This window comes from Microbulbifer regidiadema (SeqCode) (genome assembly GCF_052466995.1).
This window is the reverse complement of sequence record NZ_CP174297.1, coordinates 1,095,756-1,152,821: the sequence shown is the minus strand read 5'-3', so window position 1 is coordinate 1,152,821 and position 57,066 is coordinate 1,095,756. Positions and strand designations below refer to the sequence as shown.

Genomic DNA, 57,066 nt, shown 5'->3' with positions numbered 1-57,066 from the left:
TGTGTTGCCGAATCCGTATTAAACGATGCCCTTATAATTCGATAGGAAATTATAAGGGCGGAATAACAAGGATAAATTTCTAAGCAAGTGCTATTGTGCCGAATGCCTAAGGTTGCAGCAGAATAAAAATCACAGCGAATAGAGCTCAATGAAAGCATTGTTTATTTAGATGCGTTTCAGTGCGGTTGTTTATTGGGGACTATTCCGTACAGCTCCAGCAAGGCCGTTTCTTAGAAAATTTAAATAAGAAGTTCCTCTTTGCGTATTTGTTTCTCCCAATGTCCCCATAGCAACTACAGTGACACCTTTCGCTTAGTGGATACAGGTGGAGGTGGTGGCCTGAAGTAGCTTGTAGTGATGGTGGTTGCGGCTGTCTATTGGGCTCACTTGTATTGAATGTGATAGGTGGGGGCGCGGAGGTCGCGCTCAACCCTGTCACTCAGATGGACAGCATGGCTGTTGTGGGACTGCGGGTGGTAAATCCGGCTGTTAGACTAACAGCACCGCCGAGCTCCTCTCCATTAATAAGGTCACGTCTGCGATAACGCAAAATATTGACAAGTAGGGCGTTAATGAGGGAAGTCTACTCCATGTACCAGCGGATATTATTCAGCGCCATCTGGTTCGATGGTACCTATCTGTGAATGTGCTGATAAAAAATATCCAGAAAACACTCTGATTTGGGGGTAGCTTAGGGCGAATATCATCTATGACGTTTTCTTTTGCTGTTTTCTAGATGGTTAATATTGAAGGTCAAAAGCAAGTGCATATATCCACCTGGGTATTTTTATGCTAGAGTTGGTTAACTGCTTGATTTATATGTATTTTTTGATTTCCTGTTCCTGAGATATGTTAACAGGTGATATATGCAGCTGCTTTTGAATATACTGTTATGCGAAGGAGAAGATAAATGAAAAGGCTTTCAGAGGAAGAAGTTGAGCAATTAAATCTGCTTAAAGAGATGTATCGAGATGGATGGTTCCCAAACCACCTCGTTGATCGTGTCAAGGGGGTTCTGATTGAGATTTGCCGCAAGATTGAGTCTGGCAACCCCAAGAATGAAGAAGAACTATATGTGATTACTCACCGTGCTACCGAAAAAATAAATGACTTACAGAGTGACTTTGAAGAAGAAGGAAGTGAAATAGAAACCGTAGCTCGCGATTCTATAGCTGTGAGTTTCGGAAAGGTTGCAGAAGCTTACGGATTTGAAGTCGATCTAGAAGAGTTGATAGCCCCACGTGATTGGTGAAATAACAGGTAAAACCAATTGGAACTATGGAGCTTGAGCAGGTGCTGGCTCATCACATTGTTAATATCGAAGATCAAAAGCAAGTGTGCATATCCACACTAATATGGGGCGTTAGTTTTTTGATTTCGAGTGGTTTATGCCTGTGATCGAAAGTGGCAAAATAATAAGATATAATGCAGCTGCTTTTGAGTACACTGTTATGCATCGCTGGATAAAAGAAAATGGATCAAGTTCACGTAGTTAATACGATCACTGTTCCAAGTGGAATGGAAGAAACGGCTGAGAGAATCAGAAATGAATACGTTTCCTATTTTAGCAAGCAGGACGGCTTTGTAAGTTCGACATTCTTCAAGTCCATAAATAGGGAAGAGGACGGATCGATAAAATATATCAATACCGTAGTCTGGGAGTCGTACGGCCACTTTGAAAAAGTGGTAAATCTAGGCTTCAATAATAGCGAAGGTTTGAATGCCGATGGGTTCAAAGTTTTGGGTAAGGGGTTTCCTAAACCTATCAAGGTATCCCCAGGTCAATATACAGTGATTGGCTAGCTAAATGCATAACGAATAAGGATAGATCACCCGGCTTCGGTGTCCTTGGCTACCTCGCCTCCAGGCTAAGCCTTATATGATGTTTCTGTTCGTCAGCTCGTAGCTTTGCTAGCGGCTTCCTCCCCACAAGACCTCACGGTCTTGCAGTTGCCATTTGCTAGTAGTTAGCATTTAATGGAGACCATTAAACGGTGATCCTCCTACAGGGGACTTTCACCCCATTAGTTCACGCCCATGCTGGGCGTACCAAGTCAATTAACTACGCGCCTTCAGCGCCGGACAGCTTACACTGCGCTTCGCTACGTTCCAGCTGCCGGTTATTGAGGCGTTAGGGCTATGAACAGATGGTGTATCGAGCAATATACATATTTTTCAGTATTTTCTTGTTTTCTGGATGTACCATACCATCTGCTGATCTGAGTAAAGATGTTCAATACTCACATATAGTCGGTCAATGCTATGAGTTAAAACAACCTGCTTTCGTTTTTGAAGGGCGTTGTGCTGACCTCACAGGATTCAATAATAATAGTGAGCTATGCAATGGTATCCAAGCACAAGGAATGGGTGGTTTCCCATCTAACTGGGGTGATTATCTAAAAAATCGAGTATCTATTGATAGGCAACTATTTGATCGTCTAGCTTTTGAAAAGCAGCGATCGATGCTATTTCCACTGGCAGTCGGGTCAAAGATTTATATAGACAAGCTAGTACATCATGGTTGGGGTACAGACGGAAGGTACTGGGTTGTACGTGGCAATATCTTAATTAATGAAGGTCGCATCGAAGTTGAGCTACCTTCATTTAGCTATGCGCACGGTAAGCCTTATTGGGTCGATGGTATCGCTCGAGCTTTTCCAGGCATTAATCCTAATTTTTTAGCGCCATGCAATGAATCGCCCTAACAAACGCATGTTGTCGGACTGGTTTTCCGCTGCGCTCCAAACCAGCCGCAAATGCGGGCGCTAGTGCGACAAGCGAAGCTTGTTGCATCTTGCTGGGTGAAAGTCCCAGCCTGGTAAGAGTTAGCCACTCACCAGTATCGAGTCTTGCGCGTTGTGCGGAGCTTTAAATTAGGAGTATTTGAGAGGCAGGATGCACGAGCGAACAATCAACGTGAAGCGTAGACAGAGAAATATGTAGGCCATAGGGAGTGCGCGCTCCTGAAGTGCTGGTATCGTTTCGAAATGCAAATTCTAGGTGACGAGGCTTGTAACGCGGTCGAAGTCCATACAAAGCAATCGACTCAGGAGTGAATTTGTTTTCGCTACCTGAATGGCAAGATTGTGGAGACCTAGCGGAGTTCTTAAGCCGTGGCATGCATACAGAGATGTAATGAGAACTTGTGAGACCCAAGGTAACTCCCAAAGGAATGGGTAGGGTAGTGTAGCTGAATAAGCGAGACGAACGATGGTGTCTTGGGAGTCGGACCAGCTCATAGTAGTCGGAGGGCGGGAAAGCCGTCTACAGGGCGAAGGGGCTGGCAGTTATATTGAGCTTGCAGTCGATACATACACCGGACATGTAGGGCTGGATATTGTATGAAAACAAAAGTGCAAGCATTACATTCAGTTGAATCTGAGTCTATACACTTCAGTCATTGGGTGAAAAGGCGAAGATGGGTGGAGTGAATAGCTTTGATAGGATTTAGCTGCGCGGTAAATAATATAACTGAGGAGCCGGATGCGGTAATTCCGCACGTCCGGATCTGCGTGGGGGCAGTCGGGTAACCGGCTGTCCTACCACTACGGCTTTGTTGGGTTTCGAGAAATATAGAAGAAAGGTGAATTGTGAAATTAGAAGTGAATGATGAAGTAGCTAGTGTGATTGGACTTTCTGAAAGTGAATTGCTTGAAGTATTAGCTGTTTCATTGTACAAGCTCGAAAAAATAAATGGAGTGCAAGGAGGGAAGCTCGCTGGGACGTCTGAAATAGAGTTTCATGGTTTGCTTGAGAAGTACGGTCAGTTCATAAATTATAACGAAGATGACCTTGATATCGACATGGATAATTTAAAGGATTTTTAAAATGAATGAATCGGGTAAAATTGTAGTTAGTGACACCACCGCTATTACTTATTTTTCAAGAGTCGGCGCTATACACCTTTTAAAATCACTATTTAATCAAATCTATGTTCCTGAAGCTGTGTATGTTGTGGTCAAGTCCAACCGGACACCTCTTTAAGCACATTTCTCAAATTCGATAGGGGTTACATCCCCCAATGTTGTGTGTATTCTGCATGAGTTGTAATAAGCAATATAGGCTCTCACATCTGCTGTCGCGTGCACCCTTGTTTCATAGAGATTTCCCGTTAGCCACTCTCGCTTCAGGCTGCTAAAAAACCGTTCTGTTGGTGCGTTGTCCCAGCAATTTCCTTTACGGCTCATTGAACATACCATTCCATGCTCCTTCAGCAACGCCTGATAGGTATGGCTGGCATACTGACTGCCTCGATTAGAGTGGTGTAGAAGGCCTTGCGGTGGTGTGCGTAAATTAACGGCCATCATCAGCGCACGACTCGCCAAAGCTGTTTCCATCTGGCGATCTATTTAATACACTACACTAGCTTTTGCATCCCAGTCTCAATCCACTGGCGCCGGTGCTCATAATCTCTCCCTAATTGAGTATCTCTTCCACAAAGGAATGCCCTGCGTACACAGCGGGAGACACAGTGATAATACGAAGTCGCATCAAGTGAGATCTGTGAGCGGCGAGGCTGGGTCATCGGGTATGGGTTTAACTGTTTTAATATCCAGTATTTTTGTTGTGATTTTAGTATTGTGTCAATAGCTGTGACGCCTTAATCTCTACCTTTGATGGGTGTCCAGAAACGCCCTGGATGAGATCTTCCAATACTTGTAACCGCTCCCGGATTCAATACCCCTCTCTGTATATTGATTGCGCAGAGGCTGTAAACAGTAAGACGGATAAGGAATATCTCAACTCCAGTCGCGCCACCTGGTGCGATAGTGCCTGTTTGTGAATATGCTGACACAAAATATCTAGAAAACGCTCTGATTTTTGGGTGGCTTAGGGCGAATATCATCCATTACGTTTTCTTTTTCTGTTTTCTAGGTTGTCAATATCGAAGATCAAAAGCAGTAAAATAACAAGATATATTGCAGGTGCAATATATCCACCTGGGTGTTTTTGTGCTAGAGTCGATTAACTATTTGATTTGTATGTATTTTTTGATTTCCTACTCCTGAGATATGTTGATAGGTGACATTATGCAGCTGCTTTTGAATACACTGTTAGCTGCTATCAAGATTAGGCCACAGGCATTTAAACCATGAGTACTTGGAAACCAATAGACGAAGTTGAAATCCTCCAAAAAACTGAAAATGCACGGTGGCTACTTGAAGGGATACCTAAAGACTTCTGGAAATTGATTAGATTGGACCACCCAGAGAAGTGGTCTCAGCATCCTTGGGGTGACGAAGGGAATGGTTTCTGGGTTGTGGGTGTAATGGGAAATCGATGCATTTATTACAATGACATAGAAGATGGGTTTAATATCAGTATGTTTAAGTCATGGGGAACAATTGAAGAATATTACTGCAATCAACTTGGGCTTCATGAGTTGATCACATCGATAGTTGAATCAAGGTTCAAAATCAGCTAACAAGATGCTGCACCCGACTCCGGCGCTATCGTGCCTCTGCGGGTGAGCTTGGCGTTAAACATCCATAGCTATGGAGAAATTATGCCAAATTGGTTAAATGAATTCCTGTATGTCTTGGTTTTATCCAGGAAGACGCAGTGGGCAATTATTCTTGGTTGTATCTTCTTTATTGGTATTCATCTCCTAGGTGGGCACATGCTAGAAAACTTTGAGTTACATGGCCCAGCTCAAGGAGTCCAGGACGTTATAGCTTACAAATTCGCAAAGAGATATGATAAGGTAGCGTTTATCGCTCTCATATCATTTTTTGTTCTCGCCTATAAGTGTTATCAAAGAGATAGGAAGCGATTTTGGTAAAAACATTTAACAAGCACCGGCACAAATACGCGCTTCGCACTTTGGATTCGCAACAAGTTGCTCGCCTGTGCGGTGGGCGTTAATTATCTAAAGGAGTTCGTAGAACATTGAGAGAGGATGAGTGTAGTGATTCATGGTTCATTGTGACAACCATGGCCATTTTCTTTTTTCTCTTCCAGTGGCTAGAGATCTATAGTATTACCACTATAATGCAATGCGATAAAATTTCAGATTTTTGGTTGACTTATCCACAACAGATATATAGTCCATTCTATATGGTTGCGTATATCTTTGGGCTCATATTTGTCTGGTCATTATTTGATGTTGTACGCGCTATTTATTTGAATTTCGGCGATAAAGTTCAGGCTAGTGTAATATTTATCGGTGTTACCGTTTGTACAATATTTATTGCTAGAGGGCTTTGGGCTCAGTGGGAGCACTTTGAAATAACTAATGGCTTTCTAAAGCCTGAAGATAGCGTTTATCTAAATGTTAAAGCAACCCCTTTCAAGCTAAAAGACCCACGGAGTGGTTTCATAAAGAAAAAGAAATGCGAGACCCCATTTAGAACTCTAAATATTTCCTCCGGAGAAGGCTGGAAAAATCTAGAAAGTGAATTTATCTCTCAGGGGGGTACATTGCCATGGAGATAACGGCAATTAACAAGCGGTTTAATTCGTCCGCTATCGCTCACTGGGAGGCGCTGAAAAACGTGCGCCCATTAACACATTGTTAGCACTAAAAACGAGCTATGAACTACATACAGGAAAATACATCGGAAGTTGGATTCTATACGAACATGAAAGATGTGGCTCATTGGCTTGGGATCAACCTCAAGGATTACGATTGGCATATTTCCGATATAGAAGGGGCTTGGCCAGAGCTAGATGACCCCTCATGGGTAGAGGGTGAAAAGCTAGTCGAAAAACTTGAGGAATTTGACTATCAGTTTGTATGGTCTGTCATTTCAGCGTTCCCGAAAGGCACTGAGTCATTCACCACAGATAAACCATTTGCCGATGGAAATCCTGATTTCTGGCAAGGGGAGCCAGAAAAGCAGCTTAAAGATTCCCTGTTTGAAATCGTATGCTGGGATAGTAGCGCAACCCTATTCATCGGATTGCCTGATGTTTTAGGGAAAAAGCTTGTAACTAATGCTCCAGGCATTAAAGACTTAAACAAAGAAAATAGGCAGCGTCAGTGCTAACAATCAAAGGCAGCGGACCTAAAAACCGTCGTTTCGCTCTGGTTTCGGTCCGCTGCTTTGGGCGTTCAGGCTGTAGAAAAACTAATATACATCTATGGCCCTTTAAGTATGCTTAAAAATTGACCGTGCATGGTGATTCTACATAAATTCTGATTTAGCTTTCACTGATGAGTAGGCTATTTTTCATGTAGAAGTACAATACGAAAAGAGGGCTGAGTTTTTCTGCACCCTCGTTATAATCTTTTAGTCATCAAAGAATGATAAGGCAAAAAAGGGAAGTTTAAAAATGGAATGTGGTCATTGTTCTCATGAGTTTAAGTTTTCACAAGTACCATTGATTGATAGGAGTTATCGAGCTTGGTCCTGCGACTTTAGGTGTCCCGATTGCGGGGTCTGGTTAAAAGTGTCATCAAGAAAAACATGGCTAATAAACCTATCAATTTTTTCTGCTGTTTCTGCTTTATTCTGCTTGTTTTTTCTAAATCCTATTAACGTTGTTCCTATCTCTACTCTAGGGTTGTTTTCAATAGGGTTTTACCTTTCTTCTCTAAAAATCAAAAAAACTTACCCAATTTATGAGCATGGCTAATTATAACAAGTCGCATCACGAAATTGCTTCGCGGTGGACCTTCGTTTCGGCGCTTTGCGCCTACACTGTGGCCCGTGTGCGAAATATTATGTGTCCAACCTGATATGACTAACAAATATGAGAAATACGTAAAGGGAATAGATTTTTCCAACATGTCAGATGTAGCGAGACCTACAATGATCGCTCTCGGGCAATCTCAATACGGAGATAATATTGATCAAGTTTGTCCTAGATGTGAGTCGCCAATCAATGTTGAGCCGAAAAGCACAACACCTGATGGCAGACCTTCTGCTTGGTTCATTTCGTGTAAGTGTGGAGCATGTGATGGTGCATTTAGAGGCCTTTGAAGCAAGAGTACATAACAAAGCCAAGCACGATCACCAGCAAATCTGGCTGGACCTGCATTCCGCAGCTTCGCTGCTCCATTTCGCCCCGTGTTGGCGGCGGTAAGAGAGACGATATAGTCACATATAAAATTTCAGGCAAGAACGAGGTTTATGTCCTTGCGAAATCTGGAGGAGTGTCGCTCTTTGATGGTATCAGCAGTAAGGTGCAACTTGGACCAAAAGACACTTGGTGGGTTATAACCAGAAACGCTAAGTTAGAAGAAGGTTTAATTATTGCTAAAGATATTCGCAAAGACAAAGAGGGGAATACCCATTACTCTATCGAGGCTGAACGGGATATGCCAATTTCTGAGTATTTGGAGGAATTAGAGTCGCTAAAACAGTACATGAAGAAGGTTCAATGATGTCCTACACGTATAAAGATCTTACATATATTAGAGTAGCGTTACAGGTCTACGAGGCTAAGCTAACAAAAATTGAATACGAAGATTGCGATGATGATGAATATTCTGAGGTTCAAGACGATATTCAATATCTTCAGCGACTTTTGGCAGTAACAGAATACGAAATTCAAAAATGTGAAGGTCGGGGGCCTAGCTTAAATCCAGTAAGTTAGAAAAATAAGTATAAAGAATAAGGCTAGATCGCGCGTAGCCGCGATCCTATCCAGTTGTTGGGCTATAGTGGTCAAGTATTTTTGGCCTCCCCCTTTAAGCTCCTGAAAAAGCGTTCAGTTGGTGCGTTATCCCAGCAGTTGCCACGACGGCTCAGGCTCTGCTTCATGTGGTAGCGCCACAGCAGCTGCTGAAAGCTCTGACTGGTGTACTGGCAACCCTGGTCTGAGTGGAACATTACTCCTTCCGGCGCACCTCGAGACTCATAGGCCATTGTTAACGCCTTCTTTACCAGGCTCGTATCTGGAGACAGCGATAATGCCCAGCCTACGGGTTTTCGTGCAAACAAATCCAGCACTACCGCTAGATAGGCCCAGCAAGTCCCCACCCAAATATATGTAATATCACCAGCCCAAGCTGCATCTGGCTTCTCGACGTCAAACTTCCGATTCAGCCGATTTGGGATATCAAGATGCGCTTGTTCCGCCTTCCTGTACCTTTCTCAGCAGGTTGAACGCAAGACAGCAGAGTTGGTTGCTCAAGCTACCATTGCATTACTTGAGCCATACAGGGACTTCGTACACACGATTACCGCCGATAACGGCAAAGAGTTTGCTCTGCACGAGAAGATTGGTGAGGCTCTGGATGCGAAGGTCTATTTTGCACATCCGTACTCATCTTGGGAGAGGGGCCTAAATGAGAATACTAATGGCCTACTGCGTCAGTACTTTCCGAAAAAAACTGATTTCAAACTTGTGGACCAAGCAGATGTCGAAGCAGCTGTTGAGCGTTTAAATAATCGCCCGAGAAAGATGCTGGGCTATAAAACTCCGAAACAAGTTATGGGAGAATATACGGCTGCCGCAGCAGCCTAAAGGGTGATGCACTTCAGAGTTGAATGCAGGTGTCAATGTATGTAACGTTTAAATCTTTTTCTTTTATGGGTATCCTGAAACAAAAAGGCTTCCTTCCCACAAAACCTCACGATTTTGCAGTTGCTATTTACTAGTAGCTAGCATTTAATAGAGTCCATTAAGCGGTGATCTTTCTACAGGGGGCTTTCACCTCATAAGCTCACGCTGATGTTGTGCGTATCAAGACGCTCAATGATCGCCCAAGATAAACCTTGGGCTGGATGGTCACTGCTGCGCAGCGCCAGTCCATTAGCTTGGCGTTAAGTTCAAGACTTCCCACATTTAGCATACACCCTGTATAGTGGGATTTTAGCCTAACACAGGGGTGCATCTAAATTGCGCAAGGGAAGCCAGGCAACTAAGTTTTAGAGTCAAAGATTGCAGAAAATTGATTGTCATTTATAGCGGTGTTTAATGTATTGGTAAAATGCAAAAGGATTAGTTTTGAATATTTTTAAAATTCTGTTTTCAATTACATTCATACTCGCCAGCTCTACTGCTTCATCAAGTATAAGTAAGCTGAAGATATCTGAGCAGCTATATATTTTAAGTGGAAAAGAGTATGGTACTAATATCGGTTTGATAGCTGTAGAGAGCGGTTTGATATTAATTGATCCGATGCCGGGAGATAATCACCTGAGTGAATTGGATCAAGTGATTCAATCGATTCATAATGAACCTGTTGTTTTTATCTTAAATACACATGTACATTCTGATCACACTGGGGGCAATAAGTATTTTGAGGGTAAAGGTGGGCAGCTTATAGAGGGTAACCTTAATATAGAAGGGTTTGCTCATGTTAGAGTCAAGTCACATTCATCGGACGATAATATCTATTATCATAAGAAGAGTAATGCAATATTTGTTGGCGATATTTTCGATACTAGCTGGCATCCCACATTCTATGCTGGTGGAGTTGAGGGTTTCAATAACGCAGTTGATGCTATTTTAAATTTAGGTGATGATCAAAGCTTGATCATACCGGGGCATGGTGTTACTGCCAGCAAATCAGCCTTGGTTGAATTTAGAGAAAATACTTTTGCGTGGATAAATAGAGTTCGAGAACTTTATCAAAAAGGATCGGATCTAGAGAAGATAATGGCGGACACACAGGTAAAGAGTATTTTGCAGAGATTCAACGTGAGTGGTAAAGCCGTATTTGTACCTAAAAGGGCTTACAAAAGATTCATAGAGAGAACAATCGCCGTGATAGATAACGAAGAGAGTTTTCAGCAGGCTCATTAGCGGAGTGAGTTTCAATGTCTATCTTTTGTTATTATTCTTTGGCGTGAGGTAATATAGGGTACCCACAGATTGGAGGGGAGTGGTAATAGAGCTAGTCTCCTATCTCTGACAGTTTATTCTTTCTGCTTGAGGGAGTGGGGGCGATGAAACCTTATCTTCAGGAGTCTTGATAACATTGGCACTGATGGGGTCGACGTAGGCCATGCAGGCGGTCAGGACTCGTTCACCTAGTAAAGTCTGGGATTTAAAGCGGTCTACCCGAAATTGGCTTGCACAGTTGACTTCAGTATTAGGCTGACAGGCAATAGGCTCGTTTCAGTAGCTATCTGGAGTAGAATCAAAGTGGGCATATTTATCCGAAGACTCTTGGAAGCATTAGTTAGCCTGCTCTAATTTATTATATCAGAACCGGTACCGCCTCTTTTTCAAAGGGGATGTATCAGACTTTACCTGAACTAGCCTATATTAGTCATCTGATGCTGATTCCCATTCGGTGTCATATCCATTTGCCTTCAGATAAGATCTAAAAGATCCCATTAGAAGCTCGCTCCACTCCTCCAGATGTACTTCTCCACAGACTTGATTGGAGTTTTTTGAGTCTTGTACTAGTGCGTCAACCATTTTCCAGAAAAATTTTGCCAGATTAGCAGCTTCTTCTGAATTAGCAACTTCCCCTTTTTTGAGAATGTTTACGATCTCTTCATTGCTAAATAGATTGGCATAATGTAAGGCAATCTCTTTTTCCTTTTCAAATCGATACTTAATCATAATACTTCTTGGGCCTCTTTAATTACAGGTATACAATCTGCAAGTTCTAGTGATTTCGCTCGTAATTGAGCTGAAATCATTTTTATCTATAAAAAATTTTAATCCTTTTGATGCGTGGCAATTTTCTATGACCCAGAAGGTATCAGCGGGGTTTTCAGCGGACCATTTCTTTTTTAGTTTATATTTATCTTTTAGGTGTCGCCAGCGTGCAGAAGATGAGAGTCCCATTTTAGGGTGAGGCAGCACCCACTGTTTGCATTGTGAGAAAAGATAGTTTTTTCTCCAATATTGTTGCAGGTCTTCCCTTACTTGTCTGGTAAAGAAACCATCCAAGCTTATATTCAGTCATTACCAATTGGGTTCAGTAAGGCTCGAAACGTGGATGGTATGGATTTTAATCACTATATGCTTAGTGATCAAATTTGCCCTTACTTGTGTAATTGTGGATATGTACCAATTAGGCTGAGGGTAAAAACAAACAATCCAGTGCACCGAGAAAGTCGCTAAAAGATTAGAGGTGAAAGCCCTCTATCCAGTCCAATCTAGCCCCCCACAGATTAGATAGGGCGCTGGCAATAGAGCTAACCCGCTCTTTAACTGTGGTATATTTGGCGTCATTATTATCTTGGTGCTCGTGTAGTAGCGGTCGTTTCAACCTTGGCCAAGGGGTCATAGCAGTCTTTGAGAAAATGGGGCGGGGAACTACTTCGGCATGTAACCAACTTTTTACCGGGTATATGGTTCAATATGTAGGCAGGCCAGATCTAGGGAGCCGGCACATTTTTCTGGTTTTGGTCTCGAAAACTGAGAGGGCGATTCCCCTCAAACCATCGGCAGGAATTTGAGCGCCCCAGCCGCTCGACTATTGAGAGAAATCTATGATTAACTCTTTTTCTCCCGCCCCCGGCCTTGGCAACCGGCATATCCAGACGGTTTTTAGTCGCTTTCACCGCGCTAGCCCCTGGGTGGCGACAGGTTGTCGCTGGTTTAATATGCCGGATGGGGACCGCCTGGCACTGCACTTTCCCAGCCCTCTGCGCGATGATCCAAGCTGCCCCTTGGTATTGATACTTCACGGTTTGGGTGGGTCGGTTGAGTCACCCTATGTACAGGGGCTGATGGAGGTTCTCCCAAATTACCATTTTCAAGTCGCGGTAATGCACTTTCGCGGTTGTGGAGGCGTGCCCAATAGATTGCCGAGGGCTTATCACAGTGGCGACAGTGAGGACCCCCGCTGGCTGGTCAATGAGCTTAAAAAAGAGTTTCCCCTAACCCCAATTGCTCTGGTGGGTTTTTCCCTGGGAGGGAATGTTGTCCTTAAAATGTTGGGTGAGGATGGGGGTTGCGGGCAGGTGGCTGCCGGGGTCGCCATTTCGGCGCCGATGGACCTCCACGCCTGTAGTCGTTATATCAATACCGGCCTGTCTCATTTGTATGAGCGCCACCTGATCGGTGAGTTGCGCCAGAGTTTGCTGAATAAGGCTAAAGACCCGCAGATGGCGGCGGCCCTACCGGATCTCAATTACCGTAGCCATTTTGCCGACTTCCGGCATTTCGACAGTGCGTTTACGGCGCCACTGCACGGTTTTCGCGATGTGGATGACTATTACACCCGGGCATCCAGCAAGCCGCTACTCAAGGATATTCGCACGCCAACATTAATTATCAATGCGATTGATGACCCTTTTATTTGCCCATCGGCAATTCCCGCCTCCAGTGAGCTGAGCTCCACGGTTGAGTTGGCGGTGAGCGAGCGGGGAGGGCATGTGGGGTTTGTCGGCGGGAGTGTATGGAATCCCAGTTACTGGCTGGAGAAAAAGATACCGCATTTCCTGGGCTCGGTAGTGGGCTTGCCGAAGGAAGTCCAGCAGGAGGACTCCCTTTCCCAGGTGCTAGAAAGCCACTGAGGGCCCGGCAGAGATATTGCGGAGTTGTTTAGAGGTTCCCTAGGTTAGCAGCAGGATGATCCAGACTGCTCAGTTCCCGAGGCAACCGAGGCAAATGGCATTTCCTTGCCGCAGCCGGGAAACAGACCAAAGTGTCGAGAAAAATCGCCAATAAATTCAAAGTGGGGGGCCAGCCGGGTTTCCGCGAGCATCCTCCAGGTATTGCCACACACGGGGAACACCCTGCCGGTTTCCATGGTGTGGTGACCATCGAGGGTAAACTGCTCGGCAGAGCCCGGGAGTGTTCCCTTGTAAATCACCGCTTGGCCGTAATCTTCACAGTCTTTCTCCAGCTGTGACAGCTTGAACAAGCGATAGGTGGCGGAAAAAAATTGAATGGAACCGCAGCGCTGGGCTAGGGCCGGGTTAGTGATTAGCAGGGGCCGGCTCTCCACCAGGCGCGGATCACGGAAACCGCTGTTTTGGGCAATCTCCAGGAAGTCATTCCAATAGAGCGCACCGCCGAGGCATTCGCCAAACAGTTCGGGGTCAGAACTCACTGCCTGCGGGATGCGGCGGTCTGCATAGACATCGGAGAAGTAAAATTCTCCCCCTTCTTTTAACAGTCGGAACAAGCCTTTGAGCACGGCATCTTTATCGGTGGAGAGGTTGACCACACAGTTGGAGATGATGACATCAAAGCTGCCGGGCTCTAATTCCAGTTCCTCCAGCTTCTCGATATAGCCGTGCAGGAAGCGAACATTGTCATAGCCAAATTTATCGGCGTGGTGGGCCTGATGCTGTCTGGCGACTGTCAGCTGCTCCTCTGTCATATCGATCCCCACGACCTCACCCTCTGGGCCTACCAGCTGTGACAGCAGGTAAATATCCCGGCCCGATCCACAGCCGAGGTCCAGTATCCGGCAGCCCTCCAGAAGTGGTGGGCAGACAAGTCCGCAGCCGTAGTAGCGGGAGAGAACTTCCGGGTGAATATTGGATAGCAGGGGTTTTAACCACTCGGGCATATCGGTGGGGTCACAACAGGCGTCCGTCTTCAGGTCGGAAGAGTTCTTCAGTTGGCGTCCGTAGTAGTCCTGTACTAAATCGTGCATTGGCTCTTTACCTATTGCGGGGTTATCCAAGAGGCGCTCTTTGTACCCTTGTCTGGGGCGCGTAACAAGCCTGTGGTTTGCAGTGCTAAAAGCCCGGGATCTCACCGAGATATTGCGGAATTATTTAGAGACTCCCTGATTAGAGGCCTCCAGTGAAGAAGGTTTCCATTTTTTGCAGCTTATAGGGTGGCCACTGCTAGTCCGAGTTTCTCTTCGCACTGGCTCAGGGTATGGAGAGAGGCATAAACGTCTCAATTGGCACGAAATTTCTAGCATGATGTACTGGATATTTTAGAATTGGCAAAGTTGCCCTTTGGTGCCAGTGGGATTTGGTTAGTAGAGTATCGCGCTATTTTCGTTAATATCGTTCGTCCCCGCTTTGATATTATGAGGGAACGTAATTGAGCGATCACCTAGCTTCCAGTGTTTCGACAGAGTCCAATACGGAGGATTCCCTGCGGAATTCGCAGTTCCTGGTGGATTTGCGCCAACAGATGCTGCGCTTTGCCAGCTTGCAGTTGCAGGATATGCAGTTGGCGGAAGATGCTGTTCAGGAGGCCCTGATAGGCGCGTTAAAAAATTCCCGCAGTTTCTCCGGGCGCTCTGCCTTAAAGACCTGGGTCTTTGCCATTCTCAAGAACAAAATTGCCGATATATTGCGCCAGAGGCAACGCTTTGTGGATGCAGATCAGTTGGTACGCGGCGATAGGGAAGAGCACGACCACGACGAGCTGTTTGATCAAACCGGACACTGGCAGAAGGCGGAAAAGCCCAAACACTGGGCCGATCCGGAATCTGCTATCCACGACAAGCATTTCTGGCGAATCTTTGAAGCGTGTCTCAGTCATCTCCCTTCGCGCCAGGCGCAAATTTTTATGATGAGGGAGTTTATTGAGCTGGAGAGTCACGAGATATGTGCAGCCATGGATATCACCGTGAGCAACTTAAATGTCACATTGCACAGGGCGCGCCTTCGCCTGCGCGAGTGCCTGGAAGATAACTGGTTCGGTGTGGAGAAGTGAGCATGATGAAGACTTGTCGGGAAGCTACGCGATTGATGTCGGAATCCCAGGAGCGGGACCTGCTTATTTCTGAGCAGGCGAGCCTTAAGTTACATTTGGCGATATGCACTCCCTGTCGCAATTTTGGCAAACAGCTCAAGACACTCAGGCATATCACCAAATCTTACGCCCAGGGCGGCCCAGAGAAAGCCGACAAATAGTATGGCGCGCGTCTCTGGGGCCGATTATTTCACCTGAGTATACCTAGCGGGGAGGCGGAACCGGGCGGTAGGCAATATGGCCACCGACAAAATGCGGTTCATACCAGTAGGACCCGCAGTGCTCATAAGTGACCTCGCCAATCGTTACCACCACACAGCTGCTCGGCAGTGTATACAGCCATCCACCGACTGCTGCTGTCCCCCAAAATGCCGGGCCCGGATAGGGCCAGTAGTGCGGGTGCCAGGGAGGGGGCGGATAGGGGGGGCGATGGGGCGGGAACGGGGGATGATTGGGGAAGCGCCTGGCAAACTCTCCCGGCCCATAGCCGCCGTGAAAACCGCCGCCCATTGGGCGCGGCCCATTAAAGTGCCCCCCTATATTGAAGTGGGCCCCGCCGCCGCCAAACCGCCCCATCGCTTCGGCGGCAGGGGGTGCCAGTATCCCCAGTAGCACACTCGATATCAGGGCGGGCGCAAGCCATTGTGCAATAAGCCCTCTCTTTTGACTGTTGCGAGGTATCATGGTGTCGCCTCCTTGTTGGGTTCTGCCCTCTTAAACTTGATTTGTTTGAGTTTGCCGGTAGACGGGGTAAATCGGGCCTTGACAGCGGGTTTACCCTCCAGCCAGTTCAAGGTGGCGATAAAGCGGGGCTTGGCGGGATCGCGGGTATTGACCGTGGAAATACGCAGGGGCAGGGGCTTGTCACCGGTCTTAATCCAGATTTCCCAGTCCAGATTTTCTGAGCGGAATGCCCAGTGCTCAGTTTTGTGGCCGTTGATCATAGGGCGGTTTACCAGAAAGCCCTCTTTAATGCCGGACCAAACATTTTTCTTTCTGCCCCACTCGAGAAGGTCGGCAAAGGGTATTTCAATACCGTATTCCTGGGCGGCTTTAGTCAATATTTGCGCGGTAGGTTGGGGGGCCTCCATCTCGGCGAAATAACCGTCGCGGGGAGCAATAACCGTGAACTTGTCGCTACTGTGAATAAACTGGCGGGTAATTGAATCTGTCTTTAAGTCTACGCGCAGCTGTTTTGGCGGCATTGCGATGTACTCGACGGTACCGCCAATCAGGAGCTTCTCCTGGTTCTCCAGCACTACCTCAGTGAAAATATCGGCATTGAAAGTCAGCATTTTGAGATTGCCGAGGTAATTCCCCATACGTTTCAGTGCCGCCATCGCTTTCGGGTCTAGGGACTCCTCTGACGATGCAGTCCCCGCTTGGGTTTTATCGGTCTGTGGGGCAGGGGCTTGGGCAGCGACAGTGGGGGGGATGACCACCGCCGCTGCAAGAAGCAGCGTCCTAGCCAAGCCGCCGAAGGTGTGAAGAGCAAGCATTTAGCGGTACCTCCCAATGCGTAGCCATAGTTGTGGCATTTAAATCAGTGTAGAGGAGAACCTTCGCGCCCGCTGTTCGGCGGTTCCTGAGCTGAAAGGGGATAAGCTATGCTTCCCGAAACCAGTGAGGTCGGGCTACTAAGACCCGCCAAGTTTCCCTCTCTGGCGGAGTGTTGTCATCATTGGATTGAGTGAGGGGGACTTGTTTGCTAGAGTCGCTTCACCATTCCAAGTTTCGCTGTTTCTATGAATGTGGTTCGACTGTCATTTTTGTTGATTGCGCTGCTGGTCTTCCAGACCGCAGGGGCTTTCTATGACAGTCACGATGAGCTGGAAGATATCACTATCCACTTTTCCTCCAGCCATACAGGCCCTTCGCAGGGCTCTGTGGCGGATACGCCCGATGAACCAACCAGTCCCTCTGCCCCCGTCTCCAGCCTCGGAGATGATCCATCTGCGCAGGTATTAGACTTTTGCAATCACTGTTGCCATTGCCACGGTATCAATGCAACGGGGCTTCTGGGGCAGTCCTACCAACCCCTTTTGTGGGGTTCTTTGAGCTATGGTGAAGTCGCTGCTGGAGCAGTGCCTTCAGGTTATTTCTCTCCTCTGTTGCGCCCCCCTATAACCCAAGTCTGATTGGTCAATTACTGCGTATGCCGCTATAGCAATAAAGCGCTGTAGTTGTGTGCGCCGATAGGATGTGATTTGGGAGAATTCCATGGATTTTTATCGCGCGCTCTGCGAGAGCGTGGCTGGTCGTGCAACCGCCAAACTCCTGGTGGCGACCATTTTGAGTTTATCTGCGCAAGCAACGCTGGCGCAGAAAGGGGACTTGCTGACACTTCCGGACGCGATTGAGCTTACGCTCGCGCAGAACCCGGAACTCGCTGTATTTCCATTGCGAAAGCAGGGGCTGGAGGGTGCCGGGCAGACTGCCGCATTAAAACCGGCAGTGGAGCTGGGCGTTGAGACGGAGTACAAGCACTACGGTGAGGATAACCTCCCGGACCCGGAGGATAATGCGGACAACGAGTTCGAACTGACCGTAACCCTGTCGTCAGTCGTCGAACTGGGTAACAAGCGCCAGGCGCGTATCGATATCGTCAATGCGCAGCGCGACCTGTTAATTGCGGATGAGCAGGCCAAGGCGCTGGACCTGTTGGCAGAGGTTATCCGCCGCTATACCCAGGTGCTCGCCGCTCAGGAGCTGGTAGTTTTGGCGCAAGAGAAAGTCTCTCTTGCCCGCGAAACTTTGGCGGCAGTTAGTGCGCGGGTGCGCGCGGCGGCCAGCCCGGTATCTGAGCGCCTGCGGGCGGAATCTGCGCTGGCCAAAGCAACCCTCGCGCAACAGCGCGATCGGAGTCTGCTGGAGTATTACAAGCATGCGCTGTCAGCCCTGTGGGGAAAGCCGAGGCAAAATTACCGGGTGGACTCCGCCGAGCTGTATCGCTTTGAGCCGAGCGAGGGTTTTGAGGTGCTCTATGCTCGGGCCGAGGGCAATCCAGCCATAGCCCGCTTTGCCTCTGAGGAGCGTTTGCAAGCCTCCCAATTGCGCTTAACCCGGGCAAATGCCAGAGCGGATATCGGCTGGTATGCCGGCCTTCGCACGAATCGGGCTGTCGATGAAAGTGCAGTCCTCGCGGGCTTTAATGCCCCCCTGTTTACTGCCAAACGCAATCGCGGTGCTGAGTTAACAGCCATGGCAGAACTGGATGAAGTGATGCTGCGCCGAGAAGCGGCACTACTCCGACTCTACCCGCAGCTTTACTGGGCAGTAACCAGCCGTGAGCAGGCCCTCAATACTGTCGAGACCTTAGGGGGCTCAGTTATTCCCAAACTTCGCCAAGCGTTAACAGAGGTGGATCGCGCTTACCAACGCGGTCGGGATTCCTACGTGGATCTGATTTCCGCAAGAGAAGAATTGCTCAATGCCGAGCGCGAGCGAATCGAGGCCGCGCGATCGGTACTTCTGTTTGGCGCAGAGATTGAACAACTGACCGCCAGCCCTATGGGCGTTGATAGCAGTAAATAATTCTGGATTGAAATAATGAGTAAACCAACTAAAGCGATTCGGCTGGCGATATTGTCCTTCTCCCTGTTGTTGTCAGGGGTTTGGTGCGCACCGCAGAGTTATGCCAGCGGTAACCACGGCGGACACGATAAACACGAAGAGCCCCGGGGGCCCAATGGCGGTCGCCTGTTGAAAGCGGATGATCTCACCGTAGAGCTGCTGACTTTCCAGCGGGGCGTCCAGCCGGAGCTCCGTGCCTGGATTAGTCGCAATGGTAAGCCCTTGGAAAATGCGCGCCTCGCGGTAGAGCTGGAAAGACTCGGCGGCCAAGTAGATCAAATTCCTTTTACCTGGGATGCCGATACCGGGTTTTTCCGTGGTGGGGGTATTGGAGGCGAACCGCACTCCTTTGATGTTTCGGTTTCGGTTTTTCTTAACGGTGAGCGCACCGACTGGAAATATGAATCCCATGAGGGTCGGGTAAAAATTCCCGAATCAATGGCGCAAAAGGCCGGAATTAAAACCGCAGTGGCTGGCCCCGGTACTATCAAAGAAAGTGTCACCCTATACGGCAAGACGACGGTTGATCATCGCAGCCTCAGTCATGTGCGAGCCCGTTACCCGGGAACCCTCGTCACTATCGAAAAAGCCCTCGGGGACTGGGTAGAAAAAGGGGAAAAGCTCGCGACTATAGAATCCAATGACAGCCTGCAAACCTATCCACTCGTGGCGCCAATTAGCGGCCACATTATCGATAAGCAGGCCAGTGGGGGAGAGTTCAGCGGCGAGCGGGTGTTGTTTACAATTGCCAACTACAGCCAGCTGTGGGCTGAGTTACAGGTTTTCCCCACTCGTCGCGACCAGATCAACCTGGGTCAGAAAGTGACTATTACGGCCGGGGATCGCACTTTCGACTCAACGATTGCCAGCCTCGCTCCCGGCGGTAATGGTCAACCCTTTGCGATAGCCAGGGCCGTGATTGATAACCCCAACGATCTCTGGACAACAGACTTGATGGTTGAGGCCCGGGTGGTAACCCGCGAGACCCCCGCGCCTTTAGTGGTGGAGAACCGCGCACTGCAACCATTTCGCAACGGGACCGTGGTGTTTATCAAAGTTGGGGATGTCTACGAAATTCGCCCGTTAAAACTGGGGCGCAGCGATGGCAGCGTGACAGAGGTGCTGAGTGGCCTCAACCCGGGTGATCGCTATGTCACCGAGAACAGCTACTTGATCAAAGCGGATATCGAAAAATCCGGCGCTGCCCACCACCATTAATTGAGGCCACAAGATGATTGAAAGCATCCTGCGCTTCTCAATTGAGCGGCGCCACTTCGTTTTGTCCCTGATCTTTGTGTTGATAGGGCTGGGGCTTTGGAGTTACCAGAAACTCCCGATTGATGCCGTCCCGGACATCACTAATGTTCAGGTTCAGATTAATACGGAAGCCCCCGGTTTCTCTCCTTTAGAGGCTGAGCAGCGGATTACCTACCCGGTGGAGGCGGCGCTCGCCGGGCTTCCCAACCTGGAATACACCCGTTCAATTTCCCGCTATGGGTTATCCCAGGTCACCGCCGTGTTTAACGAGGGCACAGACCTCTATTTTGCCCGCAACTTAATTGGCCATCGCCTCGGTGCGATCAAAAGCAATCTGCCCCCGGGGCTGGAGCCCGAGATGGGGCCCATTGCCACCGGGCTCGGTGAGATTTTTATGTACACCGTGGAGGCGCTGCCCGGCGCTACCCAGCCGAACGGGCAGCCCTACGATGCCACTGCACTGCGGGAAATCCAGGACTGGATTATCAAACCGCAGCTGTCACTGGTATCCGGTGTAACGGAATTGAACACCATTGGCGGCTACAACAAGCAGTATCACGTAACGCCAGACCCCCGGCAGATGCTCAATTTTGATGTATCCATGGAGGATATCGCCGAGGCTTTGCGCCGCAACAACGAGAGTCGCGGCGCCGGTTATCTGGAGAATAATGGCCGCCAGCTGCTGGTGCGTTCACCGGGGCAGCTGCAAAGTATCGCCGATATTGAGGGCGTGGTTATTACCAGCCGCGCCGGGGTACCGGTGAAAATTTCGGATGTGGCCGAAGTCGCTATCGGTAAAGAGCTGCGCACCGGCGCGGCCACTCGCGATGGCGAAGAAACTGTGCTGGGTACTGCCATGATGCTGGTGGGGGAGAACTCCCGCGAAGTGGCTGGCAATGTGACGGCGGCTTTGGAGCGGGTAAAGTCCACCGTACCCGAGGGTATCAAGGTGGAAGCGGTTTACGATCGCACCACCCTGGTCGATAAAGCCATTGCCACAGTGCAGAAAAACCTTATTGAGGGAGCGCTGCTGGTGATCGCGGTGCTGTTTCTGCTACTGGGGAATATTCGAGCCGCTGTTATCACTGCCGCAGTAATCCCACTGTCCATGCTCGCCACTATTTTTGGCATGGTGCAAACCGGTGTTTCCGCCAACCTGATGAGCCTCGGCGCCCTCGATTTCGGCCTGATCGTCGATGGGGCCGTGATTATCGTGGAGAACGCGGTGCGCCGGCTCGCCGAAGATCAACGGCGCAGCGGCTCTAAGCTCTCCTTGCAAGAGCGCTTAGAGTTGGTATTCCAAGCCACCAATGAGGTAATTCGCCCCAGCTTATTTGGTGTGTTGATCATTACTGTGGTGTATATCCCGCTGTTCACCCTAACCGGTGTGGAAGGCAAGATGTTCCACCCCATGGCCGCCACCGTGGTTATAGCCCTGTTAGCGGCGCTGATTCTTTCGCTGACCCTGGTTCCCGCCGCAGTTGCCGTTTTCCTCAGCGGAAAAATCAGTGAGAAAGAAAACAAGGTAATCGCAGTCAGCAAATCCCTGTACAAGCCGCTGCTAATCGCAGCGATGAAAGTGCGCTGGCTGGTGCTTTCCGCAGCGCTGGCACTGGTGCTGTTGTGTAGTTGGCTGGCCACCACGTTGGGTTCTGAATTTATACCTCGACTCGACGAAGGCGATATCGCACTGCACGCATTGCGTATTCCGGGAACCGGTCTGGAGCAATCGGTGGAAATGCAGCGTCTACTGGAGCAGCGTATTAAAGAGTTTCCCCAAGTAGACAAAGTGTTTGCAAAAATAGGCACCCCGGAAGTGGCTACAGATCCAATGCCGCCCAATGTGGCCGATAACTTTGTGATCCTGAAACCCAGAGACCAGTGGCCCGACCCCAAGTTGCCACAAGAGCAACTGGTTGCAGAGATCGAACAAGCTATTCGGCAGTTGCCCGGTAATAACTACGAGTTCACCCAGCCGATTCAAATGCGCTTTAATGAATTGATTTCTGGAGTGCGTGCAGACCTGGGGATCAAAGTATTCGGGGATGATTTGGAGCAGCTGGTAGCCTCTGCCAATGAAATCCTCGGCGTACTGAATGGGATTGAAGGCGCTGCCGACACGCGAGTAGAGCAAGTGGAGGGCCTACCGGTTCTCTCGGTTGTTCCCAAGCGTATCGCGCTGGCCCGCTACGGCATCGACCTCAAAACCCTACAGGATTTGCTCTCGACCGCTATTGGGGGTGAAGAAGCGGGGCTGATTTACGAGGGCGACCGCCGTTTCCAATTGGTTGTACGCCTACCGGAAGAGCTGCGTCGGGATTACGAAAATCTGGGCGATCTTCCTGTACCCCTGCCGGCCGGCAGCCCATTGGGCCGTTATGTCCCTTTATCTGAGGTGGCCAGTCTGGAAATGACCCCAGCCCCCAATCAAATCAGTCGTGAAAACGGCAAGCGCCGAGTGGTGGTGACGGCCAACGTGCGCGATCGAGATTTGGGCTCTTTTGTCGAGGAGGCGAGGGCGCGGATAGAGCAACAAGTTTCCCTGCCCGCAGGTTACTGGCTGGTTTATGGCGGCACTTTCGAGCAACTGGAGTCCGCCAGTACGCGTCTTTCCATCGTAGTGCCACTGACGCTACTGGTAATTCTCAGTCTGCTGATTATGGCCTTCGGCTCATTCAGGGATGCCTTGATTATCTTTAGCGGAGTACCTCTGGCACTGACTGGCGGTGTCCTGGCCCTGTGGCTGCGGGGGATGCCGCTGTCGATTTCTGCCGGGGTAGGGTTTATCGCCCTCTCCGGTGTGGCGGTGCTAAATGGCCTGGTAATGCTGTCATTTATCCGGCAGCTGCGCCAGCAGGGCGGTGAGCTGCTAACCTCCATTATCGACGGCGCGATGATCCGCCTGCGCCCAGTACTGATGACCGCGCTGGTTGCCAGTCTGGGATTTGTGCCCATGGCTTTAAATGTGGGTACTGGCGCTGAAGTGCAGAGGCCTTTGGCAACTGTAGTGATTGGAGGGATTATCTCCTCAACGCTGTTAACCCTTTTTGTTCTGCCACTGCTTTATCGGATTGTGCACGGGAGGGAGCAGGAGGCCTCTTAGAGCTGATACTTCCTTTGGCTGCCTGCTTTGGGTTTTATAGCGTGAGGTAGGCAGTCTATATCGGTCGATTGTCATGGGTTTTTATATGAATAAAAAATTGCTTTTCCAGTGCAAGCACTATATAGCTCAGCTTGTATTTGATAGTGCCGCCCTGGAAAATTCACCTTTCACATTCCCAGAGGTTCAAACGCTATTGGAAGGGATTGCTGTTGGAGGGTATACCCTGAGTGATCAGAACCTGGTGCTCAATCAGAAGGCGAGCTGGGAAATGCTATTTCGGCTGATCGAGACCGAATGCTTTGAGGTAACAAAAGAGGTCGCGTGTAGCCTACAAAATTTTGCTACCCAAAAAGAGCCCCGAGATAGGTGCTGTTTTAGCGTAAATAATGCACGCATACCGGGTGCTGAATACATTCCATCACAGGCTAAAGCCTTGGATGCCCAGTGGCACGAGATGATAGATAAGCTCGGAATGATCCGGGATACTAAGGTACGTGCTTACTCCCTGTTCTTACAAATGGCTCGCAACCAATTTTTTGGAAGTGGGAATAAGTGCACCGGTCGTCTAATGATGAATGGTGTTCTACTGTCTGAGGGCATTTCCCCTGTTTTAGTGCCGGCAAAATCAAAACTTGAGTTTGATGCCAAGATGATTCGATTTTACGATAGTGGCAATGATTCAGAAATGATTGATTTTTTAGCAGGGTATCATGTTGATTTTGGGTAATAGAATATCGATTTAAAAGAGGCTGAAATTTTGAGATCTGATTATGGCCGGTAGATTGTGGGGTTAATGGTAAAGTTGCCAATTGGCTGACTGGGCTGCGTAACAATCCTGAAAAGCTAAATCAGTTAGGGGTGGATCTTATGGTGGAGCATGCTAAGTATGTCATGGAGGACCTAAGGATGTGTGCTGGTAATATACCTGGCGTTCTTAGTCCTCAGCAGGTTTCTGAATATCACCATATTGTTTTCAAAAGACATGGTGTTGTCTCATTTTTATTGGGGTCGGATGGGGCTTGGTTGTTTGGAGGCACTCTATTTAATTTGCCGGCCAGTACATATCGGCCAGTTTGGTGCAGTGCTTGTGACTTCATTGGCCCTCAGGTCGGGGTACGGTAATGCGAACTTCAAATATGATGCTTGCAACTATCGTTTTGGTGTTTATAATTTATACTGCTTATTCATTTTCACAAGATGACTTTCAAGAAATAGAGCTTGGGTCTACTAAATTTTGCATGCCAGAAAATGACCTGGACATTGATGTTCTAGATCAAAGTCAGAGTGCCTCTCAATTTTTTGGTAACCATGATCATAATTTCGGAAGTGTTCAGTTTATAATAGCGCCCAGCTTGGTGCAGGAAAATATCAATGAGTACGTTATAGATGACTATGGTTTGCCGGCGGTTTTAGTTCTGAATCTTAAGGTCGCTTCATCTTCTGATATTAACCGTTGGCTATCTGGCGCCTCTTATTCAGATGTTTTAAGGCTCGAAGGTGATTTTTCTTCTTCAAGCATATCGGAGGATGATGGGGGGCTCCTTTATAGTGTAAGCTGGTCTTCGGAGCCCCCACCTTATGTTATTTGGCATGTACTCAATAGACCCCCAGCAGCAAATGCTGTGGTTCCCTTATCACTAAGTGAATACTATGTTGCATATTGTAGTCGTGCGGGTGGTCGCAAGGGAGAGGCAAGTAACTGTTCATTTTCAGAAGGGTATAATGATTTCTATCTGACAATCACGACTTCAATGGAAAATTTAAAAATAAAAAAACAATTAATTAAATATTCCAAAGAGTTAATGGGTGGGTGGAAGCGGGGTTGTGTGGGAGAGGCTTGATAAACTGGTGCGTAAAGCTCTAATTCTTCCTGGTGCTTTATTGAGGTTTTGGGGTTGCTAGGTGAGGTTATGGCGTATAGGGGGATAAAAGATATGCGCGGGATTTATGGTTGGCGCTTAAGATGGGCGTCGTAGTCTCTATCTCTGAGTATTCAGTTTTCAGAGTTGTAGTAAAAGCTGCCAATAATCTGCAGCACTAAATGAACGGCCTGAAACGGCAAGGCAGTTTTTTCCGCTAGGGTACGCAGTCAGGTGGCTCAGATCAGAAAGAGTCGTTATTGTGATTTGTGTTGCTGTAGAGGTGGCTCAATGGGCGGCTAAATACCCTGATAGCCTATGCGGCTAATTCTACCGCAATTTGTATTATTAACCTGCCGTGTTTAGGTTTGTAAGCAAACGCTGAAATATAAATAATATTTTTATTACTTGTGTTGCTTCCCGTATTGCTAGATGAGCCCTCTTTCTATGGGGCGCCTCCTTTATTGCTTATATGTTCCGCTAGACCGAAGTTTCCATATGAAGCTTAACTTCTACTATCTGGGCTATATGCCAGTTGAGTCCACCGCAAAGGTTTTGAATAGCGCTCGAAATTTCCCGTTAAAACCTTTGGCCTGTAATTTCTGAGTGTGCTTATTAAAGATTAAGCTGTAGTGCAGGATAGTCTGAAGATGTGTGAAATACAGCATCAATCTTGGAGGTTCAAAGATAGAAAGCGTTGATTCTGAGGGTAAAATCTTGTCTGCTATTTTAGAAAGTTCGGATAATCAAAATTTACTTTGAGTCTAAAAGATACGGTTCAATAAAGCGCTTAGTGTTTGAATATAGTGGTTCGCTCGACCGGTTGATAGGTTTTATAGCTTGTTGATATCGAGGTGAAGCCCGGTCGTTCATTGTCGCATTGGTGCCGCTTATAGGAGCAGGTTGTATCTTGTGTTTTCTCTAAAAGGGGTGTTTCATCTCTAGAAGCAGTTGAGAGAGGGGAGGAACGGCAATATATATTCCAGTTCCTGATGTGCAAGATCGGTATGATTTGATTTTTGCTTGTGAAGCAAGAGTTGTAGTGTGGGCGATCGCTTCAATATCGAATATATTTTTCATGATCGGAAAGTGTTTTGTTTTTATATGTCAATGTGGTTTTTTGGGGATGCCGGGGTATGACTTATATCCTGGTTTTGGGGGCTTAAATTTGCCTTGTTAATTGGTTTGTTTAATCGGGGGGATGAGTAATGTTTGAGCAGCTCTTTCAGGATTTATTGTTTTGGCCATTTGTGATTACATTGGTAATAGTCTTATTGCTTGCCAAGTCTGTCGTTCTTGTAGAACCCAAACAGTATCACTTTGTACTATTTCTAGGTAGATATTGGAAAACAGCTACGCCAGGGATTAACTGGATTGTTCCTTTTCTCTCCTGGGTCGATAAAAAAACCTCTACGGCCTTAAAGGAGACCCCTGTAGAGCTCACCCTTAAGACAAGTAATCAAGTTACTTTTGGGTTGATCCTTAAGGTGCAACACCAGGTGACTACCGATGTGAAGCGCGCGTATAAGGCTCTGTACGAACTGGAGAATTATCAAATCCAGTTGAAGTCCTTTGCGACAGATGCCGCCATTCCAATTGCTAACAGTATTAAATTTGAAGAGGTCTATAGCCAAAAAGAGCAAATAGCGAATAAGGTTAAAACGCGGCTTCGTCACGTTTTCAATAATTTTGGTATACAGGTGGTCGATGTACTATCGGGTGAACCGTGCCTGCCAATATCAGTAGAGGCTCAGGTGAATAGAGTTATGGAAATGCAGCGTGAGAAGCAGGCAGCGATTTACGAGGCTAAGGCAATCCAGGAGCGAGAGCTGGGCAAAGCTAAGGCAGATGGTGAGTCGGTAAGGATTCGGATGAAGAAGGCGGGGGAGGCTCGGCGGATATACGCTGAAAGTACCGCTGAAGCTATCAAGACACTAACCAGTGTCGGTACTAGCGCCGATGAAGCATTACGTTTTTTGAGCGCGATTGCAGATAATGATGCGATTGTTACTGCTGCGCGCCATGGCAGCGCGGCCTTGATGGCCAGCAGTCAAACTCAGCCGCAAGTATCTGTTGCGCTGCCGGTGTCAGAAAAACCCACTACAATAACAAAGCCGAGACTTCAGAGAGAACTACAACCTGTTTGATACGGAGTAGGCGGGGCTGACTACATAGTAGGCGGCGCTCTATAGATACTTATTGTGGGAGGGGGGCTTTTGGATAGCTTTATCTTTATAGGCCAGCCCTCCTACCAGGTCAGAAGCGTTTAGAGTATGCTTTTCTAGCTGTCAGCATAATTAATCTTCACTTCGCAAAGCGGGCGATGCCAAACTTAAGGCTTTAATGGAACAGGGTGTCGTCCTTTTTTATGGCTTTGATCCTCAGTCACCTTTGCGTACAGCTGAGTTGAATCGGCGGGTGTTTGTATTTTTTGGCTTGTTATAGCTAGTATTCCGAAAGCATCGGTAATGCGATATATCTTAAGCGAGACAGTTGTGGCATTAGTATCCTCAGTCGAGAGTTTTAGAGTCAGTTCAGCTTGCCTCTTTGCTTGAATGGCTGAATGGTCTACTTGTATTGCCTAATAATATTGCCGTTTATTATCACACGGTTGCTGATCGTGCGGGTATGGTTACAACTTGCCCTTAGGCTAAAAAGGAGGGGGCAGTTTCTGACGTGTAAGAGTAATATGATTTTTCGGTGATTATAGGCTAAAAAATATGGCTATAGACTGGTTGCGCTGTCTGGCAGGATTTGTTTTCACAATTGGTTGGTAAAAGGTTTTTTAAGTGGATTTCTGGAACCTTTTTGGCGGTGACTCTAAGGGTATAATTTCAGCCTTATTTTTTGAGCGTTTGACTTTATGCTATGGAATAATCTTCCTGGTTAGGAATGCTAGAGTATGTTTGGACAAGATTTTGAAAGCTTTTTAGTGTGGTCACCTGTATTTGCAGTGGTAGTGGTTGTTTTACTTGCCAAAGCCATCGTTATTGTAGAGCCTAGACAATATCACTTTGTATTGTTTTTGGGTGCATACTGGAAAACGGCGACTCCTGGTCTCAACCTGATTGTGCCTTTTTTGTCCTGGGTTGACAAGAAAGCCTCTACAGCCTTGAATGAAGTGCCTGTAGAACTTACCCTTAAAACGAGTAATCATGTCACTTTTGGTTTGGTTCTCAAAGTGCAGCACCAGATAACCACCGATGTGCATCTTGCGCATAAGGCACTATATGAATTGGAAGATTATCAAGCACAGCTAAAGTCTATTGTAACAGATATCGCTATTCCAATTGCCAATAGTATCAAGCTTGAAGATGTCTACAATAACAAAGACCAGATAGCTGACAAGGCTAAAGAACAGCTTCGTCATTTCTTCCATTGTTTTGGAGTTCAGATTATCGATGTGCTATCAGGTGAACCGCGTCTACCCAAATCAGTAGAGATTCAGGCAAATAAAGTTATAGAGATGCAGCGTGAAAGGCAGGCCGCAGCTTATGAAGCTGAGGCAATTCGGGAGCGCGAAGCAGGTAAAGCTAAGGCAGATGGCCAGTCTGTGAAGATTCGTATGAAAATGATGGGGGAGGCGCGGCGGATGTACGCTGAAAGTGCCGCCGAGGCCATTAAGGTTCTGGTCAAAGCCGGTACTAGTGCCGATGAAGCATTGCGTTTTTTAAGTGCGATTGCAGATAATGATGCGCTTGTCACCGCTGCTCGCCATGGTAACACTATGGTAATGGCCGCTAGTCAGGCACAGCAACAGCCATCGATTGCTCTACCGATACCGGACAAATCCATTACTGTCGCAAAACGGTCATCCCCGCAAAGAGAGCCTCAGCCTGCCTAACAGGAGTGTCAGGCTTACTTGAATCTTTGAAGAAGGGTGCATTGGGAACCTCTGAATCATTCCATAATATATCTGTGGACCTTTCAGGGTGGTTCACACTCAGTGTTACTCTAGGCATCCCTACAAAGCCGCGCCTTGCTTGTGACTGCTCTGAGGCTCAGAGGCATCAAAGAGCTATTCAGGGGCTCTATAGCCTTCAAATTACAGGTTTTGTTATGTCCTGTGGACATTTATAATAATCTGTGTCTAATATTTAACCCTCAGAATCTTCACAGGTATTTTCGAGCTATTGAGGTACTCCAAGTGTGCTCAGTCAGCTCTATATTGGAGGCCTTTTTATGATTCCAAATATATATTCCGTTTGCACAATTGGAGCAGGAAAATTGTACGTGATGCCAAAGCCATCGAGTGATTATTTGGAGGATGATGTTCGGCATTTTATTTCAGAGGGCGTGGATACGGTTGTCTCTCTCCTTGAGGAGTCTGAGGAGAGTGAGCTTGGATTGAAGTCTGAGGGAGAGATTTTAAAAAAGTACGGAATAAAGTTTATCCGCCATAGTATTCGGGACCGAGGACTTCCTGCATCAGTTCCATTTGGCGCTTTACTTGATCAGCTCTATGGTCTGCTGACGCTGGGTAGCAAGATTGCTGTTCACTGCCGCGCGGGCATTGGTCGTACGGGGATGGTTGCACCTTGCCTTTTGGTTAAAGAGGGCGTTGCCTCTCAGGAGGCCATTGACACAGTAAGCGCTGCGAGAGGTGTTCCAGTTCCTGATACACAAGAGCAATATGATTTTATCTGTGATTATGAGCTGGGTTCCATATGATCTTCAGCTGAGCGAAGGAGTATTGATAGAAAGTTTATTGGATAAGTCTGTGTCAAATTGTCTAGATTTGGATTGTGTTGAAAGAATGCAGAAGAATATCTTTTGACGTTGTGTTACATAGAGGAAAACTGGAGGGTTAAAGGCCGTCACCCGCACCTAATCTAGAGTTGGTATTTAAATTCAAGGTCAATCTGGAGGGTTATAATAATGTCTTATGTAGATGGGGTTGTCACCGCTGTGCCTACAGCGAATATAGATGATTATATTAGGCATGCAAAAATTGCTGCGGAGGTATTTAAAGAGCAGGGTGCGCTAAGGGTTGTAGAAGCCTGGGGTGATGATATCCCACAAGGTGAAATAACCTCTTTTCCCATCGCTGTAAAATGCGCTGAAGATGAAACCGTGGTCTTCTCCTGGATTATCTGGCCATCTAAAAAAGTCCGAAACTCTGCCTGGCGAGCGATTGTTGATGACCCCAGGATGCATCCAGAACATAATCCCATGCCATTTGATGGCAAGCGAATGATTTATGGTGGGTTTAGTGTCATTCTGGATGAATAGTAAGCTATGTTCGGGAGCTATCACGGCTTAAAAGAAAGAGTATTTCTTGGTCGTATAGCTCCTGTATTAGTTTTGTGTGGCGGCTCAAAATCATAGGGATAGGTTCGAGAGGTACCATCGTACGGATAGTGAGTTACAACTTCCATAAAGGTGATTTTTTAAGCATCGGTATGCTGAAATAGCTTTAGGGGAATATAGAAATCTGATATATAGAGATGCATTCCCGAGAAATTCTGCAAACAAAGACTGTAGTTAATATGTACCCGAAACTTTCCAGAAGATTTAGAGCGTTGATGATTGATTCTTTAGTGCTGATTGCCGTTACTGTTCTCTCGATAGCTATTGGTACGAGTATAGACTTCACAAATGAAGTATATCAATCAGTTTTAATTTTGCTGTTGATTGTATTATTTGAGCCGGTATTGGTCTCCTTAACTGGAGGGAGTGTTGGGCATCATCTTGTGGGTGTTCGTATCCGTAAAATAGCAAGTGATAAAAGGATCAATATCGTTCAGGCAATAATCAGAACGTTGTTTAAATTGCTTTTGGGAGTTCCTTCATTAATCTTTGTTCTTACCTCAAAAAAATATCAGGCGCTACATGATTTTATTTCTATGTCGTTAGTGGTTGTTAAGGCCCCGGCTTTGTTGCCAAGCTATGAAGTGCTTGAGGAACGTACTGAATCATATGAGTATGAATATCCTGGAAAGACTCGGAGATTGATAGTAGCGGTTATGTATGTAATCAGTTCTTCTTTGGCTATATCTGCGATTGCTGTTATTTCAGTGTCGGATTTATGTGCATCCAAACAGGTTTGTAATAGTGCTGAAGATACAGTCCACTTGTTTTTGGGCGTACTCTTTTGGGTTTTGGTTTTTGTGCTTCCCTGGGCGGGATGGGCTGGCCGTTTATATGGCGCGCGAAGAATAAGGTTGATCGGCTGAGATGTTGTAGTTTTTCTTCAGGTTTAGTAATGGTTGTTTAAGGTGCATCTAATGACGCTTGAAAATTGGCTGGCTTTTTGTTCAATTGCTCTTTTGGCAACCGCTACTCCGGGGCCTGCGGCACTACTGGTTTCTATCAACACCCTGTCTGCCGGTGTCAGAGCGGGAGTGCTTACAGCTTTGGGCAACATCTCTGGGCTGTTGGTAATGTCCGGACTCTCTGTTATTGGGTTGAGTACGATTGTCCTAAATTCCTCAATAGCGTTTACAGTAGTAAAGCTCCTGGGCGCTGGCTATCTAATCTATATGGGTGTTAAGCTTTGGAGAAATGGTATAGGGCGAATGGAATCCACGCAGATCCCTTGTAATAATCAACGTGGATTATTGAGCTTTTATATACAAGGGGTCTCCATTGCCTTAACTAACCCCAAGGCAATTATTTTCACAACCGCACTTTTCCCACAGTTTATCTCATTGTCAGGCCCGCTATTGCCTCAGTTTATACTGCTGGTTTTCAGCTTTATGGCATTATCTTTTAGTTGTTTATTTTGCTATATGTTGCTGGCCGGGGGTGCCAAGATAAGGTCGAGAAACTTTACTTCAAGCCGGTTTTTTAGCCGACTACTCGGCTCAACTTTTGTGGGTGCTGGCTGTGCTTTAGTTGGTACGTCAAGATAGATAGGGGTGTGTAAGGGAGTTAAGTACACTGTTGGCGTAGTTGCCTGGTTTTAAATGGGTTGATAAGTAGTGATAGGAGTTCCACTATATGAATATTAAAGACTATATCGAGTTAATTGGTAGTTTTACAAAAGCAGATTTTGGCTTTCAGGGGGGAGGGGGTTCTCTATACTCTAAATTGCAACAGGAAGGGAATGTGATTTTTTCTGAGGAATTTCAAGAGTACATTGTCAGCTATGCACCAGCCCATAGCCAATTTTTTGAGTGTGTGGGAAACCCCCTTGATCTATATAGTGCAGGGCGTTTGTCATGGCTGATGAATGGATATAACTACAACCCGGTTGAAAATAAGCCGATATCTCACTGGGATAAAACCTGGTTCTTATTTGCGGATGAGGGAGCAGATCCCATCATTGTTGATTTGGCCGAAGGTGGCAGACATTCAACGGTATACCGTGCCATGCATGGGGCTGGAGAGTGGGACTTTAGGCCTATAGCAGACTCCATCGGGCAATTTCTACTGTGCGCTTCAGCTTTACATCATGCACTTACAGGAATAGTTGATGATGATGTAATTATTGATGATGAAAGTGGGTTTAACCTCAATGATAGAAGTGCATCTTGGCTGTTTCCATTCTTTCGCCAATATGCAGATAAATATTACAAAGATTGGCTTGTGTCATTTGATAATAGCTAGGAAGTCTCTGGAGAATTCTGTAATGTCTCAGAATCTCTCTAGGTGGTCTTATTTTCATATGTTCGCTTATCTAAAATTTCAATTGAATATTGCTGGTAATCCACGTTGTGGGTTGCTCTGCATATATCGATATATTGCCTATGGGGGTTGGATATCTACCATCAAGTTGGTCAAGCACAATTAGTGCTTTGTATGATAAAAGTACGCCTGACTCGCGAGTTAGTATACTCAGAGGTACCTTAAGTTATTCTGTCTGGTAGAAGTTGTTGCTTGCTCTAGTCAAGTTTTGCCTTGATGCAGTCTTTGGGTGAATCGTAATTATTTTTGTCTGGATAATCTTGAATTATTGCATAGTAGTTATTGCGCTGTTCCATTTTAAACCCATAGCACTTCAATAGTGTATTTGCGGCATGGTAGGGCTTTACAGAGTCAATTCTGAGTGTAACCTTTTGATTTGATAGCTGCTCAATGCCGACGACATCTTGTTGGGCAAAGTTGAAAATCATTCTGGTCATTTCACTTAGTGGGATGTCCTCAAAGTTAAGTTGCATGGTTTCCTTTGGCCAGGATGAATCATCGGCAACTACATGTGGTGTCTGGGTTAGAGCAATAAATCCGACTGTAAGAACAAGGAGGGCACCCGCTGTCGTTTTTACAGTTGAGCTGTGGTGTTTTTCAAGCATAATAAATCTCTCTTTTTGGTTTAATAAGAATGCCATAGTGGCGGGGAGGATGTTCACGTGCAAACGTTCTGTTAGCGCGCGACCATATTCTAAGCGCTCGTCGTTACTGCTATTTTTTAGTGTCCGGTGGTCACATGCCAGCTCCTGGTCTTCTCGGATTATTGGGCCGACTATATGAATTAATGGGTTGAACCAAAATACAGCGCGGACAATTTCGTAGATTAATTGGATCCATAAATCCTTACGTTCTATGTGAGAGAGTTCATGGGCTAGAATGCAGCGTTGCTGAATTTTGTTGTATCGTGAATGGAAGTCATCCGGTAAGTATACAGTGGGCTTGAATAGCCCTGTAACAAATGGAGCAGATGGTATCTGTGTTTTATATATGTTATGGGCTTTCAGTGCTAAGGGTTTATATATATTGATAATCTCTTCGGTGAGGGTAGGTTGTCGATTTTGGTTTAAATGAATTTTAAGCGCGTATATAGAAAAGAGTCTATAACCCGTCCAGATGGAGAGGCCGACCAACCAGACCCAGATCAAATAAAGGTCAGGAGAAAGGGCCGCAACATTTGGATTGGGAAATATCGTTATTGAGATTTGATCAGATGAAAAGGCTTGATACTCTATTAGTGCAATTTCGACTTCAGGTTTTTGCCACATAAAGCACCTAGCTAAAGGGATTAGCCAGAGTAGAAATGCTATCTGTGCACCCAGATAACGTCGGACCAAACCCTTTAGCAGTAGAACCAAGCCAATGAGTAGAGTGATTTCAACTGATGTTCTATATAACCACTCAATCATTTTTATTCTTCAGTTTATCTAAGATTTCTTCAATCTCTTTTAGATCTTGAGCCGATATCTTTTTATGCTGGGCGAAGTGTGCAAGTAAAGGAGCCATTTTCCCATTGAAAAAACGTGACAGGAGCCCCTTCGTTTCCTCCTCAACAACATCATCCCTTGAAATAGCGGGAGAGTAAAAATAGCGCTTGCCATCTTTGCTTCTCTCAAGTGACCCCTTTGTTACCAGTCTGCTTAGCATGGTTTTTATGGTATTTGGGTGCCAGTCAGAAGTTTCCTGTACCCGTTCAATAATCTGCCCCACTGTAAGAGGGTGGTCCTTCCATAGAACCTCAAGGATTACCTGCTCTGAAGCTGAAACAATCATACTGATAACCTTTTAACTACACTGTTAGCCACAAAGACTACACTTGTAGTTTTTGCCGGTCAAGTAAAAATTTGCCTTAGGGTGACAGTTGTGCTTTGTATTTTTAGCAGGATGAGGGATAAATGAATTTTTATTAAATTTGCTATGCCCGGTTCCACCGGGGGATAGGTTGGCGTGATTTTTAATTATCGGTAGTGCTTTCTTTCTCCGTAGAAAAATAGTTGTTGAATCTCGTCTAAAAAACTCACTGATCTTCACTTAACCCGAATTAGTTTTTGTATTTGAAATGGAAGGGGCTTACCTCGGAGAATGGCTCCAGAGCCTAGCGTCTAATTACTTATGACGCGATATAGGGGGCTTTTTGGCTTCTGTTGACTTTCCGGTACCTTTCCACTAGTTTCGCGACCACGATAAGAGGTGCCTTCTGCCCTGGATGGGCTGAGAAGGTTAAACGGGAAGTCCGGTATTCCGGCGCTGCCCCCGCAACGGTGATCCGCCTGTATTTTGAGTGGTAAGCCCGATACCGGCCTCTTTTCGAAACACGATGGAGCGGAGGGCTACCATCTCGCAATACGACCTTTCGCGCTTTTGCGTGCCGTATTGCTATTCCTCCCTCGATCCCATCTGCTTTTGTCTTAGGGGTTGAAACTTGAAAAAATCTTTATTGAGCTTGGCTGTATTATCAGCCGCGAGCGTGCCGGCTTTTGGCGAATCTACCGATACCGAATCATCAATTCCAGACCTGGAAACTGTGGTTGTGGTGAGCTCGCGCCAGGGTGAGCCGCTGCGCCAAGTAGCTACTTCCGTAACGATATTGGATGAAGAGCAGCTGAAAGCACGCGGGCTGGCCTCACTGGCTGATGTGCTACGCAGTGTACCGTCTGTATCTGTTAGCAATAACGGGGGTATGGGCAAGGCAACCTCGCTAAGAGTGCGCGGGGAGTCTGGCTTCAGAACACTGGTGCGAATAGACGGTATTGATATTTCTGACCCCACCGGCACCCAGGGCGGCGCTCATATTGAACATATTATGAGCAGCAATTTGCAGCGTGTGGAACTACTGCGCGGTCCGCAGGGGATGCTCTACGGGGCCGATGCGGGTGGCGTACTGGATATCTCAACTCGTCGTGAAGATCAAGGACAGCGCTTTGAGCTGTCCGCCGAGGGGGGGAGTTACGATACTGAGCGCTACAATGCCAGTGCCAGCGGAGCCAATGATACGCTGGATTACTTTGTTTCTGCGGCGGCGGTGGAAACCGATGGTTTTAATACCAGCAGCTATGATACGGACTTGCACGATGACGATGGTTACGACAATGAAACCTTACATGGCCGTGTAGGTTGGAATATATCTGAGCAGTGGCGACTGGAGGCCGTTGCGCGGGATATCGACGCGTCTGGTGAGTATGACCGCTGTGGCTGGCCCACTCAGGATGATTGTAACTTTGATTTCAGCCAGGAAAGTACTCGTGTCAGCCTGGCTCGTAAAGGAGAAGAGGGTCAGCAGGAGTTAGCTTATACACGCTCTGATTTGCAGCGCACCTATATCAGTGAAGGCGTGGTCTCCTATGAAGCGGAAGGTGATATCGAAAAGCTGAACTTCACGGGTTCTCACGGGTTTAGTCGCGAACACGCGGTAGTTTACGGGGTGGAGCATCGCGAAGATACTGTGGGGGGGCAGGAGCGGGATCAGTGGGCAGTTTACTCTGAATATCAGGGCAGCTATGCCGACCAAGCCTATATTACCCTTGGCCTTCGCCATGACAACAATTCAGATTTTGGCAGCTACAACAGCTTTCGCGTCAGCTCGGCCTATCTGTTTGAGGAGGTTGCCAACGGTACTGTAAAGATAAAGAGCAGTTATGGTACTGGCTTCCGGGCTCCCAGCTTGTATGAAATTAACTACAACACCAATGCATTCGATTGGGTGACCTTTACCCCGTTGGAGTTGCCATCCCTTAAGCCGGAAGAGAGCCGAGGTCTGGATCTCGGTGTTGAGTACTTTGGTGAAAATGCCCTCTATCTAGAGCTCGTGCTGTTCAAGCAAGTTATCGAGAATGAAATCGGCTTCGATATGGTCGGCTATACGGGTTACCTGCAGAGTAGTGGGGAAAGTGAGTCTCAGGGTGTAGAGTTTGTCGCGGAAACACAGTTGTCCGACAGCCTGTTACTTTCTGCCAACTACACCTACACCGATGCTGAAACAGCCGATGACTCACCCCGTGCCCGCAGCCCCAAGCACCTGGCTAACCTCGGCTTCACTTACAAGCCCATCAGTGCCCTAAGCCTTGCCGTGAACCTGCGTGCCAGCGCAGATGTTGTAGATAGTGATGGCTCCTCCCTGGATAATTATCAGGTCCTGGATGCCAGTGTCCGTTATCAACTGAATGATTCCACTACGGTATTTGTTCGTGGTGAAAACCTCACCGATGATGACTATGTGGAAGCCTCTGGCTATAACACGGCGGGCCTTGCTGGTTATGCCGGTGTGGAATTTAGCTTCTAAAGCACTCTCCTGAATAGATTTTTGAACTGAGGTGACCATGTCGGCAGATGAGCAAAAACGAAATGCCAAGCACAAGCAGGCAATGCAAAAACACAAGGAAAAGGTTGACGCCAGTATTGCCGCAGCCGATATCCAGCGTGGTGTTGCTGTCCTGCTTACCGGTAATGGCAAAGGTAAGTCGAGCTCAGCTTTCGGCATGGTCATACGCGCACTGGGGTACGGTCAGAAAGTGGGCGTAGTGCAATTTATTAAAGGCGCACAGCAGTCTGGGGAAGAACTCTTTCTTAAAAACCACTGCCCGGAAGTTACCCTCTACCAAATGGGTACCGGTTTTACCTGGAATACCCAAGATCGCACCAGCGATATTGCCGCCGCAGAGAGGACCTGGGCAGAGGCAGAGAAAATGCTCACCGATACCAGCTATGACTTGGTGGTATTGGATGAGTTGACTTATATGCTCGCTTATAAATATCTGGATGAGCCCATGGTATTGGAGGCTCTTGCCCAGCGTCCGCCGGAGCAGAGTGTGGTGGTGACTGGTCGCGGCGGTGGCAGCGCACTACAAGCGCTCGTCGATACGGTATCTGAGGTTAAAGATATCAAGCACGCTTATAAAGTGGGCATCAAAGCCCGCAAAGGCGTAGATTACTAGGTTGTTTTCACTATGTCCGTGTTGATGATTCAGGGCACCACCTCCGATGCCGGCAAGAGTACTTTGGTGGCGGGGCTCGCTCGTTACTTTGCTCAGCGCGGAGTCAGTGTTGCACCATTTAAACCGCAAAATATGGCACTCAACAGTGCGGTAACGGCGGATGGCGGTGAAATAGGGCGGGCACAGGCACTGCAAGCCCAAGCTTGCGGTATTGATCCCCACAGCGATATGAATCCGGTGCTACTCAAGCCCGCCTCAGATATCGGAGCCCAGGTCATTATTCAGGGCAAGGTGCTGGGGAACATGCAGGCTCTGGATTATCACCACTATAAATCTACCGCACAAACTGCGGTGCTGGATTCCTTCGCACGGCTCGATGATCAATATGAGCTGGTGTTAGTTGAAGGCGCTGGCAGCCCGGCAGAAATCAATCTGCGGGAAAATGATATCGCCAATATGGGCTTTGCCGAGGCCGTTGATTGCCCGGTTGTACTGATTGCCGATATCGATCGCGGAGGTGTTTTCGCCCACTTGGTGGGAACCCTCGAACTGCTATCGCCCTCAGAGCGCGAGCGTGTTGTTGGTTTTGTGATCAACCGGTTTCGCGGCGATCTGCAATTACTTCAGCCGGGTCTCGATTGGTTGGAGGAGTATACCGGCAAGCCAGTTCTCGGAGTCTTGCCCTATCTCCACGATCTCTATCTTGATGCGGAGGATGCCATTAGCACCCAGCAGAGTGGTGTTGATGCCCGATTGAAAGTGGTCGTACCGGTATTGCCGCGCATTAGCAACCATACAGATTTTGATGCGTTGAGGTTGCACCCGGATATCGACCTGCAATTTGTCAGTGTGCGCGAACCAATCCCTCAGTGCGACTGGATTATTCTTCCTGGTAGTAAGAATGTGCGGGCAGATTTGGCCTATTTAAAAGAAAACGATTGGCCCGTACAGTTGGACCGGCATCTGCGCTACGGTGGCAAGCTTATGGGTATTTGCGGTGGCTTGCAGATGCTGGGGAAAGAAGTGCAAGACCCGGATGGAATAGAAGATACCCCCGGGAGTGAACTGGGCTTGGGCTATCTGGACTACACAACTCGCTTGCAGCCAGTCAAAGCATTGACAAATATTACCGGCCTTTTGGCTTCGGGAAATGAAGTAAAAGAAGGCGCTCCTGTCCAAGGTTACGAAATTCACTGTGGTAGAACAGAGGGTACAGCTCTGCAAAATCCGGCCGTGTATATCCGCGATAAGAACGGAAACCTGAGGCCCGATGGTGCGATTAGTGCTGATAGGCAGATATTGGCTACCTATGTACATGGACTGTTTGATTCACCCGAGGCACTGAGTGAATTACTTGCCTGGGGTGGATTAAAAGACTCTGCACCGCTGGATGTCGGTGAGCAGCGCCAGCAACAGTTGGATCGGCTCGCGGAGACTATTGGCGAAAATATACAGGGAAACTGGCTCAAGCAATTTGAGGGGGCTAAAGGTGCGGCAGTATCGCAAGGGGACAGCCAGTGACGGTCACCCGTATCAAAGCTTTAAGTGTTGCCTGGTGGTCACTGCCCGCAGTACTTGCCCTTAGTTTTTCTGCTGCTATAGCGATAGGTGCGGTGTACCTCTCACCCTCACAATTATTTGCCGCGATCAGTGGCCAGAGTGACAGTGGGCTCGCCGGACAAATTGTTCAGGCAATACGATTGCCAAGGGCACTGTTGGCCGCTGGAGTAGGCGCTGTGCTCGCCATTTGTGGGGCAATGTTGCAGGGCTTATTTCGAAACCCTCTAGCTGACCCATCCCTAATTGGTGTTACCGCAGGGGCTTCTCTCGGCGCTTGTTTGGCCATCCTGCTAGGAGTGGAAGTCGCTAGTGCCTTCGGAAGTTTGCCCGTTGTATCCATAGCTGCTTTTTGCAGCGGTCTGTTGGCAGTGACACTGGTCTACAAAGTGGCGAAAAGTATTAATGGCACTTCCGTGGCCACCATGTTGCTAATGGGGATTGCCGTCACCGCTTTTTCCGCAAGTCTGATCGGGCTAATGGAGTACTTTGCCGATAATGACACCCTGCGCCGTATGAGCCTGTGGCTTATGGGGGGACTGGATGCAGCGAGCTATCCTCGCGCTTTTCTGGTTTTGGCCGTGCTGGGCGCTTTGCTTGCCAGTATGTCCCGCTTCGGGACCTCACTAAATGTTCTTTTGTTGGGGGAGTCCCAAGCGCGGCACCTGGGTATTGATGTAGAGCGGGTAAAAACCCGTCTGATAGTGCTCGTTGCAGCTGGGGTGGGCACTTCGGTTGCTGTGGCTGGCAGTATTGCTTTTGTGGGGCTGGTAGTGCCCCATATAGTGCGTTTATGGGTAGGGCCTGACCACCGACAACTATTGCCGCTTTCTGCCTTGGCCGGAGCCAGTTTATTGCTAGTTTCCGATACCCTGGCGCGAACCATTATTGCCCCGGTGGAGATCCCGGTAGGGCTGATCACCGCACTGATTGGCGTGCCTTTCTTTGTATCCTTGCTGCGTAAAAGTAGGGGGGCAATTTAGTGGCCCTGCTACAGGCGGAGGGAGTTACGGTCAGCGTCGATAATCGACCGCTGCTGCGAGATATCAATCTGGAAGTGAATGCCGGCGAGCTGGTTTGTGTGATTGGCCCCAATGGCGCGGGTAAATCGACTCTACTGCGTGCCCTTTGCGGTGAAATCAAGATGGATTCCGGGCAGGTCCACTTTAAAGGCAACCCGTTTTCAAAGTTGTCCGTCCGCAATCGAGCCAGGCAAGTTGCCGTCCTGCCGCAAAATAACCCTCTGACATTTGCCTTTACTGGGCTGGAATTGGTCGCTCTCAGTCGAACACCGCATTCCACCGGCACTGACCGGGACCGGGAAATTTGCCTGGAAGCTATGGCAGCGCTGGATGTCAGTCATTTGTCTGAGCGCCTGTACCCAACATTATCCGGCGGTGAGCAGCAACGCTTGCAACTGGCTCGGGTGATAGCGCAGATTTGGCGGGCAGAGGACGGGGGGGAGCGCCTCCTTTTATTGGATGAGCCCGCAGTCAGTCTGGATATAGCCCACCAATATGGAATGATGAGAGCGGTAAGAGACTTCGCGCGAAGTGGCGTATCCGTGGTAATGACGGTCCACGACCTGGCCCATGCCAGCGGCTATAGCGACAGAATTCTCGCCTTAAAGCAGGGGCGCAGTATGGCCTACGGAAGCCCAGAGGCCGTATTGACTGCGGAAAATATGCAACAGCTTTACGGCTATAGTGTCACCGTGATGCCGCACCCGGTAACGGGCAAGTCTCTGGTGATTGCCGATGTCTAGTGCCAGTGATGTACACCTGATACTGGGTGGTGTGCGCAGCGGGAAGAGTCGGCTTGCGCAGCAGCGTGCGGAACAGTGGCTAAACAGCAATAGCGATGGTGGGCTTACCTACCTGGCGACGGCCACTGCAGGGGATAAAGAAATGTCTACCCGTATTGCTCGCCACCGGGAAGACCGGGATCATCGCTGGCAGACCCTGGAAGAGCCTATTGCACTGGCAGAGGCTTTGCTCGCAACGCCAAAATCCCACTGTGTACTGGTGGACTGTCTCACTTTGTGGTTGAGCAACTGCCTGCACCAGGGCGCCTGGGAGTGTGAGCGGGACGCGCTATTGCGCTGTATCGATGAAAGGTGTACTGATGGCAGCAGTAATGCCTCCCCTTGGATTTTTGTCAGTAATGAAGTCGGCTCGGGCATTGTGCCCCTTGGGCAGTTGTCGCGGGAATTTGTGGATGCGGCGGGCTGGCTTCATCAGGCATTAGCCGAGCGAGCTGATAGCGTTACCTTGGCAATTGCCGGTTTGCCACTCACTGTAAAGTAAAGGAGCCTCTGAGACTTATGATTATGACAGGTGAACTCAGTTGGCTCGATAAGCCCGCACCAATCCCGGAGCAAAGTGCTCGCACTGCCGCTATTGCTCGCCAGAAGCAATTGATCAAGCCGCAAGGTGCGCTTGGCCGGCTTGAGAATATTGCGATAGATTTCGCCGGATTCCAGGGGCGGGAGAACCCCCAACTGGATAATTTGTCTGTGCGGGTATTCGGTGCGGATCACGGTATTGCAGCTCGGGGAACCTCACGATTTCCTCAGGCAGTGACTTCTGTAATGCTGAAACTATTTTGCGAGGGTGGGGCGGCTATCAATGTGTTGAGCCGCGAGCAGAATGCAGACTTTGCCGCAATTAATCTGGGGTGTGTGCTCCCGGTAGAACACCCTGACCTGATTGATGAAGTTATAGCCCCCTCCACTGAGGATTTCTCCCGAGGCAATCCAGCCATGACCCAGACGCAGCTGGCTCTTGCCCTTAATGCTGGGCGTCGTCAGTCTACCGATGCAGATTGTTTTATCGGCGGTGATATGGGAATAGGCAATACCACTTCCGCCGCTGCAATTTTTGCCGCCTTGTTTGAATTGGAAGTTGCTGAGATTACAGGGCGCGGTACAGGTATCGATGATGCAGTACTCGCCCGCAAGGTGGAACTGATTGAATCGGCCCTGGAACAGCATCAGGCAGCGCTGCGTTCGCCACTCACTATTCTGCAAACTTTGGGTGGTTTTGAGATTGCAGCCCTAACCGGAGCATTTATCGCCAGCGCCCAGCGCGGTGTCCCCGTATTGGTTGATGGGTTTATGGCGACTGCCGCCGCAGCTATTGCCGGTGCGATTAATCCATCAGTGAAGCCCTGGTTACTTTATGCCCACCTCTCTGATGAGGCTGGTCACCAATTGGCCCTTGAGTGCATGGGGGTGAAGCCATTGCTGAGTTTCAATATGCGCTTGGGCGAGGGCACAGGTGCGGTATTGGCTATTAGTATTATCAGGCAGGCGCTCAACCTGCATAACAAAATGTTCACTTTCAGTGAGGCAGGGGTGCCAGTTGCGGATTGATCTTTTACGACACGGTGCCTGTGAAGGTGGAAATATCTTTCGCGGCCAGATCGATGTGCCCTTAACCTATGAGGGTAGGGAGCAGATGTTGCGGGGGCTTGCCGAGCTTGATGGTTCCTGGGACCGAGTTGTCACTTCGCCTTTGCAGCGCTGCCAACACTTTGCCACTCAGCTCGCCCGAGAGAAAAAATTGCCGATAAGTGAAGCTCCTGGTATTCGGGAAATCGGTTTCGGGGATTGGGAAGGGCAGTCAGTTGATAAAATCTGGACTGAGCAGCGAGCACTGTGCGAAGCCTGGGGGCGTGACCCAGAAAAGCACGCACCTCCAGGAGGTGAGCCCTTTGCCGCATTTCGATCCAGAGTTCTTCAAGCGATTGATAATCTGGCCAAGCAATATTCGGGAGAGACCCTGCTACTCGTTACTCACGGTGGTGTGATCAAGTTGTTACTCGCGTATGCGAATAACTGGCTCCCAGTTAAAATGATTTCGCTGCAAATCAGCTACGGATTTGCTGCATCGCTGAGATACGACTTAGGCAATAAGACCTTTACCGTTTCCTACCCAGAGCAGTCAGCTTATGTTTATTGCCCGTAAGTTGTACGACCTATCCCAGGCATTTCTGTATGCGCTAGTGTTTCTTACCCGGCTGCCGGTGGCTGGCTTGCTGCGCCAAGTGGACAAGAAAACGGTGAAGAGGTCGATTTATTTTTACCCTCTGGTTGGAGTGGTGATTGGTGTACTGTTATCCGGGGCCGCCTATCTTCTGACTCCTTTAGGTACTCAGTTGCAAGCCGCAATACTGTTAGGTTTCTGGGTTGTCCTGACAGGTGCACTGCACCTCGACGGCCTTGCTGACTGTACTGATGCCTACTTTGCTGGACATAAATGTGCCGATCCTGAAGAGCAACGTCAGCATATTTTGAGAGTGATGCACGATCCCCACTGTGGCTCTATTGCTGTGGCTGCTGTTGTTGTTTTTCTACTGATCAAGTTTGCTGCAGTTGCAGCGCTACTTGAGACGATAAACCCAGTAACAGTAAATGTTTGGGTCTATTTACCTTTGCTACTCTCACCTATGCTGGCCAGGGCTGCGGCACTGGCTTTAATGGGAATTTCAGAATATGCACGTGTGGAAGGCCATGTGCCCCCCTCTGGTACAAAGCGCCGATGGGACCTGTTGCCGGTAGTTGCAGTCGTAGTAGCTATTAGCTGTATAGTGGTGCCACTATCAGTGGCCATAGGTATTGTCTGCACTTTGTTCACGCTGATCTTATTCTGGCGGCACTTGTGGGAGAAAACTATCGGCGGTTATACGGGCGATTGCTTGGGTGGCTTAGTCGAGATAAGTGAACTGTCGATATTGGTTTTGTGGGTGGCAGTGGTTGCCAGTGTAAATTAGTTATAGCTGAGTTAAAGAGATGTCTCGAAGCAGCATTATCCATGTAGTTTTAGCCTTAAGCTTGTTATGGGCGACTAAGATTTGGGCAGATGAACCCGTGCGGGTAGAGGATGCCCGGGGCCAATGGGTTGAGCTTTCCGCACCGGCAGAGCGCATTGTCGCGCTAGCACCAAATATTGTTGAGAACTTTTACAGTGCCGGGGCGGGGGATAAGCTTATTGCCGCAGTAAGCTATAGCGATTACCCCGAACAAGCCAAGCAGTTACCGGAGGTAGGTAACTATAAAGCGGTAAATTACGAGCGTTTATTGTTGTTAAATCCCGACTTGATTGTTGCCTGGGGCTCGGGGAATGGCAATCAGATGGTTAATAAACTGGAGGACCTGGGTTTTACGGTTTTTGTATCTGAATCTCACACTCTTGAAGATATTGCCGCGAATGTACAGAGTTTCGGTAAACTTGCCGGTACAAGTGACTATGCGGATAAGTCTGCTGAGACATGGCTTGAGCGCCTGACTGAGCTCCAGGTCAATCATAAAAATCTGGATTCGGTAAGTGTTTTTTATCAGGTTTGGAACGAGCCACTGCAAACACTTAACGGCGATCATTTAATCAGTGATGTTATTGAGACCTGCGGCGGCCGTAATATATTTGCAGATGCACTGGTATTGGCCCCGAAGATTAGTATTGAATCGGTACTCAATAGAGACCCGAAAGTTATTATCGCCAGCGGAATGGGAGAGGAGCGGCCAGACTGGCTGGACACTTGGGAAGATTACCCAAGGATTGATGCGGTTAAAGAGGGAAATCTATTCCATATACCACCGGATATTATTCAGCGACATACTTTTCGGGTGCTGGATGGCATGGAGATGGTTTGTGATGATTTGAATCGAGTGCGAGGAAAAGGTTAGTTATCTGTTGATAGCCTTCAAAAGCTTGAGGCTTAAATCGACCTTCCCGAAATCTGCCTATACAGTTATTTTTAGTATTGGCTTGGTAAGCGATAGGTTGATTTAAGCAGCGTCTAAACCGGTTGATATCGATTAAGTGCTCCCGGATTCAATACCCCCCTCTTTGTATATTGGTTGTGCAGAGCCCCTGAACAGTAAGATGAGTGAGGAGCAAGTCAACTCCAGTCGCCCCATATCAGCAGGATGCTTCAGTCGATTAAAGCGAACAAATCTCTTTGTTCAATGGTGTAAGTTTATTGCATCTGGTGCGATAGTGCCTGTTTGGGGGGGTGTGCTGACGCAAAATATCCAGAAAATACTCTGATTTAGAGGGTAGGTTAGGGGGAATATCATCCATAACGCTTTCTTTTACTGTTTTCTGGATTACTAATGTCGAAGATCAAAAGCAGCTGCACATATCCACACCAATACAGGCGTTAACTTATTGATTTTGAATGGTTTTCGCCTGTGATCAAAATCAGCAAAATAACAAGATATAGTGCAGGTGCAATATATCCACTTGGGTATTTTTATGCTAGAGTCGGTTAACTGTTTGATTTATATATGTTTTTTGATTTCCTGTTCCTGAGGTATGTTGACAGGTGATATAATGCAGCTGCTTTTGAATACACTGTTATGTTTCACCATGAATGAGTTACTAGCGTACTTAGAAAACTGGAAATCATCCAAATCCAAAATATTTGGTGCTGAGGGATATGATGTCTCAATCACCGATGAACTAGGCGATTCTGTTAAAGCACGCTACATCGAAATAGCTGGAAATGGATTGTTGGCTAGAGCAGCACTATGGGAAAGTGGTAGCTTGGTAGTAGAGGCGCTCGATATCGAAACCGAGAATCAAGTGCTTCAAAAGGTATTTGAAACACCTGAGCTTTGGTTGCTCGAAGACAAATTAAACTGGTGGCTCAGTGAGGTGGCAACTTATGAGCGCTAAAAACATAACAAGGACCAGCACAATCGCCAAATGCAAAAAAACGCATTTGGCTGGACTCGCGAAAAGCGCTCGCCTGTGTGGCCGGCGTTATAGAGCAGCAGGGTTCGAGTAATGGAAGTACCTATATCCCAAGAATTCGTAAAAATCTGTAAGCAAATTGAAGCCAAATCGTATTCAATCTCCCAGTGGTCTGAAATCGAATCCGATGATATGTTTCACTCAGATTCTTTTCGTGGTGGCTTTGATGCAGATGAGCAGGAGTTCTGCTTTAGCTTTTATGACCAAGCTGGAGATGAGTATTGGTTTCAAGTAAGTCTTTCTTCAATCATAGAAATAGCTAGTGGTATACAGCTTAAAATTGTAGGTAAGGCTGCAGACTGAAGGCCTATAACAAGGTGCTCAAACACCGTTCCGGCCGAAAGCGGCCTCCACTGGACACGCAAAAAGCGCGCGCCGTTTAGCACGGCGTTATTGTGGCGGTCGGTTTTATTGATTTTTCGTGGTAACTGAAGATTTCGTGCCACTAAATAGCATCTGGTATTGAGCAATTTTACTGATTGCCATTCAGGCAGTTTCGCTCCAAGAGTGTTCGCTCGGGTGTTGTAAAAAAAGGCAGTCCGCTGCAATTTCGCGGATTGCCAGTAAGATAGGAATTGGTTAGGGAAAGTGCGGTATTCTTCCCTCGTAAATATTGGGCAGCGGCCAGCCAAACTATGGCTGGCAAAGTGCTAGTAGTCGGTCCCGAGCGCGCCAGCCATAACCAGGCTAGGCAAGCTCGCCCAACCCCTTCGGGGCTGGGCTGGACAGCCTACGCGTTGCTTCGGCTGCCCTTGCTAGCGGCGTTATGTGAGTACGGCAAAAAGATGAGTGGATTTAAATGGGCAGACTTACCGGAATTTGAGCAGAGAAATTATCTCTTTAGGTGGTTCTGGTCTGAAATACGTGAGGAAGGCGAAGTTAATCTTGTCAATATTCTCAAAGAACATCCTCCTCTGGCTTTGTTAATTCCGGAGGTTGTAAAAGATGTCGCGGAACTCTTATGTGTAGAAGCAGATGAAGTAGAAAAACATATAGTGCGTTAAGATCAGTTGTGATATTGGTAGCGGGCACAATAGATTATTATCAATGAGCACATAACAAACCGCTCAAAGTTCAGCCGCGTTGCGGCTTGGACCTCCGTTCCGGCGCTCGTTTTGGGGTTTACGCTACGCTACCCCAAAAAGTTTGCCTCCACTACGGCCCTTTAGCGGGGCATTATGAGTAATAAGTAAGTAAGGAGAAACATGAGAATAATATGCGTAGGAATTGCCTGTTTAATTCTCCAGGCGTGCGCCACTGTCGGATCAGTTGATCGACCAGGGAGTTACTATCAAGAAGCTTCATCGAACTCCAATGATGGTCTTGTAGAGGGTGCTATCTTTGGTGATGATGATAAGAAGATAAACGATCTGTTAAATTATCAGGTAAAACTGCCCGAGAAAAACAGAATAGCAATACTGAAACTCAGTACCGACAATTATTGGCGATTTTATTCAAGTGATTTTACGCAGCTGAATAATTCTTTGGTTGAGTCACTAATCACCAAGCTTAGAGCATCCAGTCGGGTATATGATGCGTCGTTCTTGCCTGCAATGCTGGTCTCTGAAAAAAGGACGGTGCCGGTTTTAAGAGAAGCTGCGGCACGGTTCCAAGCAGATTTATTACTCGCGTACAGAAGTTCCTGCCAATCTTATCAAAAATATAGGTTTATCGATCCAAACGAAAGCAAATCGTATTGCTCCGTAGAGGCGGTACTACTTGATGTCCGTTCAGGGGTTATAGTGAAATCTATAGTAAGTACAGAAGATTTCACCACTAAAAAATCTTCAAGCGATACCAATTTTAGTGAAACAATTAAAAAAGCTGAATTGGAAGCCGTTGCTAAAGCACTAGGCAATGTTGCTAATGAAATCGTAGCGTTTATGAACAATGTGCCAAGAATCAAAAACTCATAACAAGGCCAAGCACGAATGCACCAGCAAGCTGGTGCCGGACCTCGCTTCGCTCGGCCCGTGTTGGCGGCGTTATGCCTGTCGCATGAATTTCGTACTAATGTCGTAAGAATGACGTAACTAATTAAGGCTGATCCGGTGAAAATTTAAGTTCAATTTTCAGAGGACAGAGAAATGGAAGTGCAAGTAGATACAAACAAGATCATCAGCCTGCGAAAGTCGCGAGCCTGGAGTCAGCAGCAGCTGGCTGAAGTGGCATCGGTTAGCTTAAGAACCATACAGCGAATCGAGAAAAGCGGTAACGCGTCCCAAGAGTCGGTTAAATCAATTTCTTCTGCATTTTCAATTATCCCAGAAGATATTCTTGTAAATGAATCAGAAAAATTTGCGGTCGTAAAACGAGTCAAGAATTATATTACTGCAATATTGGCACTTGGGAGCGCATCTCTTCTATACGCCTCTTTCTCCACGGCGTCTCCAATTATGCTCAAAGTAGATGCCAGCTCAAATAATGAACAGCTGGCATCTATTCAGCTTCTTAATGAGGAAGGCGCTGAAAGTGAAATGCGTATAGATAACATGCTAAAAATTGAGCTAAACGCCGAACAAACCCCGGAGAAGCAAATCCGGTTAAAAACGAAAGTGTACGAATTCAATGAGTCTACTGGGTTTGTACTTGTGGCTAGCCCGGTTTTACTCACAGAATTTCATCAATCTGCGGATATTAAGTTTACAGCTTCAAGCGGGGTTCCATTTGAGGTCCAGGTAACCCCCCAGAATTAGGCATAACGAAGCGCTGCAGGCTGACACCTTACTTTGTGCGCCTTTTTGCGCGATTGCTGCGCTCCAAATTTTCGCGCAAAAGGCGCACAAAGTAAGCTGCGGCTGAGCGCGGCGTTATACGCAAGGAGAGTTAGGCTTAAATGAGTAGGTCAGTGAAGCGGGGGATAGTTGTTGATGGGACTCGATATTATTGGGTACTCAACGCCAATACCATTGATAGCTCTAGCGATACTCATATTCGAGTTCACAAAGAGGGAACAACGGGAAATATCCTGTATATCGATCCTTACAATTGGCACTTCGAAATCCGCCCCAAGTTCATAGCTAGCGCGATAAAATTTGCACTAGATTCTGGCTGGGAAGAATGCTCCGAAGGAAGGGTAATGTATATTTCGTACATTGATGAGCAATATCAAGTTTTGCCAAATGGTACTAAATTTGGCTATCAACTAACAAAAGATACGAGCGTATAACAAACGCGTGCATTTGACCTCCGCTTCGCTGCGGCAAATGACGCGGGCGTTATTGCGGCGGTCAGTTTTTAGATATTTTGTAGACACTGCAAGAACTAACCTCTATCTGAATACGCCTTGCCAGAAAACTTTCCCGAAAACTGGTACTGCAGTTTCGTTCAAGTGCCTTCGTTTTAAGCCAACAAGTTCTGCAAGCTAGCTGCAGCATTGTGGAGTGCCAGACAGCTAGTTAACTGGTGGGGAAAGTATGGTATTTTTCACAGTAAATTTATCGGGCAGTGGCCAGCCAAGGGTGGCTGGCAGAGAGCAAGTAGGTCGTTCAGTACGCGCCAGCTATAACCAGGCCAGGCAAGATCGCCCAGCTGGAGGCTGGGCTGGACAGCCTACGCTCCGCTTCGGCTGCCCTTGCTGGCAACGTTATAGCCCAAAGAAATTATGACCTTTGATGAGTTTGAAAAGAATCTTGAGAAAAGTGATACCCGTTTGTTCGACGTTGAGTCTTTTCAAGAAGAAATGAATGCTGCAGCTAATACACTTTCTCCAGCAGAATGGATACGTTTGTCTGAAACTTGGGAGTCGAAGTCTGAGCAATGGCAGATCAATTTTATTCTATCAGCAGAATATGTTTGCAAGTCTGCAGAGGAAATAATAGTCCAGATGCTAGGTGCTACAAATAGAGAAGTTGTTCTAGCAGCCATCAACTCTCTTTATGATGCAGGTTGTGGTAAATGGGTTCCAAACCAAACAGACTTGATAGTACTAAATGAACTCTTAAATACTAGATACTATTCTTACCATAGTGAAGAAGAGCTAAAGAGTCTAATTAATCGAGGGCAAAAGCTATAACAAGGCGTTGCAGCCGATAAACGGCTGAACGCGGCGTTATGTGAGCAGGAAATAGAGCATATGGACATCGCGATACAAATGATTGATCAAGCTTGGCAATTACTTGTGCGTATTCCATTTTGGTTGTTGTTGTCCACACCATTGATAATCGCTCTCTACTTTTATGCAAAGAAAATCAGAAGCGTGCAGTGGAATATGGCAATAAAACTGTTGCTTTTTGTTCCACTTTCGGCCGTCTTACTTGCTCCAATGCCGGTTGGCATGTTCATAGCACTCGTGCCTAATGGTTTTTTGCTCTTTAGTGGCCTTGAGTACTACAGTAGGGTTTTTGCCTGGTGTGTTTCATCCATACTCGTATCAATGATAGTTTGTTACTTCGTAGGCAAGAAATACCTGAGACCCACATAACAAGGTGCGGCAGCTGACATCTTACTTTGTGCACTTTTTGCACGGTCGCTGCGCTCCCATTTTCGTGCAAAAAGCACACAAAGTAAGCCGCCGCTGCGCACGGCGTTATTGTGGCGGTCGATTTTTAGATGTTCTGTAGCTGCTGCAAGCATCAATCTCTATCTGAGCACTTTTTTCTGAGATTTTTCCTGAAATTTGGTACCGCAGTTTCGCTCCAGTGCCATCGTTTTAAGTCAGCAAGCCCTGCAAGCCAGCTACGCCATCATGGAGTGCCAATCAGATAGTTAACCGGTTGGGAAAGTATGGTATTTTTCCCTTTAAATTTATCGGGCAGTGGCCAGCCAAAGTTGGCTGGTAGAGAGCAAATAGGTGGTTCAGTGCGCGCCAACCATAACCAGGCTAGGCAAGCTCGCCCACCCCCTTCGGGGCTGGGCTGGACAGCCTACGCGTTGCTTCGGCTGCCCTTGCTAGCGGCGTTATTGTGGCGGTCGGCTTCATTGATTTTTCGTGGTAACTGAAGCTTTAGTGCCACTAAATTGCAGCCGGTATTGAGCCCTTTTTACTGGTTGCTATTCAATCAGTTTCGTTCCTAGGGTATTTGCTCAAGTGTGGTAGAGGTGGGCAGTCCGCTGCAATTTCGTGGAGTGCCAGTAAAATAGGAATTGGTTGGGGAAAGTGCGGTATTCTTTCCTCGTAAATATTGGGCAGCGGCCAGCCAAACTATGGCTGGCAAAGTGCTGGTAGTTGGTCCCGAGCGCGCCAACCATAACCAGGCTAGGCAAGCTCGCCCAACCCCTTCGGGGCTGGGCTGGACAGCCTACGCGTTGCTTCGGCTGCCCTTGCTAGCGGCGTTAACTGCTTTTGCATCGTTATGAATTACGAGTTTGGAAAATATTCGAAAATTACGTCGTATCGATATGATGAGCCACCAAAGACTCGAGGCGATTTTCGGGGTTGTGTTATTACCGTGCAAAGATCACGGAAAAAGGATGACCTGATATCTTTCAGAATTAAAGGCTACAAAGGCGCGATTTCCAGCCTTGTAGGGGCCACTGAAGTATCAATTCAAGAGGGTAGCGATCCAAATATCGAATTCGAACGATATAGAATTAGTTATCTTCTAAACGAAAGCGAGAGTGAGTTGTATTGTGCAGAGTGTATTGAAATCAACAGTTAAATCGGGTAGCCGGTAGTTTCTAGCTACCGGCCCCCACACCACCCATCGTGCGGGTCCGCAATGGGCGGTTCCCTATCCGTAATGAATCTCTACCCAACGGTCACGTAACGAAATCAAGCCCATCTTTTGGAAAAACTCATTGTTGAGTGCAATATGAATACCTTCGGTCTTTGCATTTCGCCAGTAACTCTTACCGGACGATCCACAAGTGACAGCCAGTGATTCACTCACACCCATGCGTAGTAAGTTTCGGACTTTCGTTCTCACTTTACGCCAGTTTTTCCAGTAGCTCATTCTCAATCTTCGCCGTATCCAGCAGTCAAGATCGATACATTTTTGATAGCCTTGCGCTATACCAAAATAATTGATCCAACCACGGAGGAACACGGTAAGTTCTTTCAGTTTCTTTTCCATAGAAATACCACGGGATCGCCCTGTAATCTGGCGGATGCGGTATTTAAATTGGAGCAGGGACTTGTCATGCCAGACGAGCCTTGCACCGCGAAAAGAGAACCCCAAAAACTTACAGCGGCTGACAGGAACTACTTGGCTTTTAGTATCGTTAACTTTGAGCTTAAGCTTGCGCTCAACAAAGCGTTTAATACTTGCCATAACCCGTTCACCCGCGCGCTTAGAAGCAACAACAATCACAAAATCATCCGCATAGCGAACAAAATCATGTCGGCGTTTTTCCAGCTCTTTATCGAGCAGGTCGAGTACAATGTTGGAGAGCAGCGGCGATAAAGGGCTCCCTTGTGGCACCCCCTCATGACAGGCTTTCCAGCATCCATCTTCTACACTTCCTGCACGCAAGTAACTTGCGATCAACTTGAGTAAACGCTTATCGCTGATTCTTTGGCCAAGTAAACTCATGAGGAAGTCATGGTTGACCCGGTCGAAGAACTTAGATAAATCGACATCTACGGCTATTCGCTTCCCGCCTTCGATATACTTCTGTAGCTTTTTCACCGCATGATGCTGTGATCGCTTTGGGCGGAATCCATAGCTGAACTCCGAAAAGGTTTTATCGAAACTGGGACCGATGATTTGGGCGATAGCCTGCTGAATAACACGATCAAAGATCGTAGGTATCCCGAGACCACGCTGGCCACCATCTGGCTTGCGAATGTAGACGCGCCTAACGGGAAGCGGCTGGTAATGACCCTGTCGAATAGTCTCGATGAGGTCGTCGCCAACTGCCTTGAAGTGCTGCACAAAATTATCGACAGTAATCCCGTCAATGCCTGCGGCACCTTTGTTGCTTCGCACGTGTTTCCATGCAGCATTAAGATTTTCTTTGCTGAGGATGGTTTCAAGCAGATTTTCATTTGAGTTGAGTGTCATGGCAGTGCGCTACGTCAATTTTATATCCGGCTGGCAACACATCGGTAGGCTAGCCCTGTCTTTTAACTCGTGGATTTTGGGTTCAGGCCTTCACCGTATCCAAGGTATTAATCTTGGCATTAGGTTACTATGTCGTCGGCTGACTTCTGTTCAATCACCTTGGCCATTACTGGCCGAGGCGCTGCTGTGTTCCACCAATTTTGGTTACCCCCGCGATGGTGGCTAGCGGGCTGGGCCTACTTATGAGTCAGCGGCCACGCTGACAGCTTTACAGCAGCAGGTTGAACAGATCTCCCCAGATAAGAGCGTGAACTTTCACTACACAACTGCATCATTTACTCTACCCGTTAGACCACATGGCTTCGGTATCCTTGGCTACCTCGCCTCCAGGCTAAGCCTTATATGATGTTTCTGTTCGTCAGCTCGTAGCTTTGCTAGCGGCTTCCTCCCCACAAGACCTCACAGTCTTGCAGTTGCCATTTGCTAGTAGTTAGCATTTAATGGAGACCATTAAACGGTGATCCTCCTACAGGGGACTTTCACCCCATTAGTTCACGCCCATGCTGGGCGTACCAAGTTGCTGCACCAGGACATTTTTATTTTTGCGCCTTTTGTGGCCGCTTCGCTAGTACCACAAAACACACAAAAACAAAAATGCCTGTGAGCAAGGCGTTAACTGTATATGAGTATTCAACTAAATAGATCTAGGAATAATATCCGCGAGCTGAATGTAAGGTATCAGGGGCGTGCAGTTGCGCCTGTAGGTTTTTACAACGAACTTGAAAGGTTTGGTGTGATTTTGGATCGATCAGTGCTTATTAGTATCATCCCTGATAGCGGTTCAACATTTATAGGTTCGCTCATTAATCAAAATGGAAATGTTTGCTCTTTCGATATAGACTATGAATTTACCCAATATTCAAAGTTCGACGTAGAGCTAGAATCAGAGCAGTGTTTTAAAAGACCGCAGCACACAAAGCAAAAACCATGGGATGATAAAGTGCTAGCATTCGAACTATACAATGAAAGTTACAGTTAACAAGGTTAGGCATGTTCGCCTTCGGCTGGACCTCCGGCAACTGTCACCTTTTGTACAAAAGACCGCACAAAAGTCGCCAGTTACCTGCGGCCCATGCTAACGGCGTTAGGCAACTATAAGGAAATATATGGATCACCTGGTAAAAATAATTGACTCAGTTGTATGGCCTATTGCAGCTATATGGTTGGGGTATATTTTTCGAAGTGAAGTAAGAACTTTGCTTGGTCGAATGTCTCAATTCAAATACAAAGATGTAGAAGCCAAATTCGAAAAGCAATTAGTCCAAGCAGAAGTCGAAGCAACCAGTCTAAAGGAAAAGCCTCAGAAAACTTGGGAGCAAGCGACAACGAGGGGCGTTTTAACTCAATACGAGCAATTCAAGCGTATTGCTCAAGCATCTCCCAGAGCCGCAATACTAGAAGCTTGGTTAGATGTTGAAGTTGCTGTATTTGCAGCGGCAGAAAAAGCAGGATTAGAAGTAAAAGCTCAATCACATACTCATCAGCTAGCAAACCATTTGATTTCGCTTGAGTTAATACCAAAAGAAACATTATCTGTATTCAATAGCCTTAGAAAACTGCGAAATCAGGCAACACACTTGCCAGACTTCACATTAAGTGAAGAAGAAGCGGACAGATATTTAGAGTTGGCATTGAAAGTAGCAAATACATTCAGGCACTACGCTATAGAGGTGCCTAACAAGTCAAGCAAGAAGGACGCGCAAAAAGCGCGCGCCTCTTCTTGAGGCGTTAGGCACCCAATGAAAAATTTCGCGATTATCATAGTTTTATTCGCATCTTTGGCTATGGCTTCATATGAGCATCCCAGGTGGTATCCACATAAGAAGTATGTGGCCTCAGAAGAGGTTTCCAAGGCTTTCGATGTCGCTCAAGAGTTCTATGTAAAAAACCTAGCAAGTTCAGAGAAGCCGATTGACTACGAGTTTCACGCCTATGCCGTAGCTAATGGGTACGTTGTTTCAATTTCAGAACTATATCGAGTAGAAGGTGGAGGGCATAGCGTCGCGATTGACGGCGAGCATTGCATCTATCTGGATAAAAACTACCAAATCAAAGGGTCGAGGCAATGCATGGCAGCTGGTCCAAATCCACTAGCGAAGTAATGCCTAACAAGTGCATGTTGTTCGCCCACTTCGTGGGCTGGGACCTCCGCACTGCGTGCTCCGGCCCCAAATGCAGGCGCTAAGTTTTATACACAAGTGAACCAGTGAAAATTACTACTCTGATAAGCTCTACAAGAGTATTGAGAGCTTCAACTCTATCTACTACAGGCAAGATCAGATACCTAAGTAGAGAGGGATACTGGTGATTGTTTAATCAATATGCGCTCTACTCCAGGGAAAGCGCTAGATTTAGCGTAAAACTCAAGCGCTTTTGGTCTTATAGACGGTTAAATTTCATTCATTCCAGTCGGGAAATTAGGCTATTTCTCTGTATGAGACTTTGAATAGGATTCAAATATGTGTATAAAACACAGTGCGGGCGTTATGCGCCAGGATATAGCGAATGATTGAGATCAATTACCAAACTTTCCAAGATCCGACACGCAAGACGGTTAAAATCCCTTTTGATAGATTTTATGACGAACTAGAGAATGGCGAGACATACGAGAAAGACGGTGTTGAACGGTATCCGGATCACAGAGAATATATCAAAGTCGATAATGACAGGGTTTCCTATTTAAGGATCAAGACTCCGAACTATTCAAATAAAATTGAATATGGTGAAGGTGGCAGTATCACACAGCATACGGTTTACCCTGATTCGTCAGAGATGCTTGTTGTTCAGAGCTTCATTGAGCCAAATGTGATTCACTCTGTGAAAGTAACCAAGAATAACGGTGTATGGTCTTCATCTCGTATAGAGCTGATATATGATGACGAGCCCAAAATTGTTGACATCAAGTAAAGCGCATAACCAGGCGCTGCACCCGACTCCGGCGAGATTGCGCCTCCGCAGGTGAGCTTGGCGTTATACGAAAATTTAAATATGGATGTATCTAAGTATTACGACAAGGCTAAGGAAGTTGGAGAGCTTGCAAAAACTCAGGCCCCATCCATTCTAACTGCTCTTGATTACAGCCCTGACGATGATCACCCATCATCGTGGGTGCCAAAAGTGCAGAAGTCTCTGCTTGATTTTTACAAGGAGTTTCCGGGGTCTGAAGTAGCCAACAAAGCCTTAAACCTATATATACAAGGTGCAATACTGGAAGATCGGGCCGAACGTAACATGGCCGTAAAAGTAGGGTTTGGGTGTTTAATCCTAGGTGTAGTCATCGGATGGTTTGTATGGGCTTAGCAGCGTATAACAGGGTTGAGCACAATCGCCCTTCGGGCTGGTCACACCTTTTGCAAAAACACGCAAAAGCTGTGCCACTTACTCCGGCCTGTGTCAACGGCGTTAAGTGTATGAGTATGAGGATAGCTTCAATAGTGGCGCTCTTGTTGATATCTCAGGGGATTAGTGCTGAGGTATCAGATAAAATTCCATCTTTTGTTGGAATGTGGGTGCAAGCTGTAGTTTTTGGTATGGTCTTTTTGTTTGCCTCATTCAAAAAGTCGTGGTGTGTATTATTGGGTTTTCTGTTTTCATTGTTCTTGGCATCCGGGTTCTATGACATGGCAAATGACAAGTTTATGTATTTGGCTGTTATTAAAGAGCAGGGAGAGCTTTATTTTCTCAATGGCTATGCTTCCTCTTTTACGGTCGGGGTTCTAGCACTCTTGGGCTTAATAATTAATCGGAGCGTTAATGCAAGGAAAAACACTTAACAAAGGTAGGCAAGGTCGCGCTTCGCGCTTGACCTCGTCGCTATCGCTTCTCGGCACTTGCTACCGGCGTTATTGTGGCGGTCGGTTTTATTGATTT

The 57,066-nt window shown here is 47.3% G+C and carries 57 protein-coding genes, 2 pseudogenes and 1 riboswitch; of the genes and pseudogenes, 50 read left to right on the top strand and 9 right to left on the bottom strand.

Annotation, left to right across the window (positions count from 1 at the left end):
- Window positions 1–910 precede the first annotated feature (910 nt).
- The 4 genes from ACJJIK_RS04835 (at window position 911) to ACJJIK_RS04820 (ending at window position 3,827) form a co-directional block, all read left to right on the top strand.
- The gene (locus ACJJIK_RS04835; RefSeq protein ID WP_444930916.1) at window positions 911–1,252 is read left to right on the top strand and encodes a DUF5713 family protein; all 342 of its coding nucleotides are present in this window, start codon (window positions 911–913) and stop codon (window positions 1,250–1,252) included.
- A 221-nt stretch (window positions 1,253–1,473) separates the two neighbouring features.
- On the top strand, window positions 1,474–1,803 hold the full coding sequence (locus tag ACJJIK_RS04830; RefSeq protein ID WP_444930917.1) for an antibiotic biosynthesis monooxygenase family protein: 330 nt from the start codon (window positions 1,474–1,476) through the stop codon (window positions 1,801–1,803).
- A 344-nt stretch (window positions 1,804–2,147) separates the two neighbouring features.
- Entirely contained in the window at window positions 2,148–2,705 is a 558-nt protein-coding gene (locus tag ACJJIK_RS04825) for a hypothetical protein (protein ID WP_444930918.1), read from the top strand.
- Window positions 2,706–3,590: 885 nt separating this feature from the next.
- A complete protein-coding gene (locus ACJJIK_RS04820; protein WP_444930919.1) occupies window positions 3,591–3,827 on the top strand; it encodes a UPF0175 family protein in 237 nt (78 codons plus the stop codon).
- A gap of 153 nt (window positions 3,828–3,980) precedes the next feature.
- On the opposite strand, the pseudogene ACJJIK_RS04815 reads toward ACJJIK_RS04820, so the two are convergent.
- A pseudogene (locus ACJJIK_RS04815) lies at window positions 3,981–4,337 on the bottom strand (integrase core domain-containing protein); the annotation flags it as partial.
- A gap of 755 nt (window positions 4,338–5,092) precedes the next feature.
- Between ACJJIK_RS04815 and ACJJIK_RS04810 the strand changes: the two are divergent.
- From ACJJIK_RS04810 to ACJJIK_RS04795, 4 genes are all read left to right on the top strand, one after another.
- Window positions 5,093–5,425, top strand: coding sequence for a hypothetical protein (locus ACJJIK_RS04810; protein ID WP_444930920.1), 333 nt, complete (start codon window positions 5,093–5,095; stop codon window positions 5,423–5,425).
- A gap of 464 nt (window positions 5,426–5,889) precedes the next feature.
- Entirely contained in the window at window positions 5,890–6,435 is a 546-nt protein-coding gene (locus ACJJIK_RS04805; RefSeq protein ID WP_444930921.1) for a hypothetical protein, read from the top strand.
- Window positions 6,436–6,533: 98 nt separating this feature from the next.
- Complete coding sequence (locus ACJJIK_RS04800) at window positions 6,534–6,989, top strand: hypothetical protein (RefSeq protein WP_444930922.1); 456 nt, start codon at window positions 6,534–6,536, stop codon at window positions 6,987–6,989.
- Window positions 6,990–7,921: 932 nt separating this feature from the next.
- Window positions 7,922–8,329 carry a hypothetical protein gene (locus ACJJIK_RS04795; protein WP_444930923.1) on the top strand — a complete coding sequence of 136 codons (408 nt, stop codon included), beginning with the start codon at window positions 7,922–7,924 and terminating at the stop codon, window positions 8,327–8,329.
- Between the two features lie 298 nt (window positions 8,330–8,627).
- On the opposite strand, the pseudogene ACJJIK_RS04790 reads toward ACJJIK_RS04795, so the two are convergent.
- Window positions 8,628–9,067, bottom strand: a pseudogene (locus ACJJIK_RS04790) (IS3 family transposase); the annotation flags it as partial.
- A 2-nt stretch (window positions 9,068–9,069) separates the two neighbouring features.
- Here ACJJIK_RS04790 and ACJJIK_RS04785 point away from each other — a divergent pair.
- Both ACJJIK_RS04785 and ACJJIK_RS04780 read left to right on the top strand, forming a co-directional pair.
- Complete coding sequence (locus ACJJIK_RS04785) at window positions 9,070–9,414, top strand: IS30 family transposase (protein WP_444932314.1); 345 nt, start codon at window positions 9,070–9,072, stop codon at window positions 9,412–9,414.
- A 483-nt stretch (window positions 9,415–9,897) separates the two neighbouring features.
- A complete protein-coding gene (locus tag ACJJIK_RS04780) occupies window positions 9,898–10,698 on the top strand; it encodes an MBL fold metallo-hydrolase (protein WP_444930924.1) in 801 nt (266 codons plus the stop codon).
- Window positions 10,699–11,163: 465 nt separating this feature from the next.
- Here ACJJIK_RS04780 and ACJJIK_RS04775 read toward each other — a convergent pair whose 3' ends face one another.
- Complete coding sequence (locus ACJJIK_RS04775) at window positions 11,164–11,466, bottom strand: hypothetical protein (RefSeq protein ID WP_444930925.1); 303 nt, start codon at window positions 11,464–11,466, stop codon at window positions 11,164–11,166.
- 878 nt (window positions 11,467–12,344) lie between these two features.
- On the opposite strand from ACJJIK_RS04775, the gene ACJJIK_RS04770 reads away from it, so the two are divergent.
- Window positions 12,345–13,373, top strand: coding sequence for a hydrolase (locus ACJJIK_RS04770; protein WP_444944378.1), 1,029 nt, complete (start codon window positions 12,345–12,347; stop codon window positions 13,371–13,373).
- A 44-nt stretch (window positions 13,374–13,417) separates the two neighbouring features.
- On the opposite strand, the gene ACJJIK_RS04765 is transcribed toward ACJJIK_RS04770, so the two are convergent.
- Entirely contained in the window at window positions 13,418–14,464 is a 1,047-nt protein-coding gene (locus ACJJIK_RS04765; protein ID WP_444944377.1) for a methyltransferase domain-containing protein, read from the bottom strand.
- Between the two features lie 401 nt (window positions 14,465–14,865).
- Between ACJJIK_RS04765 and ACJJIK_RS04760 the strand changes: the two genes are divergently transcribed.
- Window positions 14,866–15,486 carry an RNA polymerase factor sigma-70 gene (locus tag ACJJIK_RS04760; protein WP_444930928.1) on the top strand — a complete coding sequence of 207 codons (621 nt, stop codon included), beginning with the start codon at window positions 14,866–14,868 and terminating at the stop codon, window positions 15,484–15,486.
- A gap of 2 nt (window positions 15,487–15,488) precedes the next feature.
- Complete coding sequence (locus ACJJIK_RS04755; protein WP_444930929.1) at window positions 15,489–15,686, top strand: zf-HC2 domain-containing protein; 198 nt, start codon at window positions 15,489–15,491, stop codon at window positions 15,684–15,686.
- Window positions 15,687–15,729: 43 nt separating this feature from the next.
- Here the strand turns inward: ACJJIK_RS04755 and ACJJIK_RS04750 are convergent, their stop codons facing one another.
- Both ACJJIK_RS04750 and ACJJIK_RS04745 read right to left on the bottom strand, forming a co-directional pair.
- Window positions 15,730–16,209 (bottom strand): hypothetical protein, encoded by a 480-nt coding sequence (locus ACJJIK_RS04750; RefSeq protein WP_444930930.1) that lies wholly within the window; start codon window positions 16,207–16,209, stop codon window positions 15,730–15,732.
- Window positions 16,206–17,024: a DUF2092 domain-containing protein gene (locus ACJJIK_RS04745; RefSeq protein ID WP_444930931.1), complete on the bottom strand. Its 819-nt coding sequence runs from the start codon at window positions 17,022–17,024 to the stop codon at window positions 16,206–16,208. Before ACJJIK_RS04745 ends, ACJJIK_RS04750 begins: the two co-directional genes overlap by 4 nt.
- Window positions 17,025–17,270: 246 nt before the next feature.
- Here ACJJIK_RS04745 and ACJJIK_RS04740 point away from each other — a divergent pair, with 246 nt between their 5' ends.
- The 13 genes from ACJJIK_RS04740 (at window position 17,271) to ACJJIK_RS04680 (ending at window position 32,868) form a co-directional block, all read left to right on the top strand.
- Window positions 17,271–17,663: a hypothetical protein gene (locus tag ACJJIK_RS04740; RefSeq protein ID WP_444930932.1), complete on the top strand. Its 393-nt coding sequence runs from the start codon at window positions 17,271–17,273 to the stop codon at window positions 17,661–17,663.
- A gap of 82 nt (window positions 17,664–17,745) precedes the next feature.
- Complete coding sequence (locus ACJJIK_RS04735) at window positions 17,746–19,059, top strand: TolC family protein (protein ID WP_444930933.1); 1,314 nt, start codon at window positions 17,746–17,748, stop codon at window positions 19,057–19,059.
- 15 nt (window positions 19,060–19,074) lie between these two features.
- Window positions 19,075–20,316, top strand: coding sequence for an efflux RND transporter periplasmic adaptor subunit (locus ACJJIK_RS04730; protein WP_444930934.1), 1,242 nt, complete (start codon window positions 19,075–19,077; stop codon window positions 20,314–20,316).
- Window positions 20,317–20,329: 13 nt separating this feature from the next.
- On the top strand, window positions 20,330–23,458 hold the full coding sequence (locus ACJJIK_RS04725; protein WP_444944376.1) for an efflux RND transporter permease subunit: 3,129 nt from the start codon (window positions 20,330–20,332) through the stop codon (window positions 23,456–23,458).
- Between the two features lie 85 nt (window positions 23,459–23,543).
- Window positions 23,544–24,185 (top strand): hypothetical protein, encoded by a 642-nt coding sequence (locus ACJJIK_RS04720; RefSeq protein ID WP_444930936.1) that lies wholly within the window; start codon window positions 23,544–23,546, stop codon window positions 24,183–24,185.
- A 394-nt stretch (window positions 24,186–24,579) separates the two neighbouring features.
- A complete protein-coding gene (locus ACJJIK_RS04715; RefSeq protein ID WP_444944375.1) occupies window positions 24,580–25,299 on the top strand; it encodes a hypothetical protein in 720 nt (239 codons plus the stop codon).
- A 1,226-nt stretch (window positions 25,300–26,525) separates the two neighbouring features.
- Window positions 26,526–27,464 (top strand): SPFH domain-containing protein, encoded by a 939-nt coding sequence (locus ACJJIK_RS04710; RefSeq protein WP_444930938.1) that lies wholly within the window; start codon window positions 26,526–26,528, stop codon window positions 27,462–27,464.
- A 755-nt stretch (window positions 27,465–28,219) separates the two neighbouring features.
- Window positions 28,220–29,161 carry an SPFH domain-containing protein gene (locus ACJJIK_RS04705; protein WP_444930939.1) on the top strand — a complete coding sequence of 314 codons (942 nt, stop codon included), beginning with the start codon at window positions 28,220–28,222 and terminating at the stop codon, window positions 29,159–29,161.
- A gap of 338 nt (window positions 29,162–29,499) precedes the next feature.
- Window positions 29,500–29,988, top strand: coding sequence for a protein-tyrosine phosphatase family protein (locus tag ACJJIK_RS04700; RefSeq protein WP_444944374.1), 489 nt, complete (start codon window positions 29,500–29,502; stop codon window positions 29,986–29,988).
- Between the two features lie 207 nt (window positions 29,989–30,195).
- A complete protein-coding gene (locus tag ACJJIK_RS04695) occupies window positions 30,196–30,549 on the top strand; it encodes a DUF1428 domain-containing protein (protein ID WP_444944373.1) in 354 nt (117 codons plus the stop codon).
- Between the two features lie 215 nt (window positions 30,550–30,764).
- Window positions 30,765–31,493, top strand: a complete 729-nt coding sequence (locus tag ACJJIK_RS04690; RefSeq protein ID WP_444944372.1) for an RDD family protein — start codon at window positions 30,765–30,767, stop codon at window positions 31,491–31,493.
- Between the two features lie 51 nt (window positions 31,494–31,544).
- Complete coding sequence (locus tag ACJJIK_RS04685; RefSeq protein WP_444930943.1) at window positions 31,545–32,171, top strand: LysE family translocator; 627 nt, start codon at window positions 31,545–31,547, stop codon at window positions 32,169–32,171.
- A gap of 88 nt (window positions 32,172–32,259) precedes the next feature.
- Window positions 32,260–32,868: a hypothetical protein gene (locus tag ACJJIK_RS04680; protein WP_444944371.1), complete on the top strand. Its 609-nt coding sequence runs from the start codon at window positions 32,260–32,262 to the stop codon at window positions 32,866–32,868.
- A gap of 275 nt (window positions 32,869–33,143) precedes the next feature.
- On the opposite strand, the gene ACJJIK_RS04675 is transcribed toward ACJJIK_RS04680, so the two are convergent.
- Together ACJJIK_RS04675 and ACJJIK_RS04670 are read right to left on the bottom strand one after the other, a co-directional pair.
- Entirely contained in the window at window positions 33,144–34,355 is a 1,212-nt protein-coding gene (locus ACJJIK_RS04675) for a M56 family metallopeptidase (RefSeq protein ID WP_444930945.1), read from the bottom strand.
- Window positions 34,348–34,719 (bottom strand): BlaI/MecI/CopY family transcriptional regulator, encoded by a 372-nt coding sequence (locus ACJJIK_RS04670; protein ID WP_444930946.1) that lies wholly within the window; start codon window positions 34,717–34,719, stop codon window positions 34,348–34,350. The genes ACJJIK_RS04675 and ACJJIK_RS04670 overlap by 8 nt, the downstream gene beginning before the upstream one ends.
- 398 nt (window positions 34,720–35,117) lie before the next feature.
- Window positions 35,118–35,265, top strand: a riboswitch (cobalamin riboswitch).
- Window positions 35,266–35,368: 103 nt separating this feature from the next.
- On the opposite strand from ACJJIK_RS04670, the gene ACJJIK_RS04665 reads away from it, so the two are divergent.
- The 18 genes from ACJJIK_RS04665 to ACJJIK_RS04580 all read left to right on the top strand — a co-directional run bounded on the left by ACJJIK_RS04665 (window position 35,369) and on the right by ACJJIK_RS04580 (window position 50,615).
- Entirely contained in the window at window positions 35,369–37,225 is a 1,857-nt protein-coding gene (locus tag ACJJIK_RS04665; RefSeq protein WP_444930947.1) for a TonB-dependent receptor plug domain-containing protein, read from the top strand.
- Window positions 37,226–37,262: 37 nt separating this feature from the next.
- Window positions 37,263–37,877, top strand: a complete 615-nt coding sequence (gene cobO, locus ACJJIK_RS04660) for a cob(I)yrinic acid a,c-diamide adenosyltransferase (protein WP_444930948.1) — start codon at window positions 37,263–37,265, stop codon at window positions 37,875–37,877.
- Between the two features lie 12 nt (window positions 37,878–37,889).
- Window positions 37,890–39,398 (top strand): cobyric acid synthase, encoded by a 1,509-nt coding sequence (locus ACJJIK_RS04655; RefSeq protein WP_444930949.1) that lies wholly within the window; start codon window positions 37,890–37,892, stop codon window positions 39,396–39,398.
- On the top strand, window positions 39,395–40,417 hold the full coding sequence (locus tag ACJJIK_RS04650; RefSeq protein WP_444930950.1) for a FecCD family ABC transporter permease: 1,023 nt from the start codon (window positions 39,395–39,397) through the stop codon (window positions 40,415–40,417). The genes ACJJIK_RS04655 and ACJJIK_RS04650 overlap by 4 nt, the downstream gene beginning before the upstream one ends.
- On the top strand, window positions 40,417–41,199 hold the full coding sequence (locus tag ACJJIK_RS04645; RefSeq protein ID WP_444944370.1) for a heme ABC transporter ATP-binding protein: 783 nt from the start codon (window positions 40,417–40,419) through the stop codon (window positions 41,197–41,199). Before ACJJIK_RS04650 ends, ACJJIK_RS04645 begins: the two co-directional genes overlap by 1 nt.
- A complete protein-coding gene (gene cobU / locus ACJJIK_RS04640) occupies window positions 41,192–41,740 on the top strand; it encodes a bifunctional adenosylcobinamide kinase/adenosylcobinamide-phosphate guanylyltransferase (protein WP_444944369.1) in 549 nt (182 codons plus the stop codon). The genes ACJJIK_RS04645 and cobU overlap by 8 nt, the downstream gene beginning before the upstream one ends.
- Window positions 41,741–41,757: 17 nt before the next feature.
- Complete coding sequence (cobT, locus tag ACJJIK_RS04635) at window positions 41,758–42,807, top strand: nicotinate-nucleotide--dimethylbenzimidazole phosphoribosyltransferase (protein WP_444944368.1); 1,050 nt, start codon at window positions 41,758–41,760, stop codon at window positions 42,805–42,807.
- Window positions 42,797–43,402 carry a histidine phosphatase family protein gene (locus ACJJIK_RS04630; RefSeq protein ID WP_444930954.1) on the top strand — a complete coding sequence of 202 codons (606 nt, stop codon included), beginning with the start codon at window positions 42,797–42,799 and terminating at the stop codon, window positions 43,400–43,402. Before cobT ends, ACJJIK_RS04630 begins: the two co-directional genes overlap by 11 nt.
- Entirely contained in the window at window positions 43,386–44,207 is an 822-nt protein-coding gene (gene cobS / locus ACJJIK_RS04625; protein ID WP_444930955.1) for an adenosylcobinamide-GDP ribazoletransferase, read from the top strand. The genes ACJJIK_RS04630 and cobS overlap by 17 nt, the downstream gene beginning before the upstream one ends.
- A 19-nt stretch (window positions 44,208–44,226) precedes the next feature.
- On the top strand, window positions 44,227–45,120 hold the full coding sequence (locus ACJJIK_RS04620) for a cobalamin-binding protein (protein WP_444944367.1): 894 nt from the start codon (window positions 44,227–44,229) through the stop codon (window positions 45,118–45,120).
- 649 nt (window positions 45,121–45,769) lie between these two features.
- Window positions 45,770–46,114: an immunity protein TriTu family protein gene (locus ACJJIK_RS04615; RefSeq protein ID WP_444944366.1), complete on the top strand. Its 345-nt coding sequence runs from the start codon at window positions 45,770–45,772 to the stop codon at window positions 46,112–46,114.
- Between the two features lie 111 nt (window positions 46,115–46,225).
- Window positions 46,226–46,495: a hypothetical protein gene (locus tag ACJJIK_RS04610; protein ID WP_444944365.1), complete on the top strand. Its 270-nt coding sequence runs from the start codon at window positions 46,226–46,228 to the stop codon at window positions 46,493–46,495.
- A 272-nt stretch (window positions 46,496–46,767) separates the two neighbouring features.
- Window positions 46,768–47,196 (top strand): hypothetical protein, encoded by a 429-nt coding sequence (locus ACJJIK_RS04605; RefSeq protein ID WP_444944364.1) that lies wholly within the window; start codon window positions 46,768–46,770, stop codon window positions 47,194–47,196.
- Window positions 47,197–47,397: 201 nt separating this feature from the next.
- Window positions 47,398–48,108, top strand: a complete 711-nt coding sequence (locus ACJJIK_RS04600; protein ID WP_444944363.1) for a hypothetical protein — start codon at window positions 47,398–47,400, stop codon at window positions 48,106–48,108.
- A gap of 171 nt (window positions 48,109–48,279) precedes the next feature.
- A complete protein-coding gene (locus ACJJIK_RS04595) occupies window positions 48,280–48,888 on the top strand; it encodes a helix-turn-helix transcriptional regulator (protein ID WP_444944362.1) in 609 nt (202 codons plus the stop codon).
- 140 nt (window positions 48,889–49,028) lie between these two features.
- Window positions 49,029–49,361, top strand: coding sequence for a hypothetical protein (locus tag ACJJIK_RS04590; protein WP_444944361.1), 333 nt, complete (start codon window positions 49,029–49,031; stop codon window positions 49,359–49,361).
- A 435-nt stretch (window positions 49,362–49,796) separates the two neighbouring features.
- Window positions 49,797–50,207, top strand: coding sequence for a hypothetical protein (locus ACJJIK_RS04585; protein ID WP_444944360.1), 411 nt, complete (start codon window positions 49,797–49,799; stop codon window positions 50,205–50,207).
- A gap of 60 nt (window positions 50,208–50,267) precedes the next feature.
- Window positions 50,268–50,615, top strand: a complete 348-nt coding sequence (locus ACJJIK_RS04580; RefSeq protein ID WP_413662916.1) for a hypothetical protein — start codon at window positions 50,268–50,270, stop codon at window positions 50,613–50,615.
- A 1,249-nt stretch (window positions 50,616–51,864) separates the two neighbouring features.
- Here the strand turns inward: ACJJIK_RS04580 and ltrA are convergent.
- Window positions 51,865–53,136: a group II intron reverse transcriptase/maturase gene (gene ltrA, locus ACJJIK_RS04575; protein WP_444944359.1), complete on the bottom strand. Its 1,272-nt coding sequence runs from the start codon at window positions 53,134–53,136 to the stop codon at window positions 51,865–51,867.
- 682 nt (window positions 53,137–53,818) lie between these two features.
- Here ltrA and ACJJIK_RS04570 point away from each other — a divergent pair.
- The 6 genes from ACJJIK_RS04570 to ACJJIK_RS04545 all read left to right on the top strand — a co-directional run bounded on the left by ACJJIK_RS04570 (window position 53,819) and on the right by ACJJIK_RS04545 (window position 56,969).
- Window positions 53,819–54,175, top strand: a complete 357-nt coding sequence (locus ACJJIK_RS04570) for a hypothetical protein (protein ID WP_444944358.1) — start codon at window positions 53,819–53,821, stop codon at window positions 54,173–54,175.
- Window positions 54,176–54,302: 127 nt separating this feature from the next.
- Window positions 54,303–54,920 carry a hypothetical protein gene (locus tag ACJJIK_RS04565; protein ID WP_444944357.1) on the top strand — a complete coding sequence of 206 codons (618 nt, stop codon included), beginning with the start codon at window positions 54,303–54,305 and terminating at the stop codon, window positions 54,918–54,920.
- Between the two features lie 15 nt (window positions 54,921–54,935).
- Window positions 54,936–55,298, top strand: a complete 363-nt coding sequence (locus ACJJIK_RS04560) for a hypothetical protein (RefSeq protein ID WP_444944356.1) — start codon at window positions 54,936–54,938, stop codon at window positions 55,296–55,298.
- Window positions 55,299–55,701: 403 nt separating this feature from the next.
- Window positions 55,702–56,103: a hypothetical protein gene (locus ACJJIK_RS04555; protein WP_444944355.1), complete on the top strand. Its 402-nt coding sequence runs from the start codon at window positions 55,702–55,704 to the stop codon at window positions 56,101–56,103.
- A 57-nt stretch (window positions 56,104–56,160) separates the two neighbouring features.
- On the top strand, window positions 56,161–56,496 hold the full coding sequence (locus tag ACJJIK_RS04550) for a hypothetical protein (RefSeq protein ID WP_444944354.1): 336 nt from the start codon (window positions 56,161–56,163) through the stop codon (window positions 56,494–56,496).
- A complete protein-coding gene (locus ACJJIK_RS04545) occupies window positions 56,487–56,969 on the top strand; it encodes a hypothetical protein (RefSeq protein WP_444944353.1) in 483 nt (160 codons plus the stop codon). The genes ACJJIK_RS04550 and ACJJIK_RS04545 overlap by 10 nt, the downstream gene beginning before the upstream one ends.
- Window positions 56,970–57,066 lie beyond the last annotated feature (97 nt).

Excerpts from the sequence above, each read along its gene's own strand:
- ACJJIK_RS04835 (WP_444930916.1), top strand. The coding sequence starts at position 911 with ATGAAAAGGCTTTCAGAGGAAGAAGTTGAGCAATTAAATCTGCTTAAA.
- ACJJIK_RS04830 (WP_444930917.1), top strand. The coding sequence starts at position 1,474 with ATGGATCAAGTTCACGTAGTTAATACGATCACTGTTCCAAGTGGAATG.
- ACJJIK_RS04825 (WP_444930918.1), top strand. The coding sequence starts at position 2,148 with ATGGTGTATCGAGCAATATACATATTTTTCAGTATTTTCTTGTTTTCT.
- ACJJIK_RS04810 (WP_444930920.1), top strand. The coding sequence starts at position 5,093 with ATGAGTACTTGGAAACCAATAGACGAAGTTGAAATCCTCCAAAAAACT.
- ACJJIK_RS04800 (WP_444930922.1), top strand. The coding sequence starts at position 6,534 with ATGAACTACATACAGGAAAATACATCGGAAGTTGGATTCTATACGAAC.
- ACJJIK_RS04775 (WP_444930925.1), bottom strand. The coding sequence starts at position 11,466 with ATGATTAAGTATCGATTTGAAAAGGAAAAAGAGATTGCCTTACATTAT.
- ACJJIK_RS04770 (WP_444944378.1), top strand. The coding sequence starts at position 12,345 with ATGATTAACTCTTTTTCTCCCGCCCCCGGCCTTGGCAACCGGCATATC.
- ACJJIK_RS04765 (WP_444944377.1), bottom strand. The coding sequence starts at position 14,464 with ATGCACGATTTAGTACAGGACTACTACGGACGCCAACTGAAGAACTCT.
- ACJJIK_RS04755 (WP_444930929.1), top strand. The coding sequence starts at position 15,489 with ATGATGAAGACTTGTCGGGAAGCTACGCGATTGATGTCGGAATCCCAG.
- ACJJIK_RS04750 (WP_444930930.1), bottom strand. The coding sequence starts at position 16,209 with ATGATACCTCGCAACAGTCAAAAGAGAGGGCTTATTGCACAATGGCTT.
- ACJJIK_RS04745 (WP_444930931.1), bottom strand. The coding sequence starts at position 17,024 with ATGCTTGCTCTTCACACCTTCGGCGGCTTGGCTAGGACGCTGCTTCTT.
- ACJJIK_RS04740 (WP_444930932.1), top strand. The coding sequence starts at position 17,271 with ATGAATGTGGTTCGACTGTCATTTTTGTTGATTGCGCTGCTGGTCTTC.
- ACJJIK_RS04735 (WP_444930933.1), top strand. The coding sequence starts at position 17,746 with ATGGATTTTTATCGCGCGCTCTGCGAGAGCGTGGCTGGTCGTGCAACC.
- ACJJIK_RS04730 (WP_444930934.1), top strand. The coding sequence starts at position 19,075 with ATGAGTAAACCAACTAAAGCGATTCGGCTGGCGATATTGTCCTTCTCC.
- ACJJIK_RS04725 (WP_444944376.1), top strand. The coding sequence starts at position 20,330 with ATGATTGAAAGCATCCTGCGCTTCTCAATTGAGCGGCGCCACTTCGTT.
- ACJJIK_RS04720 (WP_444930936.1), top strand. The coding sequence starts at position 23,544 with ATGAATAAAAAATTGCTTTTCCAGTGCAAGCACTATATAGCTCAGCTT.
- ACJJIK_RS04715 (WP_444944375.1), top strand. The coding sequence starts at position 24,580 with ATGCGAACTTCAAATATGATGCTTGCAACTATCGTTTTGGTGTTTATA.
- ACJJIK_RS04710 (WP_444930938.1), top strand. The coding sequence starts at position 26,526 with ATGTTTGAGCAGCTCTTTCAGGATTTATTGTTTTGGCCATTTGTGATT.
- ACJJIK_RS04705 (WP_444930939.1), top strand. The coding sequence starts at position 28,220 with ATGTTTGGACAAGATTTTGAAAGCTTTTTAGTGTGGTCACCTGTATTT.
- ACJJIK_RS04700 (WP_444944374.1), top strand. The coding sequence starts at position 29,500 with ATGATTCCAAATATATATTCCGTTTGCACAATTGGAGCAGGAAAATTG.
- ACJJIK_RS04695 (WP_444944373.1), top strand. The coding sequence starts at position 30,196 with ATGTCTTATGTAGATGGGGTTGTCACCGCTGTGCCTACAGCGAATATA.
- ACJJIK_RS04690 (WP_444944372.1), top strand. The coding sequence starts at position 30,765 with ATGCATTCCCGAGAAATTCTGCAAACAAAGACTGTAGTTAATATGTAC.
- ACJJIK_RS04685 (WP_444930943.1), top strand. The coding sequence starts at position 31,545 with ATGACGCTTGAAAATTGGCTGGCTTTTTGTTCAATTGCTCTTTTGGCA.
- ACJJIK_RS04680 (WP_444944371.1), top strand. The coding sequence starts at position 32,260 with ATGAATATTAAAGACTATATCGAGTTAATTGGTAGTTTTACAAAAGCA.
- ACJJIK_RS04675 (WP_444930945.1), bottom strand. The coding sequence starts at position 34,355 with ATGATTGAGTGGTTATATAGAACATCAGTTGAAATCACTCTACTCATT.
- ACJJIK_RS04670 (WP_444930946.1), bottom strand. The coding sequence starts at position 34,719 with ATGATTGTTTCAGCTTCAGAGCAGGTAATCCTTGAGGTTCTATGGAAG.
- cobO (WP_444930948.1), top strand. The coding sequence starts at position 37,263 with ATGTCGGCAGATGAGCAAAAACGAAATGCCAAGCACAAGCAGGCAATG.
- ACJJIK_RS04655 (WP_444930949.1), top strand. The coding sequence starts at position 37,890 with ATGTCCGTGTTGATGATTCAGGGCACCACCTCCGATGCCGGCAAGAGT.
- cobU (WP_444944369.1), top strand. The coding sequence starts at position 41,192 with ATGTCTAGTGCCAGTGATGTACACCTGATACTGGGTGGTGTGCGCAGC.
- cobT (WP_444944368.1), top strand. The coding sequence starts at position 41,758 with ATGATTATGACAGGTGAACTCAGTTGGCTCGATAAGCCCGCACCAATC.
- cobS (WP_444930955.1), top strand. The coding sequence starts at position 43,386 with ATGTTTATTGCCCGTAAGTTGTACGACCTATCCCAGGCATTTCTGTAT.
- ACJJIK_RS04620 (WP_444944367.1), top strand. The coding sequence starts at position 44,227 with ATGTCTCGAAGCAGCATTATCCATGTAGTTTTAGCCTTAAGCTTGTTA.
- ACJJIK_RS04615 (WP_444944366.1), top strand. The coding sequence starts at position 45,770 with ATGCAGCTGCTTTTGAATACACTGTTATGTTTCACCATGAATGAGTTA.
- ACJJIK_RS04610 (WP_444944365.1), top strand. The coding sequence starts at position 46,226 with ATGGAAGTACCTATATCCCAAGAATTCGTAAAAATCTGTAAGCAAATT.
- ACJJIK_RS04600 (WP_444944363.1), top strand. The coding sequence starts at position 47,398 with ATGAGAATAATATGCGTAGGAATTGCCTGTTTAATTCTCCAGGCGTGC.
- ACJJIK_RS04595 (WP_444944362.1), top strand. The coding sequence starts at position 48,280 with ATGGAAGTGCAAGTAGATACAAACAAGATCATCAGCCTGCGAAAGTCG.
- ACJJIK_RS04590 (WP_444944361.1), top strand. The coding sequence starts at position 49,029 with ATGAGTAGGTCAGTGAAGCGGGGGATAGTTGTTGATGGGACTCGATAT.
- ACJJIK_RS04585 (WP_444944360.1), top strand. The coding sequence starts at position 49,797 with ATGACCTTTGATGAGTTTGAAAAGAATCTTGAGAAAAGTGATACCCGT.
- ACJJIK_RS04580 (WP_413662916.1), top strand. The coding sequence starts at position 50,268 with ATGGACATCGCGATACAAATGATTGATCAAGCTTGGCAATTACTTGTG.
- ltrA (WP_444944359.1), bottom strand. The coding sequence starts at position 53,136 with ATGACACTCAACTCAAATGAAAATCTGCTTGAAACCATCCTCAGCAAA.
- ACJJIK_RS04570 (WP_444944358.1), top strand. The coding sequence starts at position 53,819 with ATGAGTATTCAACTAAATAGATCTAGGAATAATATCCGCGAGCTGAAT.
- ACJJIK_RS04565 (WP_444944357.1), top strand. The coding sequence starts at position 54,303 with ATGGATCACCTGGTAAAAATAATTGACTCAGTTGTATGGCCTATTGCA.
- ACJJIK_RS04560 (WP_444944356.1), top strand. The coding sequence starts at position 54,936 with ATGAAAAATTTCGCGATTATCATAGTTTTATTCGCATCTTTGGCTATG.
- ACJJIK_RS04555 (WP_444944355.1), top strand. The coding sequence starts at position 55,702 with ATGATTGAGATCAATTACCAAACTTTCCAAGATCCGACACGCAAGACG.
- ACJJIK_RS04545 (WP_444944353.1), top strand. The coding sequence starts at position 56,487 with ATGGGCTTAGCAGCGTATAACAGGGTTGAGCACAATCGCCCTTCGGGC.